Source organism: Bacteroides congonensis, from assembly GCF_900130125.1.
GTDB lineage: Bacteria > Bacteroidota > Bacteroidia > Bacteroidales > Bacteroidaceae > Bacteroides > Bacteroides congonensis.
In genome coordinates this window covers 1,326,443-1,384,113 of sequence record NZ_FQXY01000010.1, presented here as the reverse complement: position 1 = coordinate 1,384,113, position 57,671 = coordinate 1,326,443, and the positions used below count along the sequence as shown (strand labels likewise).

The 57,671-nt window shown below is 43.9% G+C and carries 31 protein-coding genes and 1 tRNA gene (2 of these 32 running past the window's edge); 12 read left to right on the top strand and 20 right to left on the bottom strand.

Going from position 1 to position 57,671, the window contains the following annotated elements; genetic code table 11:
- The 8 genes from BQ7997_RS16415 to BQ7997_RS16380 all read right to left on the bottom strand — a co-directional run.
- On the bottom strand, positions 1 to 1,082 hold the 5' portion of the coding sequence (locus BQ7997_RS16415) for a RagB/SusD family nutrient uptake outer membrane protein (protein WP_073347261.1). The gene continues 901 nt to the left of window position 1, outside the view; the window shows 1,082 of its 1,983 coding nt (coding positions 1-1,082); the start codon lies at positions 1,080 to 1,082; its stop codon lies off the left edge, out of view.
- A gap of 20 nt (positions 1,083 to 1,102) precedes the next feature.
- Positions 1,103 to 4,210, bottom strand: coding sequence for a SusC/RagA family TonB-linked outer membrane protein (locus BQ7997_RS16410; protein ID WP_073347260.1), 3,108 nt, complete (start codon positions 4,208 to 4,210; stop codon positions 1,103 to 1,105).
- Between the two features lie 154 nt (positions 4,211 to 4,364).
- Positions 4,365 to 6,506, bottom strand: a complete 2,142-nt coding sequence (locus tag BQ7997_RS16405) for an alpha-L-fucosidase (protein ID WP_073347259.1) — start codon at positions 6,504 to 6,506, stop codon at positions 4,365 to 4,367.
- Between the two features lie 222 nt (positions 6,507 to 6,728).
- Positions 6,729 to 9,587, bottom strand: coding sequence for a sugar-binding domain-containing protein (locus tag BQ7997_RS16400; RefSeq protein ID WP_073347258.1), 2,859 nt, complete (start codon positions 9,585 to 9,587; stop codon positions 6,729 to 6,731).
- An 18-nt stretch (positions 9,588 to 9,605) separates the two neighbouring features.
- The gene (locus tag BQ7997_RS16395; protein WP_073347257.1) at positions 9,606 to 11,801 is read right to left on the bottom strand and encodes an alpha-galactosidase; all 2,196 of its coding nucleotides are present in this window, start codon (positions 11,799 to 11,801) and stop codon (positions 9,606 to 9,608) included.
- A gap of 46 nt (positions 11,802 to 11,847) precedes the next feature.
- Positions 11,848 to 13,119 carry a DUF6055 domain-containing protein gene (locus tag BQ7997_RS16390; protein WP_394333740.1) on the bottom strand — a complete coding sequence of 424 codons (1,272 nt, stop codon included), beginning with the start codon at positions 13,117 to 13,119 and terminating at the stop codon, positions 11,848 to 11,850.
- Positions 13,120 to 13,537: 418 nt separating this feature from the next.
- Positions 13,538 to 15,865 carry a glycosyl hydrolase 115 family protein gene (locus BQ7997_RS16385; protein ID WP_073347255.1) on the bottom strand — a complete coding sequence of 776 codons (2,328 nt, stop codon included), beginning with the start codon at positions 15,863 to 15,865 and terminating at the stop codon, positions 13,538 to 13,540.
- A 228-nt stretch (positions 15,866 to 16,093) separates the two neighbouring features.
- Positions 16,094 to 16,693, bottom strand: coding sequence for an HU family DNA-binding protein (locus BQ7997_RS16380; protein WP_073347254.1), 600 nt, complete (start codon positions 16,691 to 16,693; stop codon positions 16,094 to 16,096).
- Positions 16,694 to 17,100: 407 nt separating this feature from the next.
- On the opposite strand from BQ7997_RS16380, the gene BQ7997_RS16375 reads away from it, so the two are divergent.
- From BQ7997_RS16375 to BQ7997_RS16365, 3 genes are all read left to right on the top strand, one after another.
- The gene (locus BQ7997_RS16375) at positions 17,101 to 21,168 is read left to right on the top strand and encodes a hybrid sensor histidine kinase/response regulator transcription factor (RefSeq protein ID WP_235817311.1); all 4,068 of its coding nucleotides are present in this window, start codon (positions 17,101 to 17,103) and stop codon (positions 21,166 to 21,168) included.
- Between the two features lie 185 nt (positions 21,169 to 21,353).
- Positions 21,354 to 23,699, top strand: a complete 2,346-nt coding sequence (gene topA, locus BQ7997_RS16370; protein ID WP_073347252.1) for a type I DNA topoisomerase — start codon at positions 21,354 to 21,356, stop codon at positions 23,697 to 23,699.
- A 64-nt stretch (positions 23,700 to 23,763) separates the two neighbouring features.
- The gene (locus tag BQ7997_RS16365; RefSeq protein WP_073347251.1) at positions 23,764 to 25,773 is read left to right on the top strand and encodes an LruC domain-containing protein; all 2,010 of its coding nucleotides are present in this window, start codon (positions 23,764 to 23,766) and stop codon (positions 25,771 to 25,773) included.
- A 107-nt stretch (positions 25,774 to 25,880) separates the two neighbouring features.
- Here BQ7997_RS16365 and argS read toward each other — a convergent pair whose 3' ends face one another.
- Positions 25,881 to 27,698: an arginine--tRNA ligase gene (gene argS, locus BQ7997_RS16360; protein WP_073347250.1), complete on the bottom strand. Its 1,818-nt coding sequence runs from the start codon at positions 27,696 to 27,698 to the stop codon at positions 25,881 to 25,883.
- Positions 27,699 to 27,964: 266 nt separating this feature from the next.
- Between argS and BQ7997_RS16355 the strand changes: the two genes are divergently transcribed.
- Entirely contained in the window at positions 27,965 to 29,203 is a 1,239-nt protein-coding gene (locus BQ7997_RS16355) for a rhamnogalacturonan acetylesterase (protein WP_073347249.1), read from the top strand.
- A 111-nt stretch (positions 29,204 to 29,314) separates the two neighbouring features.
- Here the strand turns inward: BQ7997_RS16355 and BQ7997_RS16350 are convergent, their stop codons facing one another.
- On the bottom strand, positions 29,315 to 29,587 hold the full coding sequence (locus BQ7997_RS16350; RefSeq protein ID WP_022136564.1) for an HU family DNA-binding protein: 273 nt from the start codon (positions 29,585 to 29,587) through the stop codon (positions 29,315 to 29,317).
- Between the two features lie 221 nt (positions 29,588 to 29,808).
- Here BQ7997_RS16350 and BQ7997_RS16345 point away from each other — a divergent pair, with 221 nt between their 5' ends.
- The 5 genes from BQ7997_RS16345 (at position 29,809) to secDF (ending at position 37,758) form a co-directional block, all read left to right on the top strand.
- Positions 29,809 to 30,483 carry a rhomboid family intramembrane serine protease gene (locus tag BQ7997_RS16345; RefSeq protein ID WP_097677813.1) on the top strand — a complete coding sequence of 225 codons (675 nt, stop codon included), beginning with the start codon at positions 29,809 to 29,811 and terminating at the stop codon, positions 30,481 to 30,483.
- A complete protein-coding gene (locus BQ7997_RS16340; RefSeq protein WP_022136652.1) occupies positions 30,464 to 31,369 on the top strand; it encodes a rhomboid family protein in 906 nt (301 codons plus the stop codon). The genes BQ7997_RS16345 and BQ7997_RS16340 overlap by 20 nt, the downstream gene beginning before the upstream one ends.
- A gap of 4 nt (positions 31,370 to 31,373) precedes the next feature.
- Complete coding sequence (locus BQ7997_RS16335) at positions 31,374 to 32,459, top strand: endonuclease/exonuclease/phosphatase family protein (protein WP_073347248.1); 1,086 nt, start codon at positions 31,374 to 31,376, stop codon at positions 32,457 to 32,459.
- A gap of 28 nt (positions 32,460 to 32,487) precedes the next feature.
- Entirely contained in the window at positions 32,488 to 34,575 is a 2,088-nt protein-coding gene (locus tag BQ7997_RS16330) for a M3 family metallopeptidase (RefSeq protein WP_073347247.1), read from the top strand.
- A gap of 165 nt (positions 34,576 to 34,740) precedes the next feature.
- Positions 34,741 to 37,758: a protein translocase subunit SecDF gene (gene secDF / locus BQ7997_RS16325; protein ID WP_073347246.1), complete on the top strand. Its 3,018-nt coding sequence runs from the start codon at positions 34,741 to 34,743 to the stop codon at positions 37,756 to 37,758.
- A gap of 174 nt (positions 37,759 to 37,932) precedes the next feature.
- Here the strand turns inward: secDF and BQ7997_RS16320 are convergent.
- Positions 37,933 to 38,004, bottom strand: a tRNA-Arg gene (locus BQ7997_RS16320).
- A 203-nt stretch (positions 38,005 to 38,207) separates the two neighbouring features.
- On the opposite strand from BQ7997_RS16320, the gene BQ7997_RS16315 reads away from it, so the two are divergent.
- The 3 genes from BQ7997_RS16315 (at position 38,208) to BQ7997_RS16305 (ending at position 42,553) form a co-directional block, all read left to right on the top strand.
- Positions 38,208 to 40,058: a 2-oxoacid:acceptor oxidoreductase subunit alpha gene (locus BQ7997_RS16315; protein WP_073347245.1), complete on the top strand. Its 1,851-nt coding sequence runs from the start codon at positions 38,208 to 38,210 to the stop codon at positions 40,056 to 40,058.
- 3 nt (positions 40,059 to 40,061) lie between these two features.
- Entirely contained in the window at positions 40,062 to 41,072 is a 1,011-nt protein-coding gene (locus BQ7997_RS16310) for a 2-oxoacid:ferredoxin oxidoreductase subunit beta (protein ID WP_044656803.1), read from the top strand.
- Between the two features lie 1,028 nt (positions 41,073 to 42,100).
- Complete coding sequence (locus tag BQ7997_RS16305) at positions 42,101 to 42,553, top strand: DUF4143 domain-containing protein (RefSeq protein WP_317045017.1); 453 nt, start codon at positions 42,101 to 42,103, stop codon at positions 42,551 to 42,553.
- A gap of 137 nt (positions 42,554 to 42,690) precedes the next feature.
- Here the strand turns inward: BQ7997_RS16305 and BQ7997_RS16300 are convergent, their stop codons facing one another.
- The 9 genes from BQ7997_RS16300 to BQ7997_RS16260 form a co-directional block, all read right to left on the bottom strand.
- Positions 42,691 to 45,144, bottom strand: a complete 2,454-nt coding sequence (locus BQ7997_RS16300) for a beta-glucosidase (protein ID WP_073347479.1) — start codon at positions 45,142 to 45,144, stop codon at positions 42,691 to 42,693.
- 14 nt (positions 45,145 to 45,158) lie between these two features.
- Positions 45,159 to 47,366 (bottom strand): glycoside hydrolase family 3 N-terminal domain-containing protein, encoded by a 2,208-nt coding sequence (locus BQ7997_RS16295; RefSeq protein ID WP_073347244.1) that lies wholly within the window; start codon positions 47,364 to 47,366, stop codon positions 45,159 to 45,161.
- A gap of 15 nt (positions 47,367 to 47,381) precedes the next feature.
- On the bottom strand, positions 47,382 to 48,236 hold the full coding sequence (locus BQ7997_RS16290; protein ID WP_073347243.1) for a DUF4886 domain-containing protein: 855 nt from the start codon (positions 48,234 to 48,236) through the stop codon (positions 47,382 to 47,384).
- A 26-nt stretch (positions 48,237 to 48,262) separates the two neighbouring features.
- Positions 48,263 to 50,086, bottom strand: coding sequence for a DUF4886 domain-containing protein (locus BQ7997_RS16285; protein WP_073347242.1), 1,824 nt, complete (start codon positions 50,084 to 50,086; stop codon positions 48,263 to 48,265).
- Between the two features lie 6 nt (positions 50,087 to 50,092).
- Positions 50,093 to 51,889 carry a glycoside hydrolase family 2 protein gene (locus BQ7997_RS16280; RefSeq protein ID WP_073347241.1) on the bottom strand — a complete coding sequence of 599 codons (1,797 nt, stop codon included), beginning with the start codon at positions 51,887 to 51,889 and terminating at the stop codon, positions 50,093 to 50,095.
- A 115-nt stretch (positions 51,890 to 52,004) separates the two neighbouring features.
- A complete protein-coding gene (locus tag BQ7997_RS16275; protein ID WP_073347240.1) occupies positions 52,005 to 53,300 on the bottom strand; it encodes an acetylxylan esterase in 1,296 nt (431 codons plus the stop codon).
- A gap of 25 nt (positions 53,301 to 53,325) precedes the next feature.
- Positions 53,326 to 55,392, bottom strand: coding sequence for an alpha-galactosidase (locus BQ7997_RS16270; protein ID WP_073347239.1), 2,067 nt, complete (start codon positions 55,390 to 55,392; stop codon positions 53,326 to 53,328).
- 7 nt (positions 55,393 to 55,399) lie between these two features.
- Positions 55,400 to 57,268 carry an FAD-dependent oxidoreductase gene (locus tag BQ7997_RS16265; protein WP_073347238.1) on the bottom strand — a complete coding sequence of 623 codons (1,869 nt, stop codon included), beginning with the start codon at positions 57,266 to 57,268 and terminating at the stop codon, positions 55,400 to 55,402.
- A 21-nt stretch (positions 57,269 to 57,289) separates the two neighbouring features.
- Positions 57,290 to 57,671 carry the 3' end of a DUF4832 domain-containing protein gene (locus tag BQ7997_RS16260; RefSeq protein ID WP_073347237.1) on the bottom strand. 1,220 nt of this gene lie beyond the right edge of the window, so only the last 382 of its 1,602 coding nucleotides appear in the window; the start codon falls outside the window, past its right edge; its stop codon occupies positions 57,290 to 57,292.

Genomic DNA, 57,671 nt, shown 5'->3' with positions numbered 1-57,671 from the left:
CCGAAAACAAAGTTGGTAGTTTTATGCAATTCCCAAAGAAGTTCCATATTTCCCTCACTTCCTTTGGCTGTCATCATGTATCGCAGGGTCAACACTTTATTTTGAAATGCCTTAATCTCAGCATCAGTTCCCTTTATATTGGGAATATAAGGCATCGGAAGTTTATTTTGTTCCTGCAGACTTTCATCACCAGCTTTTGTACCAAATAAATAATGTCCGGCATCCAAAGCTGCATCCAATGCTTCCTGAGCAGCCTTCTCAGCACGTACCCATTTTTCACGATCATATGTGGTGCTAACTAATGCTGTACCATATCCCGGAGTCTCCATAGTTTTCCCTAACTTTACATTTTTCCACTCCGGATAAGGAAATTTACCGTTCCACAAAGGAGAAGCTGCATAAAGCAACACTTTGGCTTTCAATGCCAGAGCAATAGGCCGAGTAGCCCTACCTACTTCCGTATTCGATCGGATATTCCGCAATTTGTCACCCGCCAGTACTTTCTCATCTAATAACCGAACAATCCAATCAGTCACATAATCATAATGCATACGCCCCGGATATTCATTTTCACTAGCAGTTTGCGGAAGTAATCTGTCACTGATAGGACAAGGTCCATAACAACGTAATATTTCAAAATGATAATAAGCCATCAAAAAATAAGCTTCCGCCTCCCATTCTTCTTTCATCAAATCACTTACCGGCGCCTTTTTCAGTTCCTGTAGAAACAGATGAATCTGCCCGATATACCTGTAATAGTTACTCCATTTACCACCATCGTTGTTATTACCTGTAAATAGATTATGAGCTACTTTGAGTGAGTTATAACCTTGCAGGCTATATTCTAATGGAATTGCATATTCATCTGCAGAAGCTTCTGTATTTTCAAAAGCCACAGGTGACTGTATTCCTGCATAACAAGAATGCAAGAATCCCAAAGTACTGTTAAAATCTTGTGTTGCATCATCCAAGTCAGCTTGTTCCACAGGAACAATCTCAAGGAAATTACAAGAAGCCGTCAAGCAACACAGTGACACGATCAATGAGCTGCTTAATATTTTAATTGTATTCAATAGTTTCATATATTCAAAATTTTAAAGGTCTAGAAATTTAACTGTAGCCCGATATTAAATGTACGCTGTAGTGGATATTTATACCACTCCAACTCAGGATCCCATTCCTTAAAAGGACTAAAAACGGCCAGATTGTCTCCAGTCAGGTAAATACGTCCGCAACGGTGAAAACGATATCCGATTTCCAATGTCTTGAAACGTAAAAAATTACCATTACGCATCCAAAAAGTACTATTCACAACATTATTATCAGAGTTTGCTTTTTGCAAACCTAGACGCGGATATGCGGCATTAGGGTTAGGGTTAGCTTCCGTCCAATAGTCTTCCGCCACAAACTTAAAAATATTGTAATCTGATTCCCCGAACGGATGAATACCGGATAGCATAATCTTACGCATTGCAGAACCGTTGAAAAATACTCCAAGATCAAAATTCTTATAATTTATATTCAGGCCGAATCCGTATTGGATACGCGGATTTTTTCCAAATTCCGAAATCATACCCTGATCATCTGCATTAATTACTCCGTCACCATTCAAATCACGGTATTTAATATCCCCGACCTGTGCTGTGCTCCCCAACTCTACTTTAGGACCGTATTTAATTTCATCCTCAGTCTGATATAATCCCTCGGCTATATATCCCCATGTTGAGTTCAAAGGACGTCCCGTTTCCCTTTTCCAAGGGTACGGCGTATAGGGTTCGTCCCTATATACGTATTTGTTCTCCACATATGTGAAATTAGCACGAATATCCATAGACAAGTTTTTATTAACAGCATGGTGATAGCTGGTACTGACTTCCCATCCCCAATTATCTACCTTTCCGACATTACTCCAAGGAGTAGCACTATATCCTAACTGACTTGGCCATGTTTTTCTTTGCATTAAAATGTTCGAACGTTTCTCATAAAAATAATCTGCTGTAATATTCCAATAACGGAAAAGCGTCATATCCAAACCAATATCCAACTTCTTGGAGCGCTCCCAACCGGCATCCAAAACGTGATAGCTTGAGATTTTAGGACCACCAAACGTAGTATTCCAATCATAGCCCGTACTATATTTGATGTTGTTCAATTCAACTTTATCCAAATAAAGGAAATGCCCATAATCAGTACCGGTTTCATCGCTACCCACCAAACCGTAAGATGCGCGCAACTTCAAATTATCAATTTTATCATGCAAGGGCTCAAAGAATTTTTCATTACTCATCACCCAACCTATAGAAGCGGCTGGGAAAAATTCGAACCGTTCACCTTTTGCCAAACGTTCTGTACCATTGTAACCAAAATTAAACTCAAACAAATAACGCTGACCATAATCATACGTGAAACGACCAGAAAAGCCTTGATTACGATTAGGGAGTACCTCTTTCTTAAAATCACGTTGCATATACATCAACATACCGCCTACATTGTGTTTACCGAATTGGCGTGCATAATTCAGTTGAAATTGCATAAAAATAGTACGGTCACCGGATTTACTTATTCCTGACTCATTAATGTATTGGGCTCCTGACGTTCCTAAACGTTCCAATTCATATGTAGTAGGATTTTTCGGATCATAAGAATTTTCTTTCACCCGATAGTAATAAGGATCAATAGTTCTGCTATACTCTGAGCTAGACCAATTTTTGAAATTCACCAATGCATTTACACTCAACCCCTTAGTCACAAAATCCAAATTTTGTTTAATCTTCAATGTGGTATGCAGCATATTCGAATCCACTTGTTTAAAAGTAGTTGCCATATAAGCATAAGGATTCATTCTTGTGTAGTTGGCAGTAAGAATGGAGTTACCATATTTCACGTGCTCGTCTCCTTCTTGTGCAGGGAACACAGCCGGAAAATTAATGGGGTTCGCCGTCAGCATCATCTTAAACAAATCATCAACAGAGTTTTTGGGACCGCGGTTGTTACGAATCTGGGTATTCATATTCAAATCAATTGTCGTGGTCGGTGTTACTTTGACGGAGATATTATTCTGGAAATTATATGCCATGTTGTTGATATTATTGTTCCATGAGTAATATTTAGGAGAATCCAACAGACCTGTATCATGATTCACATTTAAGCTCATGTAATAAGTTACTTTCTGACCACCACCGGATATATTGATATTTGCCCGTTGGTTGGCCGCAAAATCCTTAAAAATCAAATCACCCCAATCTACATCCGGATAAATGTATGGATTTAATCCATAACGGGTACCTTCAATCTGCTGCCTGCTATACCTTCCTTGCCGGATAGACTTATTACGTGTGAGTTCTGCTTCATTGTACATTTCCATCCAAGTAGCTCCATCTACGAATTCTGGAAAGTTCATCGGCTGATTAAATGAATTTTCTAAGGTTATATTGATACGGGCTTTTGAATTTTCCTGTCCTTTCTTGGTCGTAATAAGCATTACACCATTCGCACCACGGGCACCATAAATTGCAGTTGCAGAGGCATCCTTTAAGATAGAAAAGCTTTCAATAGTTTCAGCCGGAATATTATTCAAATCACCAGAAGAGATCTCCACGTCATCCAGCAGAATCAGTGGAGTGGCACGTCCACCAAAAGTAGATACACCACGAATGAAGAATTCTGAGGCCGTCCCCGGCTCGCCACTCGTGGTATTTACAATTACTCCTGCCAACTTTCCCGCCATAGAGTTGGTTAAAGAAGAACTGGGAGCTTTAAGTTCCAACCCTTTCACTGTAGAGATAGAACCGGTGACACTTACTTTCTTTTGAGTACCGGAACCTACAATCACAACCTCATCAAGCACTTCATTATCTGAACTTAACTTAATGTCAATAATACCCGAAGTTTCTACAGGTACTTCCCGGGTTTTATAACCAATATAAGAAACGACTAAAATATCTTTGGTACTATTGACTTGAATGGAATAATTTCCATCCAAATCAGATATAACACCAGTTTTAGAACCTTTTAGAGTGATGTTAGCACCAATAATAGGACTACCATCCACAGCATCCGTAATGGTTCCTGTTACCAGTCTTTTGTTTTGCTGCTGAGTAGACATTACCCCGGTAACTTCAGGGACAGCCATCACAGGCAAGCTCGTTACACTGGTAACCATAAAAGTTCCCAATGCTACAAAAGCAATTTTTCTTAAACAATACTTCATAAGCTTTTTATTAAAATTAGACATAAGTTAACTAATATACTAAAGTGGTTTTCTACAAAAAAACTCCAATTATTCAAAAACACTATTACATTACTTTTCCACAAAAACTACTCAAATGGCATTAGAAAAAAATGTTTTCTTTACATTAAGGGTCCTATTCAGAAATCCTAACCCCAATTTCAGCTACACTCATAAAATTCTTCTCCAAAACACCTGTAACCACAAATCTCAAATAACGTGACGGATAAGTTTTTATTAATTTAATTTCCTGCGGTACAAGGCTTTGCCTAATATTCTGAAAAGTACCTTTTGAAGCCAATTCCCACTTTACCCCATTCTCGCTTAGATAAACCTCATAGGTCTCGATTACCCCATCTACATTTCTATACATATCCTGACGCGGAGTATAGATTATTTCAGAAACAGGGACAACAACTCCCATATCGACAATTATTTCATCTGGAACAAACTTATTCTGATTGTTTGCATCATAAGTGTGAAAGTAGCTTTCTACATTATCATCAATCATATTATTGACACCAAATTTAGTGGGTGAGATGATTTTCCAGTCCTTTTTACATTGGTCGAAAGTTATCGAAGCTATCTCACCATGAATCTTCTCGGATGTGAACACAGCGGCTCTGATTACACCTTGCTTATCGAAAAGAAATGGAGCTTCATACTCCTGTGAAGTAAACAATGGTTCAGAGCCATCTGTAGTATACCGGATAGCAAATGCAGGGCGATCAGTTTTTATAGCCACCATTCCATCTTTTGTTCTGGATATTTTTGGCATTTCCAAATTCTCCGGTTCTTTAAACAAGCTTACCTCGCTTATTGCGAGTGCTACCGGTGCAAAAAAACGTATGCGAATCTTATCTGTATCCAAATCATTATCAAGACGAATAATTCTACATGCCCCTACACTGGTAGCTTCAGCTACCTCTTTCCACTCGCCATCTACCCAATTATCAACTTTCATTGAATCAAGCCGCTGACCTAACTTTATATTTTCACGCACTTTTACCAGATTAAAAACCTGCTTTTTAGGAAGCTCTATTATCACCGATGCATTTGTAACAGAATCATCCGTTGCCCAATAAGAATAACGATCATTATCTATTAATTTTGCAGTACCGTAATATTTGGTTGCATTTCCACGCACATTGGATGGCATAAGATGCGCCCCTTTAATAAGATTTTTACTGAAGGTTCTGTCCATTAAGTCGGCAAAAGCTTCCAAAGATTTCACGTCTCTCCATTCCATTACTCCTTTGGGAGTTAAAGGAAGGCACATATCAAATCCCTGACCTAACCCGACACTTGCAAGATATATATCAAATAACTTTTGAGAACTCTTCGTTGTTAAACTATCCGTCGTATGATAGGCAAAACGTCTTTTTAATGAGAAGTCACACTCAGCCGGAATCCAGTATTTCCCATTCCGTTGCCCTTCATTTAACATTTTGATCCGTTCACCATCGCTATTGGGACGTGGTCTCATATTCCAGTTCCCTTCAGGAAACAATGTCGCCCAACAAGTCTTATTATACCTGCCGGCATATCCATCCTCGTTTCCTACCCAACGGATATCAGGTCCGGGATCGTTAAAGATGACAGCATTAGGTTGAAGTTCTCTGACAATTGCATAAATATTCTCCCAATCATAATATTCAATAAAACCACCACGGTATTCATTAGCACCTCCATAATAACCCGAGCCACCAGCTCCAGGTGCACCGTCGAACCACAGCGTGAACAATTCACCATAATTAGTACATAATTCTGTTAGCTGTTCCTTATACATTTTCAGATATTCCGGCGTTCCAAAACATGCAGCATTTCTATCCCATGGCGATAAATAGAGTCCGAGTTTAAGCCCGTGCTTCCGACAAGCTTCTGCCCATTCTCCCACCCAATCACCTTTACCATTTTTCCAAGGTGAACGGGAGATATTATAATCAGTGGTTTTGGTTGGCCACATACAGAACCCGCCATGGTGTTTTGCATTAATAAGAAAACCTTTTGAACCTATTTTCTTTGCAAGAAGCACAATCTTTTCTGCATCAAAATCTACAGGATTCACAAGCTCCGGTGATTCATTCCCCCATCCCCAATGAATATCAAGCGCATTGTTCTGATTGAACTCAATCATATTATACATCTCCATCTCATGCCAGGCTAACTGACGCTCCGTAGGCAATGCTCCATAAGGTTGAGGTGGAACTACTGTGGTAGAGTTACAAGAAGATAACATAGCTATACACGCTAATTTCAAAAACAGTTTATGCTTCATAATACTTCACTATTTAGATTTACTTTTAACGCAACAAAGATAAATGCGCACTAGTCAAAACAAGGCGAATTGCGTACAAAAAAGCAATAATATTGTAAAGCATGGCTTTTTTTCGCTAATATTATGCTTTACCTCTATTTTCAACTATATCTAATTAATAAATAGAGGAGCATCTTTTCTACTAAATGCTCCTCTATCTATATACAACCAATCTACTAAAAATCAATCATACGAAATATTATTCAATACTTTTATCTTTTCTTTCTTTCCACCTCCTATGAATAAATTCTTAAACGCCTCTACCGAAACAGATGTAGCAGGTTTAAATTCGGAAGAATTCATATATTCCAACAAACTGGCATAGAATTGCAGTCCTTCGGGAGTATTGCGTGCAGCCTCCAAATCAGCCATGCAAACTAACAGTTTACCTCCTCCAACATTCAATTCAAATACCAAGCCCAGTTTATGATTACGCTCCACATTATCAATCACCTGCACAATAGGACGATATTCTTCAGGCATATTATCCAAAATCAACGGATAGCTGTTCTTGATTATCGAATACCACTGCCAGTTCGTATGGAAATCTGTGGGAAAGTCATTGAACAAGCCATGTTCAGGATTAGTCAGGATACCTAAGGTACCCGGTGACGCCGGTTTTTTAATACGGTCACAGATGCTTTTAAACATACGATAATTCCAATAATCAGTCTGGAAAAGTCCACCTACTGTTACTTCCTTACAATCCTCTTTGCACGGCATCAGCAAAACTTTCCCACCTTGCTTTAAAGAACTCAGTACCTCCTCCGTCAATTGACGAGCAACCATAATATTGCCTATTCTCAATTGCTTTCTGGCCGGATATATCCATAAAGGATAGGTATTCCGATAGGAAGTTCCGGCAATCTTCAAAGACAACTCCGCTTTACATGCTTTCTCAATATCCGGTAATGTCAGACGAATTGTACCGACAGTTAACAATCCTAAACCAGAAGGAACAGGCATTTCACCTTTACCGAGCGACCGTTTTCCTGCTTTCAACTCCCATGACACACTTTTTCCTTCCAACGAATGTTCTCCGTAGTTAGCTATATCAACATTACCCTCAAAGTTTTCCTGTCCTGTCCAGCAGAACTTGTCCGCTGTCAGTAAAGGAACGACCTCACAACAAAATTCTCTCCATTTCTTCGGTTCAATCAATCCTTTACTATCCATGAACGCATTCAGGATTCCGACATAAGCTGAACCTTGTCCCGGATAATCCTGCAAATCGAGTAATTGAAAACCCGCCATTCGTTCAGAACGCAAGTTCATTTCAATATCTGCCCGATAAAGTTCCACAGACCATGCACCGGATGCTTTAAAGAAATCATCGGCCTGTTCTAGCATACCCGCTTCCTTCAACCGGTTACGAAAGACTTCAAAGTTCCAGGGAGCCAACACACCTGTGTACTTCTTCATCTCTTCATAATTCGGATAAGTCTGAAACTGCCCCGTCTCATGTCCTATCACCGGAACGGGAGATTTTTCTAAGGCAGTATCAAAATTCATCACCGAGTTGGGATAGGTGTTATTCAGATAACCTCCCTCTGCCGCATCAGCAAAAGAAAAAGAGGCACGAGCATGCGTTGAATACCCCTCTCCGTTACCTACACGGCAGGTCACCAAAAAGTCTTCTCCCAGTATATGTCCTCTCGAACCCAAAAAGATATTCGAGCCATACGTGTAAAGATGCCTCGGCTCCATCGAACGGAAGCGGTTTACAAAATCTTTCATCACATTAATATCTCCCCCCAACTCATTACCCAAAGCGAAAAGAACAAAGGAAGCATGATTGCTATATTCACGCATGATATTTTCGCCGTCGTTCATCAAGAAGTCCATTAGTTCGGCGGATTCTTTCTTGAAACCTCCCCAAATAGGAAGCTCCGGTTGCAAATAAATGCCTTCCAAGTCGGCAGCTTCAAAACAAGCGGCAGGCGGACACCATGAATGAAAACGGCAGTGGTTCAAGCCATACTCTTTACAGATTCTGAAATAACGGCGCCACTGGCTCAAGTCCATTGCCGTATATCCGGTCAGAGGGAACACGCAAGCGTCGTGTTTTCCCCTAAGGAAAGTCTTTGCCCCATTAATGGTGAAATGCGTCTGCTCAGCCCTAAAGTCACGCAGTCCGAAACGGACGGTCTGCTCGTCAATGCCGTCGATTTCTGCCTTTAGCTGATATAAAGTTGGTTGAAGGTCACTCCAAAGCAATGCTTTACTTCCTAATTGATAAACAAACTCATATTCTTTACACCCCTCTTTCAGAGCATATTCCGTAGCTTTTACTTTATGCTTTCCGGGAGAATTAAATGAGGCTGCCGACAGGCAGAGTTGTTTTCCGTCAATACCGGATGCTTTCGATAATGTGATTTTCACTTTTACAGAACGGTCCGCCACCGAAGGAAAAGTTTGGATGGATTCAATAAACAGCGGATTCATTGCCTGCAACTCTATCCGTCCGATGATACCATTCCAGTTGGTTTGGGTAGACTCTGTACAAGCGTGAGAACTTGAACGAATCTGTTGAGGAATACTTTTCCCGTTATCAATGCGAATGGTCAGTTTATGTGAACCGGGAGTCAGGAAATGGGTCAAGTCATATTCCTGTGGGGTAGACAAATAATTATTCTTACCCACTTCCTGACCGTCGATCCATACTGTTGACGGGCGGGTACGTTCCAAGAACAGCACGATATGCTTACCTTTCCAGTCGGCAGGAATCTCTATATTCCTGCTATACCATGCAGCACCCTCGTATTTATAATATCTGGATAAATTGGTTGTTTCCGATTTATTCGTGTTTTCCATTCCTTTCCGATTGGTATCCGTTGTTCCCGGCAAAGTCACTTTTTCCGGTAAATCAATATTCCAAAATTTATCCTGTATTCCTTTGTCCTGAGGGTCCAATATAAAGTTCCATGTACCGCTCAAATCAATGGTATGGCGCAAATCCTTTGCCTGCACCCACGGTGAACATAAAAGGATTAATGACAATAAAAACAAACTTGCCAACCGGCATCGTGTAACTCGATTCATACTATAATGGGGTTAATGTTATGGTTTCTCTACTTCTTGAAGCTCAAGCGCAAGACTAGAATACTCACCTTTCAATAAGGAATTCAATGCAATACCTTCTTCCATCAACAATCTGCCACTAATTATCTTATTGTGCAAACTACAGGGTTTGTTTTCATCGGCGGGAGTCAAATCAAGCACACGGTAGTTCTTTGCAGGATCCAAACCGTTCATATAAACCCTCGGAATAATCATATTGATAAAATGAGTTATCTTATATGCATAAAAAACAGCCTTATTTTTTTCAGGAGTCACATACATCAGAGAAGCCACCCCCTTATTATCATACGGCGACATTAACCTGTATAAGTCACCAAACTGTACTACAGGGCGAACGTCCTTATAAGCTTCAATGGCACGCTTGGCAAATGCCTTATCAGCCTCACTCATATCCTTCGGCTGAATCTCCATACCCAATCTTCCGGACATTGCTACGTCAAACCGAAATTTCAACGGAATACGACGCCCTGTCTGATGATTCTTATCCGCACTTACATGTGAAGCCATGGCTACAGCCGGGAAGAAACAGGAAACACCCCACTGCATATATATTCTCTGCAAGGCATCCGTATCATCACTGGTCCAAAACTCATCAAAGTAGGGAAGCAGTCCATAATTCACACGTCCGCCGCCACCGGCACACAATTGAATTACCAGACTCGGATATTTGTTACGGATCCGTTCAAGCACTTTCACCAAACAACGGTTATATTCGATATATAAATGCGATTGTTTATTTTTAGGTAAATAAGAAGAACCATAATCCAACAAACTACAATTGTCATCCCACTTCATATAGGCAATCTCCGGATGTTTAGTCATCAGGTTATCCACAACGCTGAAAACGAAATCCTGCACCTTCGGGTTGGTCAAATCCAGCACCACCTGAGTTCCGCCACGTCCGGTGGACAAAGGACGGTTGTCAATTTTCAATATCCAGTCAGGATGCTTCTCAAACAACTCACTTTTGGTATTCGCCATTTCCGGCTCAATCCAGATACCAAACTTGATACCATGTTTTCTGGCAGAAGCCAGCAATCCCTCAATTCCTTCCGGTAGTTTCTCACGACAGACCTCCCAATCGCCCAAACTGCTATTTCCACCATTACGAGGATATTTATTTCCAAACCATCCATCATCCATGACAAACAATTCACCTCCCATGGCAGAAAAAGCCGCCATCATCTCGTCCATTCCCTTCTGATTGACTTTGAAATAAACACCTTCCCAACTGTTCAGCAAAATATTGTGCGGCCTGTTTCCCTGATTCATCTTATACTGACGCGCCCAACGATGAAAAGTCCGGCTTACCCCTCCTTTACCATTCATACTATAAGTCATGGCAAATTCGGGCGTTTTGAACACCTCTTTCGGTTCAAGTATATAGTGAGAATTTTCTTCATTCATACCGGCTATAATGTTTAGTGCCGTGTTGCAAACATTCAGTTTCAGTTTATAATTACCACCCCAAGCCAATATTCCTCCGAGAACCCTTCCGGTTTCCTCCTGTGGCTTACCGTCCAAGGACAACATGAAAGAAGGATTATCAGTTTCCGTATTCACCAAACCGTCCTTGTTAGTGATCACTTTTTGTCCGTTAGTCAGTTTCTCTTCTTCCATTGTACACTCAGCTCCCCAAGCACCGTGGAAATGAGTCAACCAGTTATCCCCCCGATACATGGGAAGGTTAGCAGAAGCAAACTGATATAACGTAACAGGCTTCTTCCCTTCATTGATTACTTCCGTCCAAGTTCCGATGACATCCGTTCCCGAATAAGCCTTGTAACATTGCTTTATTTTAATGGGATACACCTTGTCTTTCAATATCACTTCAGTAATTTCTCCATCCGCAACCTTATGCTGAGTCACAATCTCCACTCCCAAGTCAAGTGACATATTGCCATCCGGCTGGGTCATAGCAATAGCTTTTTCACCCAACGACCGCAAACCGAATGCCGGATAACTTTCCGAATTCAACGCTAACCCGGCATCATAAATATGTTGTATTTGCTCAGGAGTTATAGCCACTCCATAATACTGTATTTTTGATTTTTCACCAGCCTCCGCCGAAATCAGCAAAGACGTCCGGGAAGTTGAAATCAAATAATCTTTAGCAAATAAAGAAGAAGACAACAACATAGCCATTGCTGTCATTAAACAATTTTTTGTATTCATATCTTTGTTCTATTCTTTTTGATTTCTATTTGGAGGAGAAACAGCGTCACATGGCTGTAGCATGCAAAAAAGTACCTTCCAATTTTATTTTGTAAGGCCATTCCGCCACCTTCTCCATTTTTTTATGATATGCCATATGTTTATCCGGTGCTCCGGTTACCACAAGCCACAGGAATTGAGTATTATCAGGCACAACAAATTTCACAGACTGATTCACGCCATTCACCGCTTTGTTCATCTTGCCATACACCCTTTTACCATCCTGCTTCACTGCCACAAAACCATATCTCCATCCTGCATTCTCTTTTGCCTCCGTATAGAAGTCTTTGTCGCCTGCAATACCCTCAAAAGTCAACCTCACTTCTGTTCCACCACATGGAACTTTCAATCTGACAGCGTTATATCCATAACTTTGCGGACATTTCTCCTTTGCTATCTGATACCAGCCGGCATAGGCTTTCACCAACTTACATTGATGCTGATTGGCATAAGAACTGCAAACAGACTTGATGCGGGGAAGATCCCAAGTGACAAAACGGCTTGCCGCATCATAAATTTCTTCATTAAACTGCTCTTGAGAAGTTTTTGTGATCCGCATATAAGTAGATGCCGCATCTTCATCTTTCAACGCTTCCCTCCACAACCGACCGATTATCGGCAGTCCATGTTTATAAGACCAATACTCCAAGAACTGTGGTGCACAATAATGATTTGCTTTATGGAATAATGTATAATGCGTTTGCTTCATATAATTATTCAGATGATAATTTTCAAGAGTTACCCAATCGGGATGCACCTGCCAAAGCATCCATTGAGATGTATACTCATAAAGTGTTGTCCCCGGAAACCCTCTTCCGCTGTCGTCATCGGATATATATTGAAAAGCATGTCCTAACTCGTGAGCAAGTGCACAATAAGGATAACTATTTATCCTGCACGGACGAAACCAGCACATTCCCACTTTATCATGGGCACCGCCATAGACAGTTCTCTCCTCGTCATCGTACATCCATATAATCATTTTATACTTATCAGTATATGATTTACCCTTCTGTACAAATTTCATCTTGTCAACAAAATATTTATAATACCGCTCTCCCTCGGTCAATATTTCATCCGGATAAAAGCGTTTACCCTCATCCATATTTATCGCAGGGTCTTTACCAAAAGACTTCTCCCAGAAGAGAACCAAATTTTCGGATTCGGCCTTATAATCATATCCAAATCTTCCATCGGAAACATTTAAGCCATGTTGCTGTATGTCCCTTTCCGGAATAAATACAACCTTACTTACTGATTTAGCTTGCAATATTTGCATATTTAGGACAAGTATTAACCCTAAATATAAATAGATAAAATTCCGCTTTTTACGCCACATCATACTACTTTGTTCTTTTAAAATGTTACATTAACCATTGATAAAATACCACCATAAGCACTTATCGCTTGTGATGTATGATCATCTGACATTATAAAAAATATTAGGACGATAATCCTTCCTGTTAATGAAAGGGACTATTCCTAGTCCTGCTATACATAACCCGATAGATTTTATTCTCATTTTATTTCTTATTTATGTTAAACTATACTGTAGTTTCGTATGATATTCACAAAGTTAAGCAGTCAATAAAATAATCTTGGCGAATTCCGTACAAAACAACAACAATATTGTAAAGCCGGTCTTTTTTTCGCCTTCACAATACTCTCTTGCCGATTTACATCCTAAACTTACTCCATTATCTTCTGAACAAATAGATCTGGTCCAGCACGACACCTTCATCTAAAGCCTTAAGTACTAATCGATGCTTTGTCCCTCTATTTACAGGAAACATAACCCGTCTGATCGCCTGATTACGCAAGACATTTTCTTTCCATTCTTCACTTCGTCCCACTGTTTCATAAGAAAGAACAGCGAGTTCGCCCCCATCCAAAGAGACTGCAATACGCAACCTATCAGCATTGACCGGATGATTGGGCAACATCCTTACTTCGACTTCTAAAGAATCCGTGTCACAATCATCAAAACAAAAATGTAAATCCTGACCTTTTTTAATGCCGGCGGCTTTTCTTTCATACCCCAACCCGTCATAGATGACAGGCACACCTTGGTTGCATTCCGCTCCATCCCACTTATAAAGCACCTTTCGTTCTGCCACCATCGGCTCAGCCACCGTGACCTGCTTTACCCGTTCAAAAACCGGCAACCTACGCGGACGGAAATCCATTATCCGGTTCCACTTTTCATTATTATAAATACGTGTCAAAGCAACAATGCTATCATAGGCCATGTCACTTTCCTTCCAATCGGCCTTCCCATGTCGTGCCAGTTGCGCTTTCAATAATTTCCGATTCATTTGATCAGATGCCTGAACCGGATACTTGATTAACTGAAAATAAGTATCCTGTTTTCGTTCCGGTATCCCTCCGGCAATGGCTTCCACCCTATCAGACAGCTCTTGATACAAATTCAGACGTTCGCGGATATAAGATTCGCTCCATGGTAAATCTTTTATAATTCGATAATGCGATTTATCCTCTTCACGGGTATTTCCCATAAATTCCGGTTTACGTATATAAGCCAGACGATAATATTCTTTCATCACGGGAAGCAATGAATCCGCAATTTCCCCGCCAAATTCACGTTTCAGGAACTTACATAGATGAGCATCCAACCCTTCATCCGCAACTGCATCCAGATTCCATGCCATGTCCATATACAACTCAATCAAGTATTCAGCAGGTTTAATGTCACCGACATTCAGAATCCACATTTTCTGAATTCCTTTATCAAATGCCAGTTTCATTTGCTGATAAACCAAAGCCGGACTCGTTGTAGCCAACCAAAGATAATCGTGAGGTCGCCCCCAATAAGAAATATGATAGTAGACCCCATTACCGCCCTTACGCAAACGCTCTTCTTCTGTCGGAAAATGACGAATATATCCGTAATTATCGTCACACCACATTAAGGTAACATCATCGGGCACCTGCAAACCGGCATTATAGATATCAAGCACCTCCTTATAAGGAATAAAAACCTGTGGAACTCGTCTCACATCCTTACTTACATATTTCTCCAACAAGCCGCGCTGATCCTCAATAACACGTTTCAATACCGCCTTTTGCTCCTCCCGTGTACGGGCCCCCTGCATACTTCCATCATGTACTCCCCGCATTCCTAATGTATATATATTATTCTGACACGCCACATCTCTCACTCTTTCTTCCCAGAACTTATATACATTACCCCGGTTAGTAACATAATTGTATGCTCCCTCGCCTCTCCTGTTCCATTCGCCGGCTGCGTTGCACACCATAGGTTCGCAATGGGAAGAACCAATGAAAACACCATATTTCGCTGCTGCTTCCTTATTGCCTTCCGTCATAAAGAAAGGTAAAGTGCACTCATGCATGGCAGGCCAATAAGTATTTGCCCGCAGACGAAGAAGAAGCTCGAATATACGCTCATTAGTACGAGGCCCGATATGCCCTTTCACCTCCGACGGTTCATACGTCTTATTGCTCCACGGCAGCAGCCCCCAATCTTCGTCATTGATAAATATTCCTCTATATTCTACTGAAGGAGCTTGTGCCATCCGGAAATTGGCAGGCAATTCAAAAGTCTCTTTCCGGTCAGGAGTGGTATCCGCCCACCATTCCCACGGAGAGACACCCATCAAACGGGATAACTCCATCACACCATAAGCCGTACCATGACTGTCGCTACCGGCAATCACCAATTTTCCCTTTGGACTTACCGCCAATAAAAACGCTTGCTTTTTACCTTCCAATTCAGCTAAATCAATGCCTACCTTATTAATAAGATTACTCCTACCCAAAGTTCCTACAATCAAATCTCCTCCTTTATCTTTTATTTTTAAAGAAGAAGAGAGCACTGTTTGACAATCGCGCTTCAAGAGCTCCAACGCCGTGTGCACCACTTGTCCCTCTTGGGGTTCACAACCAAGCGTAACCTGTTTTCCTGACCGTAAAATAAATCCTTTTCCCTGAACAGAACAAATTATTAACACCAACAAAAATAATAGACTGATACTTTTCCTCATAATTTTGTATTAAAATAAGATTTCTACAAAAATAAGCAGTATTATATTTTTTATTGGCGAATTCCGTACAAAAGAACAATAATATCGTAAAAACAAAAAGAAGGGAAAACGATCTTTGATACCAATATAATCTCCCCAAAAAGAGTGACGGTATCCTGTCAGCATAGTGACGGTATAACAACTAGATAGTGACGCTATTCCATATATATACCGTCACTATCCTGTTCCCTACTTTATATAGACCACAGAACGTCCAGAACCGTATTTCTTCAATACGCCTTGTTCGATAAAAGCATTTATATCTTCCAGTGCCTGCGTCTTCGTCTTTCCAACAAGCATCTCATAGTCATGCCGATTAATACAGGGGTGATCTTCTAAAAACTTTTTCAACCGTTGCAGGCACTTTTTCTCAGGCAACGGATTCTTCACACGAAATGGCGAGTGATAACGTTGCAACTCGAGTTCGCTCTCAATATCCTTCTTAAACTGCCGGTTGACACGGAAATTAATATCTTTCAGAGATACGGAGGGTGAACGCAAATCTTTTGCATCCATCACTTTCTTGTCAACACTCAGCGAAAGAGTGAAATAACCGATATCTCCCAGTTCCACAGAAAATCCTTTTAAAAGTAAATGTCTTAGTTCCTTTGATATAGCTTCTATAACACCCACTACTTGCGCATGAGGCATATGCTGAAGCATGGTCACTTGTTCTACAAATTCTTTGGCCGTATAACTGCCCTTTAAAACGACCCGTGCATGCAAAGGTTGTTCTTCTCCACTTTTAGCAAGGTCGGGAGTTTCATAAAGATCATAATTTACGCTCATTATTTATTAGTTTTTCATTAGGAGAGATTAATATCCTCTCTCACATAGATTAATTTTCCAAAACGCATATCAGTTTTCGCTTGAGTTAACTCAAGCGATAGTTCAACTTGAGTAATTCTTTCGTTTAAGTTAAGTCAAACGAAAACTAACATACTAACGAGACAAATGTACGTAGAATATGCAGATACTAATCTATACTAACCGGTATTTAATTTCATCCGACAAATTATTCCAAAGAGCACAAGCGTATTTACCTATAATTATCCAAAATTTGAACGTTTTTTTTGTCCGTTTTCAAAAGTTTTGTTCCGCACTCAAAAAGATTGCGCATCATTTGTTTATGCTACTTATTCTTCCTAATATTGTCCTATACTAAATGAAAACAATACGGATTAAACGATTCTCCCATGAAAAAACTACTCCTTCTGATAGTCGTACAACTCCTGTGTATGCACACATTCGTTGTGAATGCACAGCGTATTTTCTCCACTTCATACACGATGGACGACGGACTGGCTGCCAACAGAGTATATAGCATCCTTCAGGATTCATGCGGCTTCATGTGGTTCGGTACGGACGACGGACTGAGCCGTTTTGACGGAATCAGATTCAAGAATTACTATTTATCAGAATATATCAACGCTACGACAAGTAACAGCGTCAAGAAAATATTTATTGACCGCAGGGGTAAAATGTGGATTGGGCTGGATAGCGGCATTGTCATTTATGATTCCCAGACGGATACGTTCAGACCCTTCAACGCGAAAACAGAAACGGGGGAGACGATACAGACTTATGTTGTCGACATGATAGAAGACAATGACGGAGAAGTGTGGATTGCGACAAACGGAAAAGGGCTATACCGGTTTTCTCCTAATGATGAAATCCGTCTCCAGGTCTATCGGAATATTCCCGGAGAAACAAATTGCATCTCACAGGATATTCTGATGACATTGCAACAAGACAGCAAACAGAATATATGGATAGGCACGTATTCGGAAGGGTTATGTTGCTTCGACAAACACCAAAACACGTTTGTCACTTATAAAAGGGGCAATCTGCCCAACGGTTTATCGGATAACTCTATCCAAAAAATATTTGAGGACTCACACGGCAACCTGTGGATAGGAACTTTTCAGAACGGACTCGACTTGTTTAATCCCGCAACACGGACATTTACCAATTATCAGGATAAAAGTCCGAACAACCTATTATACCACATTCACGATATTAAAGAATACCGGCCAGGAGAATTATTTATCTCGTCCGATAACGGCATAGGAATCTTCAAGGCAGACAAAGGAGAAATCATACAATCCGACAATCCGAATCTTAAGATAAGAACCGGAGCGAATAAGTTTATCTATTCCATTTATATAGATAAGGAAGAAAGCCTGTGGTTGGGGTCTTATTTCGACGGCATCAAGTTTTATTCGGCTTTTCAGAATAACTTCAAATATTATAGTTGCTCATTATCAGCTACCACACAGGCAGGAAAGGTAGTGAATGTAATAAAAGAAGGCAAAGACGACCAATACTGGATAGGAACTGACGATAACGGAATTTTCCGATTCAACGCCAGAACACAGGAAGTCACCCCATTCCGGGATGCGGCAAGTATAGGTACTACTTATTATTGCATACATGACCTGCTGGTAGACGGTGACAAGTTGTATGCCGCCACTTACGGACGGGGATTGGAAGTATTTGATTTAAAAACCGGAAAAGTGGAAAGCTACCTGCATAATCCGGAAGATTCAACATCCATATCCTCCTCCCGGGTTTTCATATTATATAAAGCCAGCAACGGATGCATCTACGTAGGTACTTCCAACGGTATTTGCCTCTACAATCCCAAACAAAAGAATTTTACCAGGATGGGGTCTTTTGCAGGCAGAATATCTGCTATCATAGAAGACTATCACGGAAAAATATGGATAGGAACAAGCATCAGCGGTCTTTACTCATACAACATCAAGACCGGGGAAACCACCGCCTATCAACGTTCGGACAACCCGAATTCAATCACTAAAAATGTGATTACCACATTAGCTATCGACAACAGAAAGCGGCTGTGGATAGGGACTTACGGACAAGGATTATGCAGATATAATGAAGATTCGGACAACTTCACCCGATATGACCATTTGGAACTGCCCAACAAAATCATCACTTCTATCATCCCCAAAGGAGATTTATTATGGATTAGCACTAATAAAGGACTTGCTGTATATAATCCCGACACGGAATATCTGAAAACTTACTCTAAATCAAACGGACTTTATAATGAGCAGTTTACGCCTCGTTCGGGAGTTGAATCTTCTGACGGGAAGTTATTCCTGGGTTCAACGGATGGCTTCTGCTATTTCTTTCCCCAAGATTTGCGTGAAAACACATACAATCCGCCTGTTGTTCTCACCAACATGACCATTTTCGGAAAGGAAGTACAGGCTAATATACCCGACTCACCTATCCAACGGTCTATCGGATATACGGATGAAATCATTCTGGAATACAACCAGTCCATGATTGGATTCGACTTTGCGGCTCTCAGCTATATCGCCCCTAAAGAAAACAACTACCAATATATGCTGGAAGGCTTGGACAGCGGTTGGCAATTCACTAAAGGAATCAACAATCATCTTTCTTATGCCAACCTTCCTGCCGGCGAATATGTGTTAAGAATCAAAGGAACCAACAGTGACAAAATATGGAGCAGCAACGAGATTCAACTAAAAATCAAAGTGCTGCCGCCATTTTTCCAATCGCAACTGGCTTACTTTATTTATGCAATCATCCTGCTGATTATACTGTTACTCACCGTATGGTATTACATCAAGCGCACGGAAAAACGGCAGAAAGCACGCATGAAAAGGTTGAATGATGAAAAGGAAAAGGAACTATATAACGCGAAGATTGATTTCTTCACCAACATTGCCCACGAAATACGAACTCCGCTGAGTCTTATCATCGGCCCGCTGGAATATCTGATGAAGACCACGAGCATCAACAATGTCTACGGAGAATATCTGAGTATCATCGAACAGAACTATAAACGTCTGTACGCACTCGTCACCCAACTGCTGGACTTCCGGAAAGTGGATTCGGGAGCTTACAAACTGTCTTATGACTCTTACCGGGTGAAAGACACAATAGCCAAGGTCACCTGTATCTTCGAGTTGTCTACAAGACAAAAGAAAATAAGCATTGATATTTCATCAATCCCCGAAAGTATGACTATGGTCACAGATGAAGAAGCATTCACCAAGATTATCAGCAACCTGTTAAGCAACGCCCTGAAATATGCCAGAAGTACGATTAGCGTCACTGCGGCGGAAAATGATTCCGAAATAATAATTACCGTCACAGATGACGGTATCGGCATCACCGACCAGGAAAAAACTAAAATATTCGATGCATTTTACCAGGTTAAGAACAACAGCGAACTGAATAAACTGGGAATCGGCATCGGACTGCATATGACACGCTCCCTCATCCAACTGATGAATGGTAATATTGAAGCTAATGACAGAAAAGACGGCAAAAGCGGAGCTGCCATTTCCGTGCACTTCCCCAAACAAGCCGCCGTCAGTATCGCCCCACCAATGAAACGGGTAGAAGACACGATTATCACAGAAATCAATACGGAAGAAGGAGAACCGGAAACCGTACTGCCGGATGAACCGGTAAAGAAGCAGTACGCCGTGATGGTAGTTGACGACAATCCGGAAATTCTTGATTTCCTCTCCAAGATATTATCCGAAGAGTATTTTGTCATCTCCGCATCAAGCGGTGAAGAGGCTTTGCAGATTCTAGGGAAGAATAACATAGACCTTATTATCAGTGATGTGATGATGGAAGAAATGGACGGATTCGAACTGTGCGGAAAAATCAAAACCGACATCAACATCTCCCATGTCCCCGTCATTCTCCTTACCGCAAAGACGGACACGGAAAGCAAGATAAAAGGACTGGAGTCCGGTGCCGACGCCTACATAGAAAAACCGTTTTCCCCTTTCCATCTGAAAGCGCAATTGCGCAATCTTCTAAAGAAGAGGGAAAAGCAACAGAAAACATATGCTTCCACTCCATTGTCCGACTTGCACTCGGCGGTTCACAACAAACTGGATGAAGAGTTTATGAATAAGTGCACAGATATCATATTGAACAATATTGAAGATTCGGAATTCTCTGTCAACACGCTGGCACAGGAACTTGGCATGAGCCGTACCTCGGTATTCACTAAAATCAAAGGGATTATCGGGATGACTCCCAATGACTTTATCAAAATCACCCGATTGAAGAAAGCTTGCCGGATGATGGTAGAGGGCGAATACAGAGTTACTGAAATAGGATTCCTCGTCGGGTTCAGTTCCTCTTCCTATTTTGCCAAGTGTTTCCAAAAACAATTTGGCATGTTGCCGACGGAATTTCTCAAGAAAGCGAAAGAAGCCCCTTCATCCATCATGGAGTAAGCAAACACGGACAACCTGTTTTTCCCAAAACCAAATCTTAAGATTTACCAATGTTAATCTTAGCTTTTACATATGTAAATCTTAAGATTTTATTAAATTCTCCTTATAATATAAGGTAGGGAGAATCTTTTTTTCTACTTTTGTCCCCGAATATTGTGGTACAAGCCATTATAAAAGAAAGAATTATGCAGAAAAACCTTGTCATTGTCGAGTCTCCGGCAAAAGCAAAAACGATTGAAAAGTTTCTTGGGAAAGATTTCAAAGTCCTTTCAAGTTACGGACACATACGCGACCTGAAGAAGAAAGACTTCAGCATCGACGTAGAGAAGAATTTTAAACCCAACTACGAAATCCCGGCAGACAAAAAGGCTTTGGTCAGCACACTGAAAGCAGAAGCGAAAGAGGCGGAAACCGTATGGCTCGCATCCGATGAGGACCGCGAGGGAGAGGCGATCGCCTGGCATCTGTATGAGGTCTTAAAACTAAAACCGGAAAACACAAAACGAATCGTATTCCATGAAATTACGAAAAGCGCTATCCTGAAAGCTATCGAACAGCCACGCGATATTGACATCAATCTCGTGAACGCACAGCAGGCACGACGTATCTTGGATCGTATCGTAGGTTTCGAACTTTCTCCCGTACTTTGGAGAAAAGTGAAGCCGGCCCTTTCGGCAGGACGCGTACAGTCGGTTGCCGTCCGCCTGATTGTAGAACGCGAACGCGAAATCCACGCTTTCAAGTCGGAAGCGGCTTATCGCGTGACTGCCATATTCCTCGTGCCCGACACGGACGGAAAACTGGTGGAAATGAAAGCTGAACTGGCTCGCCGCATCAAAACTAAAAAAGAAGCAAAGGCTTTCCTCGAAATTTGCCAGGGAGCTAATTTTGCTATCGAAGATATTACCACCCGTCCGGTGAAGAAAACGCCTCCTGCACCTTTCACGACTTCTACGTTGCAACAGGAAGCCGCCCGTAAACTGGGATATACCGTAGCACAGACTATGATGATTGCGCAACGCCTGTACGAATCGGGATTTATCACTTATATGCGTACGGACTCTGTCAACCTGTCGGAATTTGCAACGATAGGTAGCAAAGACGCCATCATCAAGATGATGGGCGAACGTTATGTGCATCCCCGCCACTTCGAAACAAAAACCAAAGGGGCACAGGAAGCGCATGAGGCAATCCGTCCTACCTATATGGAAAATCAATCCGTAGAGGGTTCGGCACAGGAGAAGAAACTGTACGACCTAATATGGAAACGTACCATCGCTTCGCAAATGGCGGACGCGGAACTGGAAAAGACAACTGCGACAATTACAATAAGCGGTAGCAGCGACGTGTTCACTGCTATCGGTGAGGTGATTAAATTTGACGGATTCCTGCATGTTTACCGTGAATCTCACGATGATGACAGCGAACAGGAAGATGAAAGCAATTTGCTGCCTCCTTTGAAGAAAGGCCAGAAACTGGAACACGGCCCTATCATCGCGACCGAGCGTTTCACTCAACGTCCGGCACGTTATACGGAAGCCAGCCTTGTACGCAAACTGGAAGAGCTGGGTATCGGACGTCCGTCTACGTACGCCCCTACTATTTCAACGATTCAGCAACGCGAATATGTGGAAAAGGGAAATAAGGACGGAGAAGAACGCAACTTTAATGTGATGACACTGAAAGACAATCAGATTAAAGATGAAAATCATTCCGAAATTACCGGTACGGAGAAAGCAAAACTGTTCCCGACGGATATAGGTACGGTAGTCAATGACTTCCTGACTGAATACTTCCCGGACATTCTGGATTTCAACTTTACAGCAAGCGTAGAAAAGGACTTTGACGAGATTGCCGAGGGCGGTGTACAATGGACTTCTATCATGAAAACTTTCTATGATAAGTTCCATCCGTCTGTAGAAAGCACATTGGCTATAAAGACAGAACATAAGGTAGGAGAGCGCATGCTGGGAAAAGACCCGGAAAGCGGCAAGCCTATTTCGGTCAAGATCGGACGCTTCGGCCCCATGGTACAAATCGGTACGGCGGAAGATGAAGAGAAACCACGTTTTGCACAGATGAAAAAAGGACAATCCATGGAAACCATCACGTTGGAAGAAGCTTTGGAACTGTTCAAGCTGCCTCGCACGTTGGGCGAATATGAAGGAAAGACTGTCAGCGTAGGTGTCGGTCGCTTTGGCCCTTATGTGCTACACAATAAGGTGTATGTATCACTTCCGAAAACAATGGACCCGATGGAAATCACGTTGGAAGAAGCAGAGCAACTGATTTTGGAGAAACGCCAGAAGGAAGCCGAACGCCACATCAAGAAGTTTGAGGAAGAACCGGAACTGGAAATCCTGAATGGACGCTACGGGCCTTATATGACCTACAAAGGTTCCAATTATAAGATTCCTAAGGATATCGTTCCGCAGGATTTGAGTTTGCAAAGTTGTTTGGAACTAATCAAGATACAGGACGAAAAGGGAACCGCTTCAACACCGAAAAGGAAATTTTCTAAAAAGAAATAAAGAGTTGTTTGGTTAAAGCTAAACTTCTCCATATATTTGCCCATTAATTTCTTTATTTTCAGACATGAAACAAACAATATCTGTAAAGACATTAATGGGCATTTTTTGTATCCCATTGATATGTGGCTGTGTTGACAACCAGCGTGATTTATTCGAAGAACCGGAAAAGCCTTCAAAAGACGAGTATTTTGATTTCGACATGAATCAGAGTCTGACAATAGACGTCGACTATGGTTTTAAGAATGAGTATGCCGTTCTTTTCGAGATTTACGACCAGATTCCTGTTGAAGTAAACAACGAAACCGGCACTTCTGTGAAAAAGAGTATAGAACCTATTTATCGGGCTACTACTGATAAGTATGGTAAGTTCAATGAAGAAGGGGTTACCATTCCATCCTCCGTGTCGGAAGTATGGTTGTCTTCTGACTACTTGGGTGCAGCCTCGCCTGTAAAAATCGCAATCGGGGCGGACAAGCGCATTTCTTTCAATCAGGATGCATATATCCAGTCTCTGTTAGCCAAATCTCCGGCACTCAGCAGAGGAATCACCACTAACGAGCATAAATATCTGGACGACTGGACACTTCTGCCCGGCGTGGACTGGGATGATAACGGACGACCGAACAACCTGTCGGCAGAGAAAAATATTCCGCCTGCCAGCGTACTTTATAATATAAAGAGCGTTTTCAATAATAAAGATGGTAAGAACATTACAAATACTCATCCTGAATTCTTCGATGGTAATATGATTTCAGATATTCCCATCACAAAGGAAACTGAAGTCAGCTTGGTATTCGTTAACAGTACAGCGGGCTGGTATAACACAGTCGGATACTATACATATCCTACCGGAAAAACGCCTACCGTAGATAATATCAAAAAGATAATGGCATTCCCTAACGCTTCTCCCGTTTATAAATCAACCGGTGTAGGCGCTTTAGTTTGCGGAGACGAAGTTAAACTAAAATACTGGAACGACACCAAGAATCAATTTGAAGATAAGTTTCCGGCAGGTGTTACTATTGGCTGGTGTCTGCAAGGCATGGGATTCAGAAACAAACCATTGGACGGGCATGCACAAGGTGACCTTGTAACTGGTATGGGAACACGTTATTCTACCACTGACTTAAATAAAGCAGGAAGTGACGGTAAGAAAAGACAAAGAACCGTATCACTTCGTGAAGAGCCATCCAATCAAATCGTTGCCATAGGTTTTGAAGATAATATAGACCTCGATTATTGTGACGCTATTTTCTATATTCATATAGCAGAGAAGGATGCCATTGATGAAGGGGTAATTCCTCCATTACCTGTTGACCCTGAAGCTCCTCCTACTGATGAGGATAATTATACTGTGCGTTCCGGAACATTATTATTTGAAGATTTATGGCCGGAGCAAGGAGACTATGACATGAATGATGTAATGATACGGTATACAAGCAAAGTATATAAATCAATACTGACTAACCGTGTTTATAAAATCGTTGATGAATATATCCCTTTTCATCGTGGTGGATATTTAGCGAACGGATTCGGTTATCAACTGCATAACATATCAAATAGCGACATCGGTGAAGTGGTAATAGAAGGCCCTTCGTATGCACAAAAGTCCCGATATATGAGTGGGAAAACAGAATCAGGACAATCTCACCCTACCATCTTGCTCTTTGACGATATGCTGATATTCAACGGAAAAGAAGAGGCAGACCGTAAATACACCGTTACCATTCAGGTAAATGATGTATCAGAGAAGAGTGTCCTGCCACCCTACAATCCGTTTATCTTTGTAGAGTCTGACAAGACCAGAGGAAGAGAAGTGCATCTGGTGAAGTATCCTCCTACGGATAAAGCGAACCTTTCCTTGCTGGGTACTGGCAAAGACGTTTCACGTCCGGATGAAGAATTGTATTATGTTTCAGTCGATTTAATGCCTTTCGCTCTCAACATGCCGGTTGCCGATTTCCCGATTCCCGAAGAAGGGGTGAGAATAGACGAGTCTTATCCGCAATTTGCAACATGGGTTAAATCTAACGGAAAACAATCGACAAATTGGTACAAGTATCCCAAGAAATAACAATCTGAAACTATAAACCCGTTCTTCTTTCAGAATAAAGGACGGAATAAAAACATACGGGGCTCCTCTCATTATGAAAGGAGCCCCGCATATTATAAAAATAGCTCTTACATTCTGGAAGGTACTTCGATACCCAGCAAGCCCATTCCCAGACGAACGACTTTCGCTACATTGGCGGACAGAGCGATACGGAAGATTTTCACCGCTTCGTTCTCTTCACGCAGAATGCTATAGTCATGGTAGAACTGGTTGTATTCTTTCACCAAGTCATAGGTATAGTTGGCAATGATAGACGGGCTGTAATCTTCACCTGCCTGTTTTACAACAGCGGCAAAGTCGGCAACCATCTGAATCAGTCCTTCTTCTTTTTCACTCAGTTCAATACCGGCAGGAATCTGCTCAGGTATCACAATACCTGATTCGGCAGCTTTCCGAAGCACAGACTGGATACGTGCATAGGTATATTGAATGAACGGGCCTGTATTACCGTTGAAGTCGATAGATTCTTTCGGATTGAACGTCATATTCTTACGGGCATCGACTTTCAGGATAAAATACTTCAATGCACCCAAACCGACGATACGGGCAATATCATCCGCTTCTTCCTGTGTCAAACCGTCCAGTTTGCCAAGTTCCTGCGACGTTTCTTTGGCAGTGGAAATCATCTCTTCCATCAGGTCGTCGGCGTCTACTACCGTACCCTCACGGGATTTCATCTTACCTTCTGGCAGTTCCACCATTCCGTAAGAGAAATGCACCAGTCCCTTACCCCACTCGAAACCGAGCTTGTCAAGTAGAATGGAAAGCACCTGGAAGTGATAGTTCTGTTCATTACCTACTACATAAATCATCTTGTCAATGGGATAATCGGCAAAACGAAGTTTAGCCGTACCGATGTCCTGCGTCATGTAAACAGATGTACCGTCACCACGGAGAAGCAGCTTATGATCCAGTCCTTCGGCAGTCAGGTCGGCCCATACGGAACCGTCTTCTTTCTTGTAGAAGAAACCTTTTTCAAGTCCTTCCATTACCTTTTCTTTTCCTTCGAGGTAGGTATTGGATTCATAATATATCTTGTCGAAGCTGACACCCATCTTCTTGTAGGTTTCGTCGAATCCGGCATATACCCAGTTGTTCATCATTTCCCACAATCCGCGTACTTCCGGATCACCGGCTTCCCACTTCACGAGCATTTCACGGGCTTCCTGCATCAACGGAGATTCGGCTTCGGCCTTTGCCTTCGCTTCATCGTCACTCATTCCCTGCGCTGTAAATTGAGACATCAGCTCCTTTACTTCCGCCTTATAATGCTTATCGAAAGAGACATAATAATCACCTACCAGGTGGTCGCCTTTCTTACCGGAAGTTTCGGGAGTTTCACCGTTTCCGTATTTCTTCCATGCCAGCATGGATTTACATATATGGATACCACGGTCGTTTACAATATTGGTTTTTACCACTTTATTGCCGTTCGCAGCCACGATATTTGCCAACGCGTTACCTAGAAGGTTATTACGCACGTGTCCCAAGTGAAGCGGTTTGTTTGTATTCGGAGAAGAATACTCAATCATCACCAACGGAGAAGTTTCAGTAGCCTGTACCAAGCCGTATTGTTCATCTGCCTGAATCTCATTCAGCAACTCAATCCATGTAGCTGATGCAATAGTCAGGTTCAGGAAACCTTTTATCACATTAAAAGCGGCGACAGCCGGCTCGTTTGCCTTCAGATATTCACCGATTTCCTGTGCCGTTTGCTCCGGCCCCTTTTTTGACATCTTCAGGAAAGGGAATACCACCAGTGTCAAATGTCCTTCAAATTCTTTCTTCGTTTTTTGCAACTGCACCATCTTTTCAGGGACTTCCTGACCGTAAAGTGCTTTGAGTCCGCTAAGGACGGACGCTACAAGTTTATCTTCTATCTTCATATTTACAATTATTTTCTGTGCACAAAGATACAGGATAATTTATAAAGGTTACTCTTCTGAAGAAGAATTATTCTTCGCACCACGCTGATATATAGAAGGTGAGACGCCAAATTGCATCTTAAAACGCCTGCTAAAATAGCAAATAGCACAATTATTCCATACTTTCATACGTATGTCCATTATATATGAATAAAAAACGCACTATTTTAGCAACGGAAATAAGAGAGATAAATATTACTTATTACATATTCTAATTTTATCCTGAAATGAAAATAACTTTATTAAGCCTTTTAGTGCTGGCAGCAGTGAGTACAAAAGCACAAAACTTACCACAAACTTTTAAATTAGCCGACTCTCCATGCTACTCGGAAAAGAACGGATATGGATTCGACCGCATAGACACTACCCCAAAAGACAGTAAGGCGCCTTTCTATTTCTCTGTACGTGTTCCGGATGGAAATTATCGTGTCACGGTACGTTTGGGAAGTAAAAAGCGGGCAGGAAATACCACCGTACGGGCAGAATCCCGCCGCTTGTTCGTTGAGAATCTGCCTACTAAAAAAGGAGAGTTTATAGAAGAAGCATTTATCGTCAACAAACGTAGTCCCCGCATCTCCGCCACAGAATTCGTAAAGATAAAAGACCGCGAAATAAATAAATTAGATTGGGATGACAGGCTGACAATCGAGATTAACGGAGACGCGCCCGTATGCGAAAGTATTCGCGTAGAAGCTGCCGATTCTTCTATCCCTACCATTTTCTTATGCGGAAACAGCACGGTAGTAGATCAGGAGAATGAACCTTGGGCCAGTTGGGGGCAAATGATTCCTCGCTTTTTCAACTCCGGAATAGCCATTGCCAATCATGCCGAAAGTGGTGAAAGTGCCAATACATTCATTGCGGCAAAACGACTTAAGAAAGTGCTTTCTGAAATGAAGAAGGGTGATTACCTAATGGTAGAATTCGGACATAACGACCAAAAACAAAAAGGTCCCGGCAAAGGAGCTTATTACTCTTTTATGACTAATCTGAAAACATTTATCGACGAGGTGCGTGCAAAAGGCGGACAACCGATATTGCTTACCCCGACACGTCGCCGCAAGTTTGATAAAGAAGGCCGCACTGTCAATACGCACGATGAATATCCGGATGCAGTACGCTGGATTGCAGCAAAAGAAAATGTTCCCTTGATTGAATTGAATAATATGACCGGTACACTGTATGAAGCACTGGGCGAGGAAGAATCTAAAAAAGCCTTTGTACATTATCCAATGGGAAGCTTCCCCGGACAGACGAAAGAATTGGCTGACAATACCCACTTCAATCCTTACGGTGCTTATCAAATAGCTAAATGTGTGATAGAAGGAATAAAAAAGGCAACACCGGAATTGGCGAAATACCTGAAAACAGATATTCCTTATGATCCGGCCAAACCGGATAAAATAGAAAGCTTCCACTGGTGTCCGGCCCCGTTCTGCGAAATGGAAAAGCCCGATGGCAATTAAGATAACACGACACATTTATTGTCCGATTCTATCTTTCTGAACCGGACAATAAAAAAAGCGGGGTTCTTATATAAAGAACCCCGCTTTTCTAATTTCTTTCAACTATATATCTTATTCAACAGCTGCAGACAATTCAGCACCAGCTTTAAACTTAGCTACTTTCTTAGCAGGAATAGTAATAGTTGCCTTTGTAGAAGGGTTAATACCAGTTCTTTCAGCTCTTTCGCTTACAGAGAAAGTACCAAAACCAACGAGGGATACTTTTTCACCGGCTTTCATAGCATTAGTAACTGAAGTGATAAAAGCATCAAGTGCTTTTTTTGCATCGGCTTTGCTCATTTGAGACTCAGCAGCCATTGCGCTAATAAGTTCAGACTTATTCATAATACGTAAAATGATTAATTAATATATATGTTACACAAAAGATTATCTTTCAATGGATTGATTTCACAAATATAGCCGAACAAAACAACATATCAAATAAAAACATAAAAAAAACGCAGCAAATTGTTGAAAAAGAGCTAATAGGGAGCAAAAATCATGCTTTAAAACAGAAATTATTCGTACTTTTGCGTCTATTATCTAAATATTCAGAAATTAAAATGATGCCAACTGTAACTAAAAACCTGATAATTATCAATGTACTGGTATTTTTCGGTACACTCGTTGCTCAACGATATGGTTTAGATTTGACTAATTATCTGGGATTACATTTTTTCCTCGCAAGTGACTTCAACCCGGCACAGCTCATCACTTATATGTTCATGCACGGCGGATTCAGCCATATTTTCTTCAATATGTTCGCCGTTTTCATGTTCGGCCCGATTCTCGAACAAACTTGGGGACCGAAACGTTTCCTGTTTTACTATATCATTTGCGGTATCGGTGCAGGACTTATTCAGGAAGGTGTGCAATATATTCAGTATGTTACGGAACTCAGCCATTATGCAGAAGTGAATATAGGTTCAGCCATTATCCCTATGGAGCAGTATCTGAATATGATGACCACCGTAGGTGCTTCGGGAGCCGTTTACGCTATATTGCTGGCATTCGGTATGCTATACCCCAACAACAAGCTGTTCATTTTCCCGTTACCTTTCCCTATCAAAGCGAAGTTTTTCGTTATAGGATATGCAGCAATTGAGTTATGGTCAGGATTTGCCAATAATCCCGGAGATAATGTCGCTCACTTCGCCCACTTGGGGGGAATGTTGTTCGGACTGATTCTGATTTTATATTGGAGAAAAAAAAGCAATAACAATGGGACATATTATAGCTGATTTAAAAGAAACATTCAGAAGAGGAAATATTTTTATCCAACTGATTTATATCAACGTCGGTATTTTTATTATCGGTACGTTGATTAATGTTTTCCTGCAACTATTCGGATTCAGTATTCCCGATATATTCGGTATTTTTGCCCTGCCGGCATCCTTTATTGGTTTTATTCATCGACCGTGGTCGCTGCTCACTTATATGTTCATGCATGCGGGCATCCTGCATATTTTATTTAATATGCTCTGGCTGTATTGGTTCGGCAGCCTGTTCCTACACTTCTTCTCTGCAAAGCATTTAAGAGGTCTGTATGTACTGGGAGGTATCTGCGGCGGCTTACTATATATGGTTGCTTACAATGTATTTCCTCTATTCAGTTCGCAGATAGCAGGTTCCACATTGGTCGGGGCATCGGCATCCGTGCTGGCTATCGTTGCAGCCACAGCTTATCGGGAACCTAATTACCGGGTACAACTTTTCCTGTTCGGTGCTATCCGTCTCAAATACCTGGCATTGGTTGTTATCGGCATTGATGTAATATCCATCACTTCAAGCAATGCGGGAGGACATATCGCCCATTTAGGCGGTGCCCTTGCCGGACTTTGGTTTGCCGCCAGCCTAAGTAAAGGAATCGATTTGACTTCCTGGATTAACTGGTTCCTGGATGGTTTCATGTCTCTGTTCCAAAAGAAAACATGGAAACGTAAACCTAAAATGAAAGTACATTACGGTGGTAGCGCTACCGGTCATGAGAAGGATTACGATTATAACGCCCGCAAGAAAGCACAGTCGGAAGAAGTAGACCGTATCCTGGAGAAACTGAAAAAATCCGGTTACGACAGTCTCACTACAGAAGAAAAGAAAAGCTTGTTCGACGCAAGCAAAAGATAAAAGAATGGAGCATATTGGCAAAATTGTCGCATATCTGATACTGGCTATCAACGCTTTCCTTGTGGGAACGTTGATACTAAGCGCCTATAGTCCTTATCTAAATCCCAAAGTAAACCCACTGGCTTCGAGCCTGGGACTTGCATTCCCGATATTTCTGACTATCAACCTCTTATTTTTGGTCTTTTGGGCATTTATCAATTACCGCTATGCTTTATTACCAATTATCGGTTTTCTGGTTTGTATTCCGCAAATACGGACTTATATTCCTTTTAATTCCACCACTAAAACGATACCCGAAGGGAGTATCAAGCTGCTGTCTTACAACGTGATGAGCTTTAGCAATCTGGAAAAGAAAAACGGGAAGAACCCTGTCCTGTCCTACCTGGCGGACAGTAAAGCCGATATTATTTGTCTGCAAGAATATAATACAACTACCAACAAGAAGTTTCTGACGGAACAGGACGTGAAGAAAGCATTGAAGGCATACCCCTACCAGTCCATCCATCAACAAGGCATAGGAGAAGTGCAGCTTGCCTGTTTCTCAAAATTTCCCATACTTTCGTCGCAGCCCATCAAATACAAGAGCAGTTATAACGGGTCTATGAAATATGTACTAAAGGTAAACAACGATACGATTACATTGATCAATAACCACTTGGAATCCAACAAGCTTACCAAGGAAGACAGGGGAATCTACGAAGACATGATAAAAGACCCGAATGCCAGTAAAGTGAAAACCGGACTCCGCCAATTGGTAAAAAAACTGGCGGAAGCATCGGCTATCCGTGCGTCACAGGCCGACTCCGTAGCCAGATATATAGCAGAAAGCAAATACCCGACCATTATAGCGTGCGGTGACTTCAACGACGGTTCTATCTCGTACACGCACCGTATCCTTACCCAGAAGTTGGACGACGCGTTCACCCACTCCGGCAAAGGGCTGGGGATTTCTTATAATCAGAACAAGTTCTATTTCCGAATCGACAATATCCTGATAAGCCCCGACCTGAAAGCCTACAACTGCACTGTAGACCGGTCTATCAAGGCTTCCGACCACTATCCTATCTGGTGCTATATCAGCAAGCGATAAGAACTGTAAACTCTAATATAAAACACTTATGATGATTAAAAAAACACTAACCCTTTTAGCAGTAAGTTGTATGATGTACTCCTGTGCTACGAAAACAGAAAGCAATCCTTTCTTTACAGAGTTTCAAACTGAGTATGGTGTCCCCTCTTTCGACAAGATTAAACTGGAACACTACGAACCCGCCTTCCTGAAAGGTATCGAAGAGCAAAACCAAAATATAGAAGCTATCGTCGAAAGCCCGGAAGTTGCGACATTCGAGAATACGATTGTAGCTTTAGACAACAGCGCACCTGTCCTGGATCGTGTAAGTGCCATTTTCTTCAATATGACAGACGCGGAAACAACCGACGCCCTGACTGAACTTTCGATGAAGATGGCACCCGTTCTTTCGGAACACGAAGATAATATCTCCCTGAATGAGAAACTCTTCAAACGCGTGAACGATGTTTACCTGCAAAAAGACTCACTGAACCTGACAACAGAGCAAAGCCGCCTGTTAGACAAAACCTACAAAAGATTTGTCCGTTCGGGAGCCAACCTCAGCGCAGAAGAGCAAGCCCGTCTCCGCGAAATCAACAAAGAGCTTTCTACACTCGGCATCACTTTCAGCAACAATGTGTTGAATGAGAATAACGCTTTCCAACTTTTCGTTGATAAGGAGGAAGATTTGGCCGGACTGCCCGAATGGTTCCGCCAAAGCGCAGCCGAAGAAGCAAAAGCGGCCGGACAAGCAGGCAAATGGTTGTTTACCCTGCACAATGCCAGTCGTCTGCCTTTCCTGCAATATTCCGAAAACCGCCCGCTCCGCGAACAAATGTACAAAGCCTACATCAATCGGGGAAACAACAATAATGAAAACGACAATAAAGAAAATATCCGCAAAATCGTCTCTCTCCGCCTTGAAAAGGCGAATCTATTAGGCTTCGACTGCTACGCCAACTTCGTTCTGGACGAAACAATGGCGAAGAACGCCACGAACGTAATGGAACTCCTGAACAACCTCTGGAGCTATGCACTGCCGAAAGCAAAAGCAGAAGCCGCAGAACTTCAGAAACTGATGGATAAAGAAGGCAAAGGCGAAAAGCTGGAAGCATGGGACTGGTGGTACTATACCGAAAAACTACGCAAAGAGAAATACAACCTGTCCGAAGAAGATACAAAGCCCTACTTCAAACTGGAAAATGTACGTGAAGGCGCATTTGCCGTGGCCAACAAACTTTATGGTATCACTTTGAGCAAACTCGAAGGAATCCCGACCTACCATCCTGACGTAGAAGTCTTTGAAGTGAAAGACGCTGACGGTTCCCAGCTCGGAATCTTCTATGTAGACTATTTCCCGCGTGCCGGAAAAAGCGGCGGCGCATGGATGAGCAACTACCGTGAACAACAGGGAGCTACTCGTCCGTTGATATGCAATGTTTGCAGCTTCACCAAACCGGTAGGCGACACTCCTTCCCTGCTGACGATGGACGAAGTGGAAACACTGTTCCACGAATTCGGCCATGCCCTGCACGGCTTACTGACAAAATGCGAATACAAAGGAACATCCGGCACCAACGTCGTACGTGATTTTGTAGAGCTTCCTTCTCAAATCAACGAGCACTGGGCTACCGAACCGGAAGTACTGAAAATGTATGCCAAACATTACCAGACAGGAGAAGTAATCCCCGATGAAATCATCGAAAAAATACTGGAACAAAAGACCTTCAACCAGGGATTCATGACCACGGAACTACTGGCTGCCGCCATCCTCGACATGGACTTGCACACAGTGACAGATGTAAAGAATATGGACATGCTTTCTTTCGAAAAAGAGGCTATGGACAAGCTCAATCTTATCCCCGAAATTGCTCCCCGTTACCGTGTCACTTACTTCAATCATATCATTGGCGGATACGCTGCCGGATACTATAGTTACCTATGGGCAAACGTACTGGACAATGATGCCTTTGAAGCCTTCAAAGAACATGGAATCTTTGATAAGAACACTGCCGACCTGTTTCGCTACAACGTATTGGAGAAGGGGGACAGTGAAGATCCGATGGTGCTTTACAAGAATTTCCGCGGGGCAGAGCCGAGCCTGGAACCGCTACTGAAAAACAGGGGAATGAAATAATTCTGCAAAAAAGCCCTTAAACATCAAATATTTGAGGGCTTCTTACATATAAATGTGAAAAAAAAACTATATTTGCAGCCTTGTATGCGGCAAAAAGCACTTGTGTACGACAGAATTTAACTGAAAATTAAATTAAAAAAGTAATCATCATAAATTAAAAGTAAAATGCAAAACAAAGGATTTGTAAAGGTTTTTGCGGTATTACTCACGCTGGTATGCGTGTTCTACCTCTCCTTCTCCTTCGTAACACGCCATTATACCAACAAGGCGAAAGAAATTGCGAACGGCGACCCGAAAGTGGAACAAGACTACCTCGACTCTCTCTCCAACGAGAAAGTATGGCTGGGTAACTGGACGCTGAAAGATTGTCGTGAAATGGAGATTAGTTTAGGTTTGGACCTGAAAGGTGGTATGAACGTTATCCTTGAAGTTTCCGTACCTGATGTTATCAAAGCATTGGCAGACAACAAGCCGGATGAAGCTTTCAACAAGGCACTGGCGGAAGCTGCAAAGCAAGCTGTCAACAGCCAGGATGACATCATCACCCTGTTTGTCAGAGAATACCACAAAATTGCTCCGGACGCAAAACTTTCCGAACTCTTCGCAACACAACAGTTGAAAGACAAAGTAAACCAGAAATCAACAGATGCTGAAGTTGAAAAAGTGCTGAGAGCAGAAGTAAAAGCCGCAGTTGAAAACTCATACAACGTACTGCGTACCCGTATCGACCGTTTTGGTGTTGTTCAGCCGAACATCCAAAGCCTGGAAGACAAAATGGGACGTATCATGGTGGAACTTCCGGGTATCAAAGAGCCGGAACGTGTGAGAAAACTTCTCCAAGGTTCTGCCAACCTCGAATTCTGGGAAACTTATACAGCTAAGGAAATTCTTCCTGCCATACAATCTGCAGACGCAAAATTGCGTACGATATTGGCTGAAGAGACAACTGTTGACGGAGACACAATCGAAGCCGCAGTCCTCACCGAAGCTACTCCGGTTGAGAAAAAAGCCGTAAGCGCTGCCGACAGCCTTGCAGCCGCCCTGAAAGGTGACGCAGCCGCTGAAGACAAAGCAGCCGTCAACATGGAAGAAATCAAAAAGCAATATCCTCTGTTGGCAATGCTTCAGTTGAATTCCAGCGGACAGGGTCCTGTTATCGGTTATGCCAACTACAAAGACACTGCCGAGATCAACAAGTACCTAGCTATGCCGGAAGTCAAAGCAGAACTTCCGAAAGACCTTCGCTTGAAGTGGGGTGTTTCTCCTTCTGAATTTGACAAGAAAGGACAGACTTTCGAATTGTACGCTATCAAATCTACCGAACGTAACGGCAAAGCTCCGTTGGAAGGCGACGTAGTAACAGATGCTAAAGACGAATTCGACCAATACAGCAAACCGGCTGTAAGCATGGCAATGAACTCTGACGGTGCACGCCGCTGGGCTCAGTTGACCAAGCAGAACATCGGCCGTTCCATCGCTATCGTTCTTGACAACTATGTATATTCTGCACCGAACGTAAATTCTGAAATCACAGGCGGACGTTCACAGATTACAGGCCATTTCACACCGGAACAGGCAAAGGACTTGGCAAACGTATTGAAATCAGGTAAGATGCCGGCTCCGGCACACATCGTACAGGAAGATATCGTTGGTCCGTCATTGGGTCAGGAATCTATCAACGCGGGTGTCTTCTCATTCGTTGTGGCTCTGATTCTGTTGATGGTTTACATGTGCTCCATGTACGGTTTCATCCCGGGTATGGTTGCCAACTGCGCACTGATTCTCAACTTCTTCTTCACACTGGGTATCCTTTCATCCTTCCAGGCCGCACTGACAATGTCCGGTATTGCCGGTATGGTGTTGTCACTGGGTATGGCAGTGGATGCGAACGTACTTATCTATGAACGTACCAAAGAAGAGCTTCGTGCAGGCAAAGGCGTGAAGAAAGCACTTGCTGACGGTTATTCCAACGCATTCTCGGCTATCTTCGACTCTAACTTGACATCTATCATCACAGGTATCATCCTGTTCAACTTCGGTACTGGTCCGATTCGCGGTTTTGCCACGACATTGATTATCGGTATCCTCGTATCCTTCTTTACTGCCGTATTCATGACTCGTCTGGTTTACGAACACTTCATGAACAAAGACAAGTGGTTGAACCTGACATTTACGACCAAGATTTCAAAGAACCTGATGGCCAATACGCATTTCGACTTCATGGGAACCAACAAGAAATCCATGATTATCGTTAGCGCAATTATCATCGTTTGCATCGGTTCGTTTGCTATCCGTGGTTTGAGCCAGAGTATCGACTTCACCGGTGGACGTAACTTCAAAGTACAGTTCGAAAACCCGGTTGAACCGGAACAAGTACGCGAACTGATTTCCAGCAAGTTCGGTGATGCTAACGTCAGTGTAATCGCTATCGGTACAGACAAGAAAACAGTACGTATCAGCACAAACTACCGCATCGAAGATGCAGGTAACAATGTGGACTCGGAAATCGAAGCATATCTGTACGAAACATTGAAACCGGTACTGACTCAGAACATTACATTAGAAACTTTCATTGACCGCGACAACCACACAGGTGGTAGTATCGTAAGTTCACAGAAAGTGGGCCCGAGTATTGCAGACGATATCAAGACAGGCGCTATCTACTCCGTAGTACTGGCATTGCTCGCTATCGGCTTGTATATCCTGCTCCGTTTCCGTAACATTGCTTACAGTATCGGTTCTATCGTAGCTTTGAGTTGTGACACCATTATGATTATCGGTGCTTACTCACTGTTCTGGGGTATCTTGCCGTTCTCTCTGGAAATTGACCAGACATTTATCGGTGCTATCCTGACAGCTATCGGTTACTCTATTAATGACAAGGTGGTAATCTTCGACCGTGTGCGTGAGTTCTTCGGCCTGTACCCGAAACGTGACAAGCGCGTGTTGTTCAACGACTCTCTGAACACGACACTGGCCCGTACCATCAATACATCATTGAGTACATTGATCGTGTTGCTGTGTATCTTCATCCTCGGTGGTGACTCTATCCGCAGCTTCGCATTCGCGATGATTCTCGGTGTGGTTATCGGTACATTGTCTTCACTGTTCATTGCGTCTCCGATTGCATACAACATGATGAAGAACAAAAAAGTAGTAGCTGCAGCCGCTACGGAAGAATAACAATTCCTGAAATAGAAAAAGCCTCTTCCGAAATCCGGAAGAGGCTTTTTCTATTGATTATTAAAACAAATAGAAGCTATAAGACGTTAATCTTGAAAGAAGCCATTGTAAAACTTAAAACTTGATACAGTATGAAAGCCGACAACACAACTTCCCATAGATTCTTCTTTGTAGTAGTCCCGAGGGGAATCGAACCCCTATCTAAAGTTTAGGAAACTTCTATTCTATCCGTTGAACTACAGGACCGCTGTAAATTCGTTTGCAAAGATAACGGTTTCTGTCGATTTAACAAGAATAAAAATGCAGGTTCCTTTCATATAAGCTTAATATTTTGCGTCAATAGGACAATAAAGTACGTTTTATTTTGATAATTCGATTAACTTTCCGACCTTTGCGCTCACAAATTGAAAGTAAAAACAGTTTTTAAATTAAATATAGTAATTAAAGTTATGGCAGACGAAATGATGGTTAAAGAATTGGAGGAAGTCGTAGTACGTTTCTCCGGCGACTCCGGCGATGGCATGCAGCTGGCCGGCAACATCTTCTCGAACGTGTCGGCTACGGTAGGAAATGACATCTGTACATTCCCCGACTACCCGGCAGACATCCGCGCCCCGCAAGGTTCGCTGACCGGTGTTTCCGGTTTCCAGGTACACATCGGTGCCGGACAGGTTTACACTCCCGGAGACCGTTGCCACGTATTGGTAGCAATGAACCCTTCCGCACTGAAAACACAAATCAAATTCTGTAAACCGCAGGGACTTATCATCACCGACTCCGACTCATTCGAAGCCAGAGATTTGGAAAAGGCACAATTCAAGACTGACAATCCTTTTGAAGAACTGGGCGTTAAGCAGGAAGTACTCGAAGTACCTATCTCTTCCATGTGTAAAGAGAGCCTGAAAGACTCGGGACTGGACAACAAATCCATTCTTCGTTGCAAGAATATGTTTGCCCTCGGACTGGTTTGCTGGTTGTTCAACCGTAACCTGGCAGCGGCAGAGAAAATGCTTCGCGAGAAATTCGCCAAAAAGCCCGAAATTGCAGAAGCTAACATCAAGGTATTGAACGACGGTTTCAACTACGGAGCAAACACTCACGCTTCTGTCTCCACTTATAAGATTGAAAGCAAAGCCCCGAAATCAAAGGGACTTTATACAGATATTAATGGTAACAAGGCAACTGCCTACGGATTGATTGCCGCCGCCGAAAAAGCAGGATTGGAACTCTATCTGGGCTCTTACCCTATCACCCCGGCTACCGATATTCTGCACGAATTAGCCAAGCATAAATCACTGGGCGTAAAAACCGTACAATGCGAAGACGAAATCGCAGGTTGTGCTTCCGCTGTCGGTGCTGCATTTGCAGGTGCTTTGGCAGTGACTACGACTTCCGGCCCCGGTGTTTGCCTGAAGAGTGAGGCGATGAACCTTGCTGTTATCGGCGAGCTTCCATTAGTGATTGTCAACGTACAGCGTGGCGGCCCGTCTACCGGTCTTCCCACTAAGTCGGAACAGACCGACTTATTGCAGGCCCTTTACGGACGCAACGGCGAAAGCCCGATGCCTGTAATCGCCGCAACATCACCGACCAACTGTTTCGACGCCGCCTATATGGCATGTAAGATTGCTCTGGAACACATGACTCCGGTTGTATTACTGACCGATGCTTTCGTAGCTAACGGTTCTGCCGCATGGAAACTTCCTAACCTGAACGAATATCCAGCCATCAATCCTCCGTATGTAACTCCGGACATGGCAGGCAACTGGACTCCTTACCAACGTAATGAAGAAACAGGCGTACGCTATTGGGCTACTCCGGGAACAGAAGGTTTCATGCATCGTATCGGTGGCCTTGAAAAGAGCAACGAAACAGGTGCTATCTCCACTGAACCCGAAAACCACAACAAGATGGTTCACCTTCGTCAGGCCAAAGTGGACAAGATTGCAGACTATATCCCCGAACTCGAAGTGTTGGGCGATGAAGACGCAGACTTGCTGATTGTTGGTTGGGGCGGTACTTACGGACATCTCCGTCTGGCTATGGACTATATGCGCGAACATGGAAAGAAAGTGGCTTTCGCACACTTCCAGTACATCAACCCGCTGCCAAAGAACACGGCTGACGTATTGCGCAAATATAAGAAAATCGTGGTAGCTGAACAGAATCTGGGGCAATTCGCAGGTTACCTGCGCATGAAAGTGCCCGGATTGAACATCAGCCAGTTCAACCAGGTGAAAGGACAGCCTTTCGTTACGAGAGAATTGATAGATGCATTTACTAAATTATTGGAGGAATAAGAGATGAGCGATAAAGTATATACCGTACAAGATTATAAATCAGGCCAGCCCCGCTGGTGTCCGGGATGCGGTGACCACGCTTTCCTGAATTCACTGCACAAGGCTATGGCCGAACTGGGAACAGCACCGCACGATATTGCCGTAATTTCCGGTATCGGTTGTTCTTCCCGTCTGCCTTATTATGTAAATACCTATGGTTTCCACACCATCCACGGACGTGCAGCCGCTATTGCAACAGGAGCTAAAGTAGCCAATCCGAATTTGACTATCTGGCAAATTTCCGGTGACGGTGACGGCCTGGCAATCGGTGGTAACCACTTCATCCACGCTTTACGCCGTAATATCGACTTGAATATGATTCTTCTGAACAACCGTATCTATGGTCTGACAAAAGGACAATATTCACCGACTTCGGAACGCGGACTTGTAACCAAGTCTTCTCCTTACGGAACCGTGGAAGATCCTTTCCGTCCCGCTGAACTGGCATTCGGCGCCCGTGGACGCTTCTTTGCACGCTGTATTGCAGTAGATGGTGCCGCTTCGGTAGAAGTATTGAAAGCAGCAGCCAACCATAAAGGCGCTTCTGTTGTAGAAGTTCTGCAAAACTGCGTTATCTTCAACGACGGAACTCACGCCAGCGTTGCCACCAAAGAGGGACGTGCCAAGAATGCTATCTATCTAGAACATGGCAAACCGATGTTGTTCGGCGAAAACAAAGAATTCGGATTGATGCAGGAAGGCTTCGGGCTGAAAGTAGTGAAACTCGGCGAGAACGGTATCACAGAAAAGGATATCCTTATCCACAACGCACACTGCCAGGACAATACACTTCAACTGAAACTTGCCTTGATGGAAGGCCCTGACTTCCCGATTGCACTCGGTGTAATCCGTGATGTAGACGCTCCGACCTACAACGATGCAGTTACAGAACAAATCGAAGAAATCAAAAGCAAGAAGAAATATCACAATTTCCAGGAGCTGTTGATGACTAATGAGACTTGGGAAGTGAAGTAATTCACTATCTACCCTAAAATAAAAGATGGAGAAAGAGGCTCAGTTCCCTTTCTCCATCTTTTTTATACTTTGAAACTCATCACTATATCTTTGGATAAGTATAAGGACAGATAATCTACTTTTTAGTATTCTCCCCGATTATTCAAGATTACTCCTTTGGCAGATTCATATCCTTTGCCATTTGCTTGAGCAAGCCTCCCACCGTTGGTTGAACGGATACTTGGGTCGTTTCCATAATAATGATTATGAGTTATGTGGCAGGCGAAGATTTTCTGAATAATAAGAGCGGTTCCGCCTTTCCCGTTGCATTTCACCAGAAGGCAGTAGATGCATTAACATTCTACACGGGGGTACGAAACCGCCATATAGAATGAACTCGGACAGACACAAAATGCCCGTCACAAAGATTGGCAAGTTTCCTTGCCTTCTGGTATGAAATGCACCACAAAGATACAACCTTTTTTTTCTTTACCAAGAACTCTATGGAAAATAGTCAGACAAAGGAAAGGAATTATAATACGGATTTTCTAAAGAAAATAAATATCACCATTGTGTTCTTTTAAATGATTTATTAAACTATTTAATTCATAACGGTGCAGATATGAGCTAATTCGATTTCAGAACTAAACACGCACTCCAAACAAAAGTTTTCACGATTTACCCTCATACCCTCATAAATTTCTTCAAATCCTTTATTCATCGTAGCTTCAGCTATGAGAGCAGGTCATGATAGCACCCTGAGAGTAACTTTTGCTCTCAGGGTATTATCATCCCATCCCCCTATAAAACATAGGATATACTAACGGGATATTAACGTTATCTCTTCGGTATCCTTTCGTTAGATTACCGATATCACTAATTCATCACGGCCGTGACAAATTCCTACCACGGCTGTGAAGAGAGCCTACCATGGCCGTGACGAATAATTACCACGGCCGTGGTGAGATAACAATACCGGTAATCTAATGAAAGAATACCGGCAGCCTAACGCAAGGATAAAGGCAAGATAACTAACACTTCCTTACTTCATAACAAGCTATACAGAATATTTAAACAATGCTTTCCTTATCCACCGGGTAGAGCGGTATGATTTAATTGGGAAACGCGTATTTGAGATAGGAGAGAAATATTATTTCGAAAATATGGGAATCCGGAACATTGTCATCGGATATCGCATAACAGACAAAGCTAAAATATTGGAAAATCTAGTGTATAACCACCTTTTATACAAAGGTTACGATATTAAGGTTGGCTATTACGGAGATAAGGAAATTGATTTTATCGGAGAAAAGAATGGAGAAAAACTATATATACAGGTCGCTTTAAAAATAGATAGCGACAAGACAGCAGAAAGGGAATTTGGAAACCTGCTAAAGATACAGGATAACTATCCCAAAATAGTGATAACAGAAGATATATTCAACGGAAATAGCTATCAGGGTATACGTCATTGTCCTATACGCCAGTTCTTAATGGAGTAAACCATACGATTTACGAAAAAAAATGCAGCACACCAAAGGCAATTTGATTTCCTATGGAAGCCCGATGGTGTGCTGCATTTACATTTAGTCAAGTCATCTATAACTCATTATTATGCCATTTATGCAGAAATTGCATACTACCATCCAACCGTAACTTTCAGAGGCAAACGATTGGAAGCCGGGCCGGCAAGAATCTCAAACTCGCCTTTTTCCACTACAAAGCGGTGCTGATTCATATCGTAATAAGCGAATGCATCCTCATTCAGCACTACAGAAACCCGCTTCTTCTCCCCTTTCTTCAAGAAGACCTTTTCATAACCTTTCAGTTCTTTCAGAGGACGGGGGACAGAGGACTGTACATCATGCACATACACTTGTGCCACTTCCGAGGCATTCATCTTGCCTGTATTCTCTATATCAAAGCTAACGGTAACCTGATGCTCACCCGTTTTCTCCGCAGCCATATTGCTATAAGCAAAAGTTGTATAGGACAAACCGTAGCCAAACGGATAGAAAGGTTCTTTTCCCGAACGGTCGTATCCACGATAACCGACAAAGACACCTTCGGAGTAATCGACACGCTTAATCTCAGCTTTCAAATTCTCATAATAACTGCCGTGCACCGGATTATCTTCCCATTTCCGTTCGATAGAAATCGGCAGCTTTCCGCTTGGAGATATTTTTCCGGTTAGGATTTCAGCTATCGCCTGACCTCCTTCCTGTCCCGGATACCAGGCCATAAGAATAGCTTTTGCGGCATCATACCAGTTGGTGAAGTCCACACCGCCACCGGCATTCAGCACAACTACTACATTGGGATGCATAGACGCAATTTTCTTTATAAACAATTCCTGATAGCGGAGCAAAGCAAACGGACGGTCAAAGCCTTCGCCTTCCGTATTACTGTTGAAGCCTGTGCAGAACACTACATTGTCCACTTTTGCCAGTCCTTGACGAAGTTTGGCCTCATTAAGGCTATAAGCGTTGAAACGGATGATGGCCGAAGAAATATTATCAAAGAATTCAATCCGGAAACGGTATTCCTTACCGCCCTCAACAGGAAGTTCAACTTCACGGCTGGAATAAGAATGATTACCCCAGTCGCCCGTAATATGCTTGTCGTTCACAAACAGGCGGTAACCGTCATCACCACCGATGTGGAGTTTCAACTGACCGTCTGCCTGTGGGACATAACAGGCTGTCCAACGGACTGAAAAGCCATCCGTCGGAAAACCGTCTAACGGTGCGCCATAGCCCCAGTCATAATCAACAGAAGATTCCGTGCGTACAACTTCCGGCTGTCCCAAAAGAGTCTTGTTCTTGAAGTATTCAGCCTTGAAGCCTTTCACCTCACAATTGGCGTCAGTATAAAACTCATTAACAATATCTTCATAAATCACATCATCCGTCAATAATACCAGATTCTTTTTCTTCAGTTCCTTCAAGCCTTGAGCCACTGAGACGGTAGAAAAAGGAGTGACAAAACCACTGCCGCCACCGGTAGGTATCAAATCTGCATTAGGACCCATTACGGCTGTTTTTCCTTTCAGCGGGAGCAGGTTTGCTTCATTCTTCAACAATACCACACCTTCGCGTGCCAACTCTAAAGCTGTCTGGCGGGAGAATGGATTATCCAACGGAATATTACTGTCTTTCTGTTCCTTATCCAACATTCCATAAGCTATTAAAGTCTGCAAGATATGTTGTACTTTCAGGTTGATGGTTTCTTCGGTCACCGTGCCCGTTTTGATGGCGGGGATAAGGTTGTCGGCATTCATGAAACGCCCTTTGGGCATTTCGAGGTCAAGTCCCGCATTAGCCGCGCCTACGGCGGAATATACCGAAGTCCAGTCCGACATCAGAATGCCTTTGAAGCCCCAAAGATTGCGCAAGACATCAATATTCAGCCATTTATGTTCAGTGGCATGGACACCATTCAAGAGATTATAGCTGTTCATCACAGCACTCACGTTCGCTTCCTGTACAGCCTTGCGGAAAGCCGGAAAATAAATCTCATGCAAAGTACGCTCGTCTATGTCCGAACTCGCATGATGGCGGCTCCATTCCTGGTTGTTGCCGGCAAAGTGTTTGATGGTCGCAATGACTCCTTCCGATTGCACGCCGAGGATATATTGCTTGGCAGTCTCACCCGTCAAGTAAGGGTCTTCACCGAAGTATTCAAAGTTGCGTCCACACAACGGAGCGCGATAGATATTCACGCCCGGACCAAGCAGGATACTTACTCCACGAGCTTTGGCATCCTGTCCTAGGCCTTGACCTAGCTTATAAAGCAAGTCACGGTTCCAGGTAGAAGCGGAAAGGATGCCGGACGGATAAAGGGTGCTTTTAGGAGCATGGTTACGGATTCCCTGCGGGCCGTCAGCAAGACGTATTTCAGGGATTCCCAAACGGGGAATGGCACGAAGGGAAAAGCTGGTATATCCGGAGATATAATCTATTTTCTCTTGCAAAGTCATTTTTGATACAATCTCCTTCGCGCGTTGTTCTACTTGAGGAGTAATTGTCTGTGCATGGGTCAGGATGCTGCATGCGAGCATACATAGACCGATAATGCCTGTTTTCTTTTTCATGGTGGTCATGTGTTTTAGTCTATCAATTCTATTTTAACGGTCTGTCCCAGTACGTGAATATTGTATTCTCCAGTTTCGAGGAATCGTTTACCGTCCCCATTGACAAATCCGAAATCACGTTCCAAGTCTATGTCGAAACGGAAAGTTTTCGTTTCTCCGGCTTTGATAAGCTGCTTTTCAAAGTGTTTCAGTTCTTTTACAGGACGGGTAATCGAGCAATACGGGTCGGAGATAAACCAATGGACAGTCTCTGCTCCGTCACGGGCACCGATATTGGTGACAGTCACTTCCGCCGAGAGCTTCTCGCCACGCTTCACTTTAGTGGCAGAAGGGGTAACAGTGCCATACTTGAATTCTGTGTAGCTCAGTCCGTGCCCGAAAGGATATAACGGGTCACTTGTGATATCTTTATAAAATCCCTGATGTCCACGTCCGCTCTTACGGCGGTTATAATAGATAGGAATCTGTCCTGTTGAGTAAGGAAAGGTCATGGCAAGTTTGCCGGAAGGATTAATACGTCCTGACAATATTCCCGCCATCGGCAGCGCACCATTCACACCCGGTTGCCAGATTTCCAATATGGCATCAGAGACCGGTTCCAGACGGTTCAGTTCCAACGGACGACCGTTTACCAATACCAGTACGACAGGCTTTCCGGCTTTCTTCAGTTCTTTTGCCAGTTCTTCCTGCATCTGCGGTAGTGCGATGGAAGAACGGGAAGCATTCTCACCGCTCCAAGTCATCATCTCGCCCAGGCAAAGAACAACAACATCAGACCAGCGTGCTGCTTCCAATGCTTCTGCAAATCCTTCGCGGTTCTCCCCTTGTGTATTGCAACCTAATGCGTAACGCAGTTCGGCTTTTCCTGCAAATTCAGCAGCCAGACCGTCATAAAGCATTGCCACATCGGTATCCTTTCCGTGACCACGCCAGGATCCTAACAAGTCCCAGCCATTTTTTGCCATAGGGCCTATCACTGCAATCTTCTTTTTATCCGTCAGCGGTAAAACGTTGTTTTCGTTTTTCAGCAAGACCATGGATTCGGCCGCAAGACGGGCGGCAATATCCATGCTTTGCGGACGTAAGAAACGTTCTTTCTCAGTTGTAACCGGAGTATAAGGACGCTCGAACAAGCCGAGACGGAATTTCAGAAGCAAGACACGGCGGACAGCTTCATCCACTTGAGCCATTGATACCTTGCCTTCTTCTACCAACTCCTGCAAATGACGGTCATAAGCATGAGACATCATGTCCATTTCAAGACCGGCAGTAAATGCATACCGGGCTGCTTCCTTTTTGGTTGCTGCCAATCCCTGATTTTTTAGTTGTTCGATAGCTCCCCAGTCGGAAACGATAAAACCGTCATGTCTCCAACGGTTCTTTAATATCTCGGTCATAGTATAAGGATTTGCCGAACCCGGTACACCGCTGATATCATTAAAAGAACTCATCAGAGTTGCCGCACCGGCTTTCACACCCATTTCATAAGGGAGCAGATAAGTATCCCAAAGAGTTTGTTTGGAGATTTCGGTATATACATAGTCACGTCCGGCTTCGGATGCCCCGTAGCCTACATAATGTTTCAGACAAGCTGCCACACGGTTTTCTGCCGACATATTATCACCTTGATACCCTCTGACGGAAGCTGCGCCGAACACTCCGTTCGCATAAGGGTCTTCGCCATAACCTTCCGCCACACGTCCCCAACGGGGGTCGCGTGCCACGTCAATCATCGGCGAGAACGTCCAGTCCACTCCCGACATACGGGCTTCCTGTGCGGATACGGCACACGCCTGTTCCACCAAATCCGGGTTCCAGGAACAAGCCTGTGCCAACGAGATAGGATACACGGTACGGAATCCGTGAATCGCGTCATAACCGAAAATAATAGGAATGCCCAGGCGGGATTCTTCCATCGCTTTCTTCTGCATATTATTACGCAGTTCGGGATTTGTCTCGAAGTAAATCAGAGAACCGATTTCCGCCGGCACTTTCTTTACCTCTTCGCCTACATTATTCACGTTGTTGTTCCGTCCCAAGGTATATTGGTTCAACTGCATCACTTTCTCTTCCAAAGTCATGCGGGACAAGAGGTCGTCTACACGTTTCTCAATCGGAGCCTTTGCATCTTTATACAGTGCACCCCCTTTTTTATCTTTTGCTGAAAGGGCAGACACGACACCCAGCAAACACAAGCCATAAACTAATACTCTTTTTCTCATTTGTATTTTCGTCGGTTAGTTAGCAATAGACAGGTCGGTTACCTTATACGGATGCTTTACTGCCGCATGGGCAGCTTGCTGGGCAACAGCTTTCCGTGCCTCATCCAGCCCTTCCGGAGCATAAGGATTCCCGACTACATTATGTTTGAAGATGCGTTCGAACCAAGTGCAGGCAGCGGTATATCGGCCTACCTTCACATCCAGATGATAGCCGTCCCGGTTCAGATGGTCGCCGATGAAAGAGGTTCGGGCGTTCTGTATGGCAGTGCCCGAAGGGATGACAATCTTTATCCTGTTCACCTTAGCCGCTTTCTTCACAGCATCGGCAATGGCCTGATACATGGTCAGTTGATTGCTGTTATAGTTTTTAAAACCACTATGCTTGGAAGTAGACGCATATGCCCAGGTTTGGTGCAGCATCAGCTTTGTTTTCTTTGGAAGGCGTGCTTTTACATATTCTATAAGTTCCGGCAGAGAGGCTTCATACGTCTCGTACATTCCCGAAAAAGGACTTGCCTGTTGCAGGCTGACGTAATCCCAGTCTTCATCTGCCAGCACCGCTTCCAAAGACATCTTGCCCTTTTCCCGTTTCTTTCCATCCGTACCGATTTTCCGGTAGGCATAGGCAGGAGCATTGTTACGGGCATTCTTCACATGACGTTCCAGAGAACAGCCGCCGATAAACATATTGCCGATGATGGTTGAAATACCTTCGGCTTCCGCAAGTTCATGCAGATATTGCTCCACGGCATCCTGGGAGAAGCTGTTGCCGATGGCAAGTATCCTGACCGTTTTTTGCTGCGCATACGCTCCTCCGGCAAGAAGGAGCAGTATGAACATACAAATCACTACATTTCTATATTGCTTCATTATAATCAATATGATAAAACCAAACTTTATTTCACCGGACTAATGCATAGTGCATTGATATGTCCTTCCGCGGCCAAACTGGTATCAATCCCTTTCACCTCGACAATGACCTTGCCTTCCGAATCCGGTTCTATATTCTCAAACTTAGCAATGTATTCCTCGAATTTTGCGGCATTAAATGCGGCAACATCCTTTATACCTGTCTTCACTTCTTTAACCTCACTCTCCGTTTTACCTACCAATTTATAAGAAGAGATACGGGCGTCTTTGCTTCCATTGAAACGGATGGCTAAAATAGTGAAATTATATTTCCGGGATGCGTCCAGTTGAGAGATTTCTATCCTTCCCGGGCCTACATCACCCTTATTTTTCTCTCCTCCCACTAACAAACCGTCTTTCCATGCAGTCAGCGGAAATTCCACGTCATCCACCGTTACCGGGCTGGCCGGTTCGGAACCGACTCCGGCATGAGTCGCGGTAAATCCGCCAAGGACTCTGACGCCAATATTCGTATAATTGTTTTCCGCATCTTTTATCCAGCTTGAAGTTGAACTTTCCTGATGCGAGGTTATATTATTCCACGGAGTGGCAGAGAGTGAAGTCGGGCCGAAATCAATATAGACGGGAGCTTTCAAGTCGGTGCCAGATACTTCCGGTTCCTTGAAGTTAACCATATCAGTCACTTCATCAGGTTTCTGCACAGCGTAATGGGCCGCATTTTGTGCAATCTTCACCACCTGCGGGTCAATCGTTTCGGGAGCATACGAGTTGCCGACAACGTTTTGTCCTGTAATCATCTCAAACCAGGTGCAGGCAGCGGTATATCGCCCGTAAGTAACCTCCAGATGGTAGCCGTCGCGATTGAAAGCGTCACCCAAGAAAGAGGTACGAGCATTCTGGATAGCAGTGCCTGAAGGAATCAGCAGGTTCAGTGCCGTATGATTCGTCACCGCCTGTCGGGCAGCGGACACAATAGCGTTATACATAGTCATCTGATTGCTGTCATAATCCGGGAAGCTTTCATGAGTGGAACTGGAAGCGTATGCCCAAGTCTGATGCCACATCAATTTAGCCTGCGGACAACGCGCTTGTATACCGGCAATCAAATCAGCAAGCGCTGTGTACGTATCATATTTACCGGATTTTCCGCTCGCCTGCTGCAAGCTGATATAATCCCAGCTTTCATCGGCCAATGCCTGAGACAACTTATATTTGTTTTTCTGCACTTTCTCGCCATCTACCACTTTGCGGTATTCATATGCCTCGGCATCCGACTGGAAATTAGCCAGATGCCTGTCCAAATCGCATCCGCCGATATACATATTGCCAATAATAAAATCATGTCCTACGGCTGCACCCAATTCATACAGGTATTGTTCCACCGCATCTTGGGAGAAGCTGTTGCCGATGGCAAGAATCCGGATTGCCCCTTGCTCCACCGTAACGGGAATCGTGGCAACAAGCGGTTTGGTATCCGTAGGGCATTCGATAGTGATGGACGTGTTTCCGGCAGACACACCTGTGATTGTGACATGCTTACCATCCGCGTCTACCGCTACGGTAGCTATGTTTTGATTTTCGGAAGTACAGGTATATTCAGGCTTCAGATTCTCGTCACCGCCTACCGATACATTCAATGTAACCGTTTCGCCTGTGGTGACGGTAACTTCTTTGGAAGCTACCACCATCCATTTGCCGTCCACATAGACGATTTTCTCTTCAATCTGCGTCACTATCTTCTCCGATTCGGAGCAGGATACCAATACTCCTCCGACAGAGAATAGTGACACTATAAATAATAATCCTGCCAACAGGAAGTTATTGTTCCATTTTATGGTTTTCATAGTCATCTACTATTAGTTATTGTTTCTCTTTTTCATGTAATAATCTCTCATCAGATACCACGCTTTCTTACGCATACCCTGGTCGGATATGAGCCCTTTGCGGTTCCAACCATCCTGATTGGTGGGGTGGAAACGGAACGGGGAACGGAAGTCGAACAGAATCCAGGGCGATACACCACGCAGGTTCGGGATATTGTCGAACATACGGATGTTATCCCTATACAGACGTGCCTGGTATTCTTCACTCCAAGAGCTGACTACGTTCTCATCACCGGACTGACCGTACAATGCTTCGCCGCCAAATTCCGAGATAATCAACGGTTTGTCCGTCACTACTTCCCAGATGGCGTCTTTTGGTTCCACAGGCCACGGATGATACCAGCCCATATATTTGTTGATAGCTACGACGTCCAGTTGGGAAGTGAAAGAATCTTCCATTACAAAACGCTGCTTCTCACTGTTGAAGCGCACGAGGTCGAAAGCGGCAACATACAGGCGGGTAGTGTCCAGTTGTTTTCCCGTTTCGAGCAGGGAAGTAAGGAATTCGTTCCGTTCTTTGGAAGGCTGTGTTTCATTGGCAACGCCCCAATAACCCACCGCGCAGCGGTTCTGGTCGCGCTTAATCATTTCAGAAAGCATCCTCTGCGCTTTCTTACGAGTATCATTGTCTGTAAAGTCAATGCCTTGCCAAATGGGAATCTCCTGCCAGAGAAGGAAGCCCATCTTTTCCGCCAGGCGTACTGTATATTCATTTTGTGGATAATGCGCCAGGCGAATCATGTTCACGCCAAGCGCTTTCGCTTCATTCAGCAGCATGGCTGCATCGGCTTCTGAGAAAGCACGTCCCATGCGTTGGGGAATTTCTTCGTGGAAAGAGATGCAGCACATAAATGTCGGTTTCCCGTTCAAGTAAATATCTGTTCCTTTCACGGTGATGTTACGGAAGCCGATTTGCTCTTCCACGCGGTCGGTACTTGAAGATACAGTCACGCCATAGAGTTTCGGTTCTTCCGGCGACCAGCGTTGCAGCTTCTTCGCGTTCAATACGGTTTCCGCCTTTCCTTCTGCGTCGGTGGTGAGCTCCGCATTGATTTTGAGTTCGGGGATGGCAACCGTCACTTTCTCACCTGCTTTTTTATCAGAAAGACGCACGCGGGCGATGAGCCGGTCGGGAGCGTTTTTATCCAGTTGGATGAAGTAATCTTCTATAAATGTACGGGGAGTTTTCACCAGCAGCACGTCTCTTGTGATACCGCCGTAGTTCCACCAGTCGAATGCCATAGCAGGAATGGCGTCTTTGGTACGGCGGTTGTTCACTTCGACCGTCAGGAAGTTGTCACCGTCTTTCAACAGGTCTGTCACTTCCACCTGAAAAGGGGTGAAGCCACCTTCATGCTCTGCTATCTCTTTTCCGTTCAGGTAGACTTTGCAGCGATAGCTGACAGCACCGAAATAAAGGAACTGGCGTTTGTCTGCGAGACGTTTGGCGTCAAAGTGACGGGCATACCATACAGTACCTTCGTAATATTTCAGTTCGGGCGACTGGGAGTTCCAGTCTCCCGGAACGTTAAGACGCAACCCGCCTTCGAATGCATATTCGTAGAAATCAATATTTCCTTTCGGTTGCTGATTTTCGTAGATTTTCATCCGCTGTCCCTGGTCGTACAGGTCGATGATAGCATTCCATTTACCATTCAGTGAATGGATGTCGCGACCATATACATTCGTTATCAGTTCCTGTGCTGCAACGCTTCCTGTAAAAACGATTAGCAACAATAGACATAGACTTAATTTCTCACCTGTTTTCATTTAAGTATGTTGTTATAATTAGTGTATATAATAAGTTCAGGCACGGATTACACGGATTTCACGGCTTTTAGAATAGAATATGTAAAACAACAGTGTTAATCCGTGTAATCCGTGCCTATTTCGATTCATTTTTCAGGAAATTCATTACCCAGTTCCAAGCTGCACTCCACTGTTCGGCATAGGCATAATGGGCGGTCGTCTCAGCTACAAACAGTTCTTTCGGAGCATTAATGACGTTGTAAGCGGAGTAAGTGGTGGTAGGCGGACAAACCATATCATTATAGCCAAAAGTATAAAATCCCGGCACTTTAACCTGACGGGCAAAGTTGACTACATCAAAATACTGAATGTTTTTCATCTTTTCCGGTGTCCGGTTCTTCTCATCCTTCAACATATGCGGCCAACCGCCTGCACGACCGTGGGCATAACCCGCCATATCACACAAGGCGGGATAGAAAGCAACCAATCCTTTGACACGAGCATCCAGTCCGGCAATTACAATGGAAAGCGCACCGCCCTGGCTTCCTCCAAAGGTCGCCAGATTGCCATTGAACTCGGGAAGTGTGTAAATGAAATCAATGGCTCTCACACAGCCGGTATAGACCCGCTTGTAATAGTACTTGTCCCGATTGTCCATATTGAATGAGTGGTAATTCTTCAAAGCTCCGTTATAAAGGCGGTGATAGACATCTCCCGTCAGGTTGACCGGAATGCCGTGGATACCGATTTCCAGAATGATAAAACCTTTTCCGGCACGCTCGGCTTCTCCGTTATAGGCACGGATACCTGCACCCGGCACTTTCAGAATGGCCGGATATTTCCCGGGAGCCTTCGGGACACAAAGGATGCCGTACATACGGGATGCATAGTCATTGTTCGCGAACGAGACATGATATACATTCACTTTGTCCGTACACTTTTCAGGCAATAAAGTCATTATGGGTTCCAGTGCCCACTTTTCAGCGGATTCTTTGGTGGTCTTCCAAAATTCAAGAAAGTCAGCGGGCAACGGAGTAATCGGTTGCAGCTTCTCCGGGTCAAAGCCGACGGTAGCTACGCCTTCATATTCACGCCCTTGATAATTGACGAAAGCACGGCAACGCAAGAAACCTTCTTTTTTCATCGTGCCTGCATTGATTTCGAGCTTTTCGTTTTTCAAGGATTGCTTGCCTGTCTGATGAGGTTTCATCATGTCTTCCGAAATCTCATAGCGCACTTCCAGATTATCTTGTGGGATATTACATTTCAATACCGCCACTTTGAATTTCACTTTTTCTCCCGGTTTATACAGCCAATTGGTGTGGTCGGGAGTGACTTGCACTTGAATCAGTCTTTCTGCCGGTTGCCCGTATGCAACAAATTGCAAGGCAACAAACAAAGCAAGAAACACAAAACGCAAACTTTTTATCATAATTCCGTTATTGTTAATAGTCTTTTCATGGTTTCACTTCGTATTGATAAAGCGCGAAAGAGTTCTTATCATTCAGTTCGAAACTGACTTTACCCTGTGCGCCGACTTTTGCGGCAAACTTCCTGCCACTTCCCATTACAGGGGTAAAAGTAACTTTCTTACCCTCAGGAAGCCAAGTGTCAATAGTCCCCCTGGCTTGCTCATTATCTTCGCGGTAAACAACAAGATAGCCTTGCGTGCCGGAGACGGTCGATTGGAATCCGGTCCACGAGCGTCCCGAAGGTTCTTCACCAACGGGCAGTATGATGCCTTGATGAAACCGGAGTTGCAAGGGTTGGTATTTCTTGAGTAGAGATGCCGTAATATAAGCCTCTTCGGGCAGGTTCGAAGCTTCCATCCAAGCCAACGGCTGTGCCGCCAAGGTAATGGCAAAGAGGTAATCGAAACTGTAACGGGCGGGGGCAAAAGGGTCGGCAGCGTCATACTTGTCGGCATTGCGCCATTTATTAAGGAACTCTATCTGCATCTTCTCCGCCGGTACATAGCGGGACAACATCCAGAGATTGCGCAAGGTGCGATAAGGGTAATAGTTGCCCCAATCAGTATAGCGGTTTTCCAGGAAGATGTTGCCGTACTCGTTCATATAGTGATACCCGCCGCGACGACCGGCAGTGGCATCGAGGTTGAAAATTACTTCATGGTTGGTTTGCTCCAACACGGTATCAAACAGTCGGCGCAAGTTCTGTTCGGCTGTCTTGGTCGGTATCTGCAAGCCGTCTATCTTGAAACAGCAGATGCCGTACTTCTTATAAAGTCCGATAATGGCTTGCGCATCTTTTTGCCAATCGGCAAAATCATTCTGTATGCTGGGATTGAACCACAATCCGATGCGAATACCCAATTTCTTTCCTTTCTCTACAATAGGTTTCAGTCCATGAGGGAACTTTGTGGGGTTGGGCGTCCAATAATCGCCACTTTTCCAGATATCCTTAAAACTACCTCCGGCAGTCTTCGAGTTAGGGCTTTTTCCGCTCTGCCAGCCATCATCCAGTTGAAAGAGGGTGATGCCCATGCGTGCGGCACGGTCTAGTTCTGCCAGACAGAAAGCCTCATCTATTTTGGCATCCTGGCTACGGTCGCCCCAAGTATTGAGCATAATCATCTCATCCTGTGCGGCGGTGTGGTGGCGCAGTTGTTTCTGATAAAGACGCAGGGCAGTAAGCGCTTCTTGCTCACCGCCGGTATAGATGCCGGTGACGCATCCATAAACTCGGGTCCAGCTATCCGGCTTTACATCATTAGACGCAATGCCCAGCCCCACTACCATAAAATCGCTAAAGTCCGCCACGAAGTCAGAGCCCGGATAATGTAATTGGGTACTGCTGCTGGGAGCCTCTTTCAAGAAAAAGAAGCCTTGACGCGTAGCCACGTCATGAGCAAAAAGCAAATTACCACGATACGTATTGCGACGGTAAGGAAGCCAGGTACGCCCGGTCACCAGATTGTCGTTCCAATCGGTGTAGTCGAAAAACTCTATTGTGCGGGCACTCCAATGATTGCCGGATAGTTGCAGCCTGTCGAGCGTGGGAGTTTTCACCCCCGTAGCCATATCGGCCGTGTGCTCTATATTTTTGCGGTCGGCGTTAGAGCGGTTGTCCTCCTTATTCTGATAAAGTTCCACTTGCCCTTTCAGATAGGTATCGCAAGCAATGGCGGGACAGTCTGCATAAATACGATAGCGACGCTCTATATTCAGCGAACCGATAGTGCAAGCCACGGTAGCCTGCAGATAACTGGCATGGATGCCGTTCGTCGGTATCTCGTTCACGGTCAGCGTAGCATCCGTAGGGATACCTTTCACAATCGAGAAATCGGGTTGTTTGCCCTGTGCCGGAATGGTTTTTCCGTGTTGCTTGTCAGTAAGGCTGATGGTGACAGGCGCACCGTTATTCCACAGCATGGCGCGTTCCATATAGTTATTACCCATACGTAGCGTGTCACCTTTCAGAAAAGCGTAATACTGTTGTCCGCCCCAAAGCGGCAAGGTACATATTGCCGATAGAAATATCGTGATAATATTTTTTTTGCTCATAGTTTGTCTACGGTTTGATGTAAGCTCCCGGAACTTCCAACAATTCGTTGGGTTCGTTGAAGCGTTGGTTATCGGGCACATCGCGTTTGCCCAGGCCCGCTTGCATAAGTTGCTTCAGTTCGGGCAGGTGATGATGATAGATGTCGCGCGGCTCTACACTATGCTTGTGGCAGAGTCCGGCTGCCATACCTACTACTTCACCCATCATGCCGGTAGTACGCATCACACGTACCGTACCCAAGGCTACATGGGTGCAGCTCATATTACGGCCTGCCATAAAGAGGTTGTCCACATTGCGAGAATAGAGACAGCGATAAGGAACGGCATAAGGATGAATCCAACGATGCACCGTAGCCGACTTGAATTCATTGCCGGGAAAGCGGACACTGTTCACGCTGTCGGGGAAGTGAAGGTCGATGCTCCAGGTAGTGGTGAACGAAGCATCCTCGTGCGCCACATTCTTGTCTATATCGTCCTGTGACAGTACGTAGTCGCCCAAGAGACGGCGTGATTCACGTTTGCCTGAGACATATGCCACCCAGTCGAGGGAACGATTAGCATACTTCTTATTGCCTGTGTAGTGATTCTTCAGATAACTCCAGTTGGAATATATCACCAAAAGTCCATAGTCGCGTACACGTTCAGCTTCGCTGACCTGATTGCGGTTCATACCTGTTTCCCATTTCCACTCACCCATGGTTACAGGCTCACAGTTTTCAGCGTCAAAGCGCACGCCATATTCAAAATGGGGGAATGAGGTTTTCTTTTTCATATCCTTACTATACCATTGTATAGAGGCGCCCATCACCAATGAGTCGGGCTGTTCGGGAGCAAGGCTCTCGCCATATTCATCGCGGCCTTCACGTCCCATAGTCCAATCGGCACCGGCCAAATAGCCTATGGTAGCGTCGCCTGTGCAGTCGCTAAAGAGAGGAGCGGTAAGTTCGGTTTGTTCTCCTGTCTCGATATGTTGGATAGTGACTGACGCAATGCGGTCTGCTTGCATCTTCACGGCTACCGCACGCTGAGAGGCATAAAGGGTAATGTTCTTTTCGGCATCTATGAAGTCTTCTTTCTTCTGGTCTTCGTAGTAGTCACCCGGTTGGGCATTGCCGGAGCGTTCATGACCGAATTCACGTATCATACGCCCCAATCCCTGATTAGGCCCCATTTCGATGATACCGCCGAGGTGTACACGAATCTCCGACGAGTTATTGCCACCCAATACAGGACGGTCGTTCACTAATGCCACTTTGCAACCTAATCGGGCGGCCGATGCGGCAGCACACATTCCGGCTATTCCCCCTCCTACTACCACAAAGTCGTATTGACGAGCGAACACCGTCTGTTGTTGTCGCAAGCGGGCACGAAGTGCGGCTGTCTCTGCCGTATCCCAGGTAGCGGGCTGCGTGTTCGCATCGGTCGTAAGGTAAATGGCATCGCAACGACCATCGAAACCGGTGAGGTCTTTCAGGGCAAGGGTGGTAGTCCCTGCTTTCAAGATTGTCTTTCCGGCAAATTGCCATTGCCAGAAATTACCTGTATGTCCTAACGTCGTTTTCAGCAATTTGCCGCCTAAAGCCAAGCGGAACTTTCCGGGACCTTCGGCATCGGTCCAAGGTGAAGTCCAGTTGTAAGTACGGGCATATACGTAGTAAGTGCCCGCTTGGGGAATGTTGATTTCTGCCGTAGCATCCGCCACAGGGATGCCCATGCCATGTGCCATGAGATAGGGCGAACCCATCTGATCCATGAACTGCTGGTCGAGCACCCAGCCGCCTCGCTGGCTGAAGCTTTCTGCTTCGACGAGCAGTTCTCCGGCTACAGCCACAAGGCTACAGGCTACGGCTATGCATGTCAGTAAGAATTTTTTCATCACAGCACAGCGTTTTTTTAATTATTGAATAGTTATATCTCCTACTTTCACCCAACCTTTGGCGGTTTGGTACTCATCGCGGGCTGAAAGTAAGATACCGATAGCATTCTCTTTGGTCGTATCTACCAGTCCCACTGCCCAAGTGTAAGTACCTGCGGCTACATCGGTAAGCTTGATGTTGCTAGTGTAGGTTTTGGGCTTTCCGCTCATCCAGGTGGCAATGTCCGCTTTCTCTTCTATATAGATGCGGGCGGGTTCTCCGGTAGTCTTGTTGAGCAGGGCGATAGCCAGTTTGTATTTGTCACCGTACTGCGGCAGATTGGTAGGGCAATATCCCCAGCCTAAGTTCGACCAACGGTGAGTAAGTGATACGTTGCTGCCGCTACGGGCTGTAGTAGGAATA

Excerpts from the sequence above, each read along its gene's own strand:
- BQ7997_RS16410 (WP_073347260.1), bottom strand. The coding sequence starts at position 4,210 with ATGAAGTATTGTTTAAGAAAAATTGCTTTTGTAGCATTGGGAACTTTT.
- BQ7997_RS16405 (WP_073347259.1), bottom strand. The coding sequence starts at position 6,506 with ATGAAGCATAAACTGTTTTTGAAATTAGCGTGTATAGCTATGTTATCT.
- BQ7997_RS16400 (WP_073347258.1), bottom strand. The coding sequence starts at position 9,587 with ATGAATCGAGTTACACGATGCCGGTTGGCAAGTTTGTTTTTATTGTCA.
- BQ7997_RS16395 (WP_073347257.1), bottom strand. The coding sequence starts at position 11,801 with ATGAATACAAAAAATTGTTTAATGACAGCAATGGCTATGTTGTTGTCT.
- BQ7997_RS16390 (WP_394333740.1), bottom strand. The coding sequence starts at position 13,119 with ATGCAAATATTGCAAGCTAAATCAGTAAGTAAGGTTGTATTTATTCCG.
- BQ7997_RS16385 (WP_073347255.1), bottom strand. The coding sequence starts at position 15,865 with ATGAGGAAAAGTATCAGTCTATTATTTTTGTTGGTGTTAATAATTTGT.
- BQ7997_RS16380 (WP_073347254.1), bottom strand. The coding sequence starts at position 16,693 with ATGAGCGTAAATTATGATCTTTATGAAACTCCCGACCTTGCTAAAAGT.
- BQ7997_RS16375 (WP_235817311.1), top strand. The coding sequence starts at position 17,101 with ATGAAAAAACTACTCCTTCTGATAGTCGTACAACTCCTGTGTATGCAC.
- topA (WP_073347252.1), top strand. The coding sequence starts at position 21,354 with ATGCAGAAAAACCTTGTCATTGTCGAGTCTCCGGCAAAAGCAAAAACG.
- BQ7997_RS16365 (WP_073347251.1), top strand. The coding sequence starts at position 23,764 with ATGAAACAAACAATATCTGTAAAGACATTAATGGGCATTTTTTGTATC.
- argS (WP_073347250.1), bottom strand. The coding sequence starts at position 27,698 with ATGAAGATAGAAGATAAACTTGTAGCGTCCGTCCTTAGCGGACTCAAA.
- BQ7997_RS16355 (WP_073347249.1), top strand. The coding sequence starts at position 27,965 with ATGAAAATAACTTTATTAAGCCTTTTAGTGCTGGCAGCAGTGAGTACA.
- BQ7997_RS16350 (WP_022136564.1), bottom strand. The coding sequence starts at position 29,587 with ATGAATAAGTCTGAACTTATTAGCGCAATGGCTGCTGAGTCTCAAATG.
- BQ7997_RS16345 (WP_097677813.1), top strand. The coding sequence starts at position 29,809 with ATGCCAACTGTAACTAAAAACCTGATAATTATCAATGTACTGGTATTT.
- BQ7997_RS16340 (WP_022136652.1), top strand. The coding sequence starts at position 30,464 with ATGGGACATATTATAGCTGATTTAAAAGAAACATTCAGAAGAGGAAAT.
- BQ7997_RS16335 (WP_073347248.1), top strand. The coding sequence starts at position 31,374 with ATGGAGCATATTGGCAAAATTGTCGCATATCTGATACTGGCTATCAAC.
- BQ7997_RS16330 (WP_073347247.1), top strand. The coding sequence starts at position 32,488 with ATGATGATTAAAAAAACACTAACCCTTTTAGCAGTAAGTTGTATGATG.
- secDF (WP_073347246.1), top strand. The coding sequence starts at position 34,741 with ATGCAAAACAAAGGATTTGTAAAGGTTTTTGCGGTATTACTCACGCTG.
- BQ7997_RS16315 (WP_073347245.1), top strand. The coding sequence starts at position 38,208 with ATGGCAGACGAAATGATGGTTAAAGAATTGGAGGAAGTCGTAGTACGT.
- BQ7997_RS16310 (WP_044656803.1), top strand. The coding sequence starts at position 40,062 with ATGAGCGATAAAGTATATACCGTACAAGATTATAAATCAGGCCAGCCC.
- BQ7997_RS16300 (WP_073347479.1), bottom strand. The coding sequence starts at position 45,144 with ATGAAAAAGAAAACAGGCATTATCGGTCTATGTATGCTCGCATGCAGC.
- BQ7997_RS16295 (WP_073347244.1), bottom strand. The coding sequence starts at position 47,366 with ATGAGAAAAAGAGTATTAGTTTATGGCTTGTGTTTGCTGGGTGTCGTG.
- BQ7997_RS16290 (WP_073347243.1), bottom strand. The coding sequence starts at position 48,236 with ATGAAGCAATATAGAAATGTAGTGATTTGTATGTTCATACTGCTCCTT.
- BQ7997_RS16285 (WP_073347242.1), bottom strand. The coding sequence starts at position 50,086 with ATGACTATGAAAACCATAAAATGGAACAATAACTTCCTGTTGGCAGGA.
- BQ7997_RS16280 (WP_073347241.1), bottom strand. The coding sequence starts at position 51,889 with ATGAAAACAGGTGAGAAATTAAGTCTATGTCTATTGTTGCTAATCGTT.
- BQ7997_RS16275 (WP_073347240.1), bottom strand. The coding sequence starts at position 53,300 with ATGATAAAAAGTTTGCGTTTTGTGTTTCTTGCTTTGTTTGTTGCCTTG.
- BQ7997_RS16270 (WP_073347239.1), bottom strand. The coding sequence starts at position 55,392 with ATGAGCAAAAAAAATATTATCACGATATTTCTATCGGCAATATGTACC.
- BQ7997_RS16265 (WP_073347238.1), bottom strand. The coding sequence starts at position 57,268 with ATGAAAAAATTCTTACTGACATGCATAGCCGTAGCCTGTAGCCTTGTG.